This is a genomic window from Morganella psychrotolerans, from assembly GCF_001676155.1.
In the GTDB taxonomy this organism is placed as follows: Bacteria; Pseudomonadota; Gammaproteobacteria; order Enterobacterales; family Enterobacteriaceae; genus Morganella; species Morganella psychrotolerans.
The window spans coordinates 230,686-288,356 of sequence record NZ_LZEW01000012.1; the positions used below are offsets into that span (position 1 = coordinate 230,686).

Genomic DNA, 57,671 nt, shown 5'->3' on the forward strand with positions numbered 1-57,671 from the left:
CTGCTGCACTTTTTCGCACAACCTGACAGCGATGATGATCAGTACACTGAATTGGATGAAAACAGCGATATTTCATTTTTTCACCTGCTCGCCGCTTATGCATTAGCAGAAATAAAAGCAGCATTTTTGATCAGTTTTTACCTCTATCTGCCGTTTATTGTGATCGATCTTATTGTCTCCAGTGTGCTGCTTGCGCTCGGAATGATGATGATGAGCCCGGTGACACTCTCTGTCCCGATCAAACTGATCTTATTTATTGCGCTGGATGGCTGGTCGCTGCTCTCAACCAGCTTGGTCTCACAATACATTGAACTTATGGATACATGATATGGATATCATTTACGCTGCAGATAAAGGGATTTATCTGGTGATCATATTATCGTTGTTGCCGGTGTCAGTGGCGACTGCGGTTGGTCTTACTGTAGGGTTATTACAGACAGTCACACAGATTCAGGAACAGACATTGCCGTTTGGCCTGAAACTGATTGCTGTTTTTACCTGTATTTTAATGCAATTATCCTGGCTCGGCGATTCTCTGCTCCATTATGCCCGGGAGATGTTTTCTTTGGCACTGAATGTGACTGCGGTGGGCTGAGAATATGGCCTTGCTTGATTGGCTGCATAACATGCTGCATACCACGCTATTTAACAGTGTGCGGCTGTTTGCAGCTTTTGCTTTTATTCCTTTTCTCAATGAAAAATTTATTCTCAGCCGGACGACACGGGGCATCGTTATTTTTTTACTCGCGCAGAGTCTGGCCGGCGATAACTCTGTAGCCGAACCTGGATTTTCTGTTATACACCTTGTGAGTGAAATAACGGTCGGGTTGGTTATGGGGCTGGTATACAGCACGCCATTTTTTATTTTATCCGCCCTGGGTGAGTATGTTGATAATCAGCGCGGGGCAAATATCAGTGATATTGCTGATCCGACGACCGGCTCTGATGCATCGCCATTTTCGACCTATCTCAATTTGTTCGGCGTGTCTTTTTTCCTGATGAATGACGGCATGTTACTGCTGCTCTCTTCACTGCGGGAAAGTTATATTCTGCTGCCGCCGGGACAATTGCTGACATCTATAAATTACAGTGTGGTCATAACCTGGCTGACAGAAAGTCTCTCACTGTCACTGATTTTTTGTATGCCGTTGTTTATTATCTTATTTATATCAGAGGTAAGCCTGGGCGCGCTGGCGCTTTATAATTCTCAGCTCAATCCTTTTTCACTGTCGCTTTCGGTCAAAAGCATTATCGCCTTTCTGCTGGCACTGCTGCTGTTTCGCGGAACCACTGTCTGGGATGCGGTTGCACTGTTTGATCCGGTGCCGGTGGCGTTATTTTTGAGGGGAAGTGATGGCTGAAAAAACGGAAAAACCGACCAGTAAAAAACTCAAAGATGAATCAAAAAAAGGTAATGCGTTTAAATACAAGGAGTTGCTATCTACAGTTGGCTATATAACGGGGTTCTGCTTTTTGGTTTATGTGGCAGACTGGCGTGCTTTCAGCCGATTCTGTCAGATAGTTTTACGCAATGTAAACACACTCTCACTTTCAGTTTATATTGATGAATTATTTAGTCTTTTTCTCAAGATGGTTTTGCCACTGATTGGTTTGTGCGGATTGAGTGTCAGCTTTGTCTCCCTGTTGCAGACACGTTTTGCTCTTGCAACGGAAGCTATCAAATTTGATTTAACAAAGATTGATCCGATAGCCGGATTTAAGCGGATTTTTACTAAAAAATCCCTGAAAAATCTGGTGAAAGCGCTGTTATCAATCGGGGTATATGTGTCTGCCGCGGCTGTATTTACCATGATGAATATTGCTGATATTTATGCGCTGGTTAATGCCCCATTTTCTGATGTGAGCCACAGTTTTATCCATTTTGTCAGCCGCTATATCTTTATTTTTATGCTGTTGTTGTGCCCGCTGTTAGTTATTGACTATATCGTGGAGTATTTTTTCTTTTTCAGTGATATGAAAATGGAAAAACACGAGGTTAAACAAGAGTATAAAAATAGCGAGGGAAACCAGGACATAAAATCAGCCCGCAAACAGCAGCACAGGGAATTGCTGAGCTCGGAAACGAAAGCATTAATTAAAAATTCAGATGTGGTGGTGGTTAATCCGACACACATTGCTGTTGCTGTTTATCTTGATCCTGAAAACGGTGTGATGCCACTCATTACAGTAAAAGAAAAGGGGGGAAATGCTCTGGCTATCCGGCAATATGCCGAAAAGCACCAGATCCCTGTTGTCCGGGATATTCCGCTGGCGCGCCGGTTGTTTAAAAAGTACCACGTTTTTGACACCATTATTGATGATGATCTGGATAAATTCCTCGATCTGTTGTTGTGGCTGAAAGATGTGGAACAGGCAAGGCAGGATACATCAGATGCAGAAAATACACTCATGCGGTAGGCGAGTATTTTATGAAAGTGATTATCAGTAAATCCGGGTATAATTTACCTCACTTGATAATCAATTATTATTAAGGAAATATGTTATGGATAACAAAGAAATAATAAATATAAAATCATTAGTTGAGTCAATATTTAAGCATATTGAAAATGGGAATGTAATTAATGCATTCGCACCGGAGAAGCCGGAAGACTATAGTAATGTATATTCTTTAGCTTGTGATTATTATGATAAAGGACTGGTTGAGCAGGCCGAGAAGATATTTAATTCATTATGTTTATATGATTTTAGTAATACTGATTATTTATTAGGGCTGGCCGCGGTTAAGCAGGTACAAAAACAGTATAGAAAAGCTATTAATCTCTATGCGATGGTGATTAATTTAGATGGTGAGAATGTATCGGCCTATTTATATTCTGGTCAGTGTTTTTTATCCGAAGGTGACATAAAAACAGCAGTTAATCATTTCAGGCATATCCTGACATTGTCCTGTGATCCACAAGACAAACAGCAGGCTGAGTATTACCTGGCATTAGTGGAGAATAAAGATGGCTGACAATATAGCATTAAATTTTGATCGGATAGCACCGGAAATACTGAAAGAAAATAATATATCAAATACAGACAGTAATAGTTCCGTTGCGAAAAAAGTAACCGATCAGTACGAGAATATTGTTCTTGAACGTGAACAGCAGGAGAGGCTGGATACGATCACCAATGATCTCTTTGAAATAAGAAGTATACTCTATAGTGGAAATTCTTCAGAGTCCGATATTGATACAGCATTGAGTCGTTATAAAAATCTGATGACGAAAGAAAACCTGGCTTTTCTTTATAGTATTGATCGGAAATGGTCGAATGATGCAATTTCTATTAATTCACATATTCATGAGTATGAAGTTTCAAAGGAATTAGTTACACATGAATATTATGAGGAACAGTTGCATGTTTTAGCCAAATATAGCCATGATATCAGTTTGAAATATCACCGGGAAGGTATGTCCGGTTATATGGAGTTTTATAAAGAAACAACAAAGATACTTAATGACTACGGGAGTTACATAGGGGATATCATTGATGATGGTAAAAAAAACGCTATTAAAGGAACATAAGCTTATCAATGATCTCCATAGCGTCACAAAGAAATATATTCCTGATTTAGATGCAGATACCGGATTTATCTATAAGAGTGATATTGAGGTGGTTCCGGGTAAAATAAATGGGTTATATAATGTTGTTATTGATGGAAAAATTATTGAATCTGATGTCAGTTATAAAAGTGCAGTAACTTCACTAAATGGTTTTTTTTTCTGCTTTTGATAAACCAATTAATGGCACGAAATTTATTAAGCAAATAATACCTGAGAACGATAAGGATGGTAATGTAATAAGGTTAACTGGAAAAGTACGCCAGTTTGTTGTGCCGGATAATGTGTTTACATATTTAGAAATAAATAACTATGCAAAAGACTATGAAAGTAATGTCAGTGGTTCGCTTACAGAACTTAATAAAATAAATATTTTTATAAACAATGAATATATTGATGCTATAAATAAAATAAATTTAAAGGAATATGCTGGATTAAAAGGCAATATCAAAGATGCATTAGATAATAGTCGTATTTCGTCAGGTGGGGATCATATAACAATCTATCAAAAAAATAACATATGACTATGATGGATGGAAAGCAAAGATTATTGTCAGATATGAAGAAATTTCAAAATCAGAATATGATAAATACATGAGAGATGACCCTGAGGTTTATGTTAAAACCTGGGCGAAATGGAAGCCAACAGTTACGTCAGAACGTATTCCGTTAAATGCTGATACATCTATTAAAGTTAGCTCAACTACTCTAAATATACTCACTACCAGATTAGATGGAATGAAGAAAGAGCTTCAGCTATCGATAGATGAATTTTCTCAGCATTATAGTACAAAAAATAGTAACTATGAAAATATGGTTAAGAATATTACTAATATGATTCTTGATTTATTTAATGAAATTAAAAGCATGCTAAGAAATTAGATTTTGTAGTATTAACTTAGGAAATAATATGGATATTAATTCTAATCTATCTTCCGTTAAAAAAAACGGATGATACGCAGCAGGAGCATAGTGTCAGTACAGCAGAACTACAAAAAAACAGCAGGGGCAGTGGTTGCGCAGCATGCTACAGCTACTGTTTCTTTAGTGGTTAATAGTACTGTAAAAAATAAAAACAATTACAAGAAGCCTCATCTTTCAGGCAATAATAAGTCTGATGGTAAAGAAAAGGAGTATAAAAAGACGACTGTAGCTGAAACTTCATGTTATGAAATATTCGCTAAAATACAGGATTACTTTTTTTCAGAGCAAGCTGATAAATATAAAAACAGTGCGGCTATAAATAAAAAACAATATTCATGTATTATGACGGATAAACAGATATCTGTTATGAATAAACGTATTGATGAATTGTCAATTATGGTGGATAACCATATGGATAACTTATCAGACTATTATTATGGAGAGTTTAAATGCCCTGAAGGAGTTGGTGGGTATTTAGATTATCCGGGAAATATGGATAAGGATTTTTTAGCTAAATTTGATAAGGAAACGAAAGAAAAATTTATCTCTGTAGCAAAGGATGAAAAGCTGAAGGGAGCATTAGTAACGGATAAAATGGCAACAAAGTCATTCAAAGAATATCTTGTTGAAAAACTTGATATTGCCAATGTTCATCGCACACTTTTTAATAAAGAAAAAACTTCAGAAGAAAAAATAAAAGCAGTCTCTGAACTGCTGAATAATTTTAGTGAACTACCATCAGAAAATAGTGCAGCCGGAAAAAAATGGATGGCTGCTCTTGGTAATGCACAATCTGAACTGAGGTATTTACACAGCCAGGTTGAGCTATATAGCAGCATGGCTGCCTATTGTGAACAAGTAGCGAATAGTAATCTAAATAATAATTCAAATGACAGATACGAAAATGAATTAGCGGTGATCATGGCGAAATTGTCAGATTTACGTGAAAAAATGATGCAGAGCAAAATGGAAAGTGAAATCCGGGTTCAGCGGCTTCAGCAACTGGCATTGCAGGCAAAAACAGAAAAAGAAGCGGCAGATATAGAGATAAAAATCAAAGAAGCCGAAGAGTTACAGGCACTATTTAAATGGCTGGCCCCCTTAATCGCATTTATTTTACTGATATTAGCGGCGCTTACGGCGGGCACGATGACCGCTTTCATTGTAGCTCTTATTTTTACTGCCATTATGGTCATTGATGCAATTCTGGACTCACTGGGTAAAGACGGCATTATGAGTACGCTGATGACACCGTTTACAAAGTTAATGGAAGAAATTCAGCAATTTATTAAAAGTATTGCTCTTGAATCCGCGAGAGCGGAAGGGAAATCTGAAAAAGAGATCAAAGAATTAGAGATGAAAATGGAGATTATCGCGATGGTTGTGGCCATGGTGGTGATGGTCGCGCTGATGTCTGCATTGAGTTCCCTTATCGGGAAAATGGTCGGTAAATTTATGTCTGAGACAGTAAAACAGATAGTAAAAGAGATCATGAAAGAAGTGCAGCGTGCAATGATTGTCATGTCGGTTTCGAATGCCGTAACTGGTGGGATAAATACCATTCTCCAGGCAAAGATTGATAAGGAAATCACCCGGCGCATTGCCGATATCGAATTTGATCAACAGCTTATTGATTCACTGACAGAGATGATGAACAGGCTGATGGAAAGCTTTTCAGCAAATCAGGAAGAGTTGCGCACGTTAAATGAGAAAACCAGTGCAATGGCAAGAGACAGTTTTCGTAACTGGAAAGCGATATTACACACTTCAGTGTAGTTAATTAAATTAAAAGGAATTTTCAATGACTTCACCAATCTTATCCCCTGAAATTTATCGGACAACAACACCGACCATTGTTGATGATTCTGCTGGTAATGTACCCGGTTTGAAAAGTGTACCAAAAACAGATTATTCTGAGAAATTGGTTGAAACTGTAGCGAAAAATAGTGGTTCAGTCAAAGCTCAATCTGTTCCGCTTACTGATAATGAAATCAGGAATGTCATCAAATCCAACGCGCCGGCAGGTACTTTTGCATTACTTTCTGAGCAGGATCAGCGGTGGATGAGTATTGCGATTGAACTTTTCCGTATCTTGTCTGATGACTCTCTGTCACAACAGGCTATGCGTGACAAAATGAGTGAAGTAGTCAACAAATTGGCTGAAAAGCTGAAGGATCATAAATACAAAGAAGCGGATATTCAGGTGACGGCGGCTATTGCCGGTGCGGTGGCTTCTGTGGTGGTTGCGGTTGCCGGTGCGGTATGCTCAGCCAAAGGCCTGGGAGCGAATCCCGGCGGGCCATCACTGCAGAGTATTTCCGGCCAGGCACTGAGTTCCCTGACACAGACCGTCGGTAACCTGGTGTCTCAGATTATCGGGGCTGATGCTACCCGTGAACAAGGGGAGGCGGAACTGACCCGTGCGTCAAAAGAGAACGCATTGAACAGTATGTCATCTTACAATAAATCAGCCGATGTACAGCAGGAACTGGTTAAGAAAATTATGGAACTGCTCAGTCGTTTCTTTGAAGCCCGTACAGCGACGTTGAGCCAGTTGGTGAATAACGCACGGACGTAATTTTATAACCCTGCAAATAATCCTGTTTTCTGCGGAGCAGCCCTTAATACGGCTGCTTTTTTTTATTCTTTTTTTTCTCATCATGAAGAAAATTCATCTTTATTTCGTCACTTCCTTTTTGATCTCTTCCGCAATTGCCGGTATAAGAAAGATAAGTCTATACGTCCAGACGTCTAAACAATGATATTCACCTGCGCTGTAAGGAAGAACACATGAAACTTGAAACACTCTCTGTCCATGCCGGGTATTCACCGGACCCGACCACAAAATCAGTCGCTGTGCCTATCTATCAAACCACCTCTTATGCCTTTGATGATACACAGCATGGCGCGGATTTATTTGATCTCAAAGTTCCGGGAAATATCTACACCCGCATTATGAACCCGACAAATGATGTTTTGGAACAGCGGGTCGCAGCACTGGAAGGCGGAGTGGCAGGGCTGGCGGTGGCATCAGGCATGGCGGCGATCACCTATGCAATTCAGACCCTGGCAGGTGTCGGCGACAATATTATCAGTGTCTCCAAATTGTATGGCGGAACTTATAATTTGTTTGCGCATAATTTTCCCCGCATCGGAATAGAGGCCCGGTTTGTAGAGCATGATGACTTTGCACAACTGGACGCGTTGATTGATGACAACACCAAAGCCGTGTTCTGCGAAACGATTTCTAACCCCGCCGGACATATTGTTGATCTGGAAAAAATTGCGGAGATTGCGCATCGCCACGGCGTGCCGCTGATTGTGGATAATACAGTGGCAACCCCCGCACTGTGCCGCCCGATTGAGTTCGGGGCTGATATCGTGGTGCATTCACTGACGAAATATATCGGCGGACACGGCTCTTCTCTCGGCGGAATGGTGATCGACTCCGGCACTTTCCCGTGGCATGAGCATGCAGAGCGCTTTGCCGTACTTAATACGCCTGATCCCTCTTATCATGGCGTGAATTATGTTGAACACTTCGGCGCTGCTGCATTTATTGCCCGTTGTCGTGTGGCGCCGCTGCGCAACACAGGCGCTGCACTCTCTCCGTTCAACAGTTTCCTTATTTTGCAGGGACTGGAAACACTGGCACTACGTATGGAGCGTCATGTCGAAAACGCACAGCGCGTCGCCGAATATCTGCAACAGCACCCGCAGGTGGTATGGGTGAAATATGCCGGTCTGGCGGACAGCCCGGAACATGCCCTGGCACAGAAATACGTGAAAGGTACACCGGCGTCGATTATGTCTTTCGGCATCAAAGGCGGGGCAGAGGCGGGTGCGAAGTTTATCGATGCACTGAAACTGATTGTCCGCCTGGTCAATATCGGGGATGCGAAATCGCTCGCCTGTCACCCGGCAACCACAACACACCGTCAACTGAATGAAGCCGAACTGGCACGCGCCGGGGTATCAAGAGATATGATCCGTTTATCAATTGGTATTGAGCACATTGATGATATCCTGGCAGATATCAGTGCGGCACTGGACAGTGCAAAATAAAAAACAATTATAACAATGCGTTTCGGAGATGGTATGAGAAAAATTATAGTATCCGCACTGCTCGCCTGCACCACATTACTGGCGGTTTCCTGTTCTCAGAATGACGATGAAAAACCACTGAAAGTCGCCATTAATACCGGACCGGACCAGGCAATCTGGGAAGAAGTGGTGAAAGTTGCCAAAGAGAAGCAGGGGCTGGATATTGAAGTCATCGCCTTCAATGACTATGTCCTGCCGAATGAAGCGCTGCGCAATAAAGATGTGGATGCCAATGCGTTCCAGACCGTGCCGTATTATGAAGCGCAAAGCAAAGAGCGTGGTTATCAATTTGAAGTCATTGGTAAGACCTTTATTTTCCCGATAGCCGCTTACTCTAATAAAATAAAATCTGCCGCTGAATTACCCAATGGCGCAACAGTTGCAATTTCCAATGAAACCACGACGCTCGGCCGCAGCCTGTTACTGTTACAGGCCGAAGGACTGATTAAGCTCAAAGATGGCGTGGGTTATCTGCCGGGCACCCCGGATATTATTGAAAACCCGAAAAAACTGAAAATTGTGGAAATCGATACACCACAACTCACCCGCGCACTGGACGATCCGGATGTGTATCTTTCTGTTATCAATAATAATTTTTCATCACAAGTCGGACTCTCTGCTGCGCGCGACGGGCTGTTTATGGAAGATGCCGATTCGCCGTATGTGAACCTGATAGTGGCCAGAGCCGCAGACAAAGACAATGAGAAGCTGAAAAAGCTGGTTGCCGCATTTCAGAGTGATGAGGTACTGAAAAAGGCGGAGGAAGTGTATCGTGGTGACGCTGTCCGCGCCTGGTAAATACGCGTCATCCTTCAACCTGTAGCTGCGTTGGCTTCGTTCGTCCATGCGGGTCACATACTGATGTATGCTCCCCGCCTGTCCTCACTTTGCCGCCTTGCTACAGATTGAATGATTTAGCGTATTAATCTGAATGGATCAGAAAAACAAAAAAAGAATTATTCTTTTTTAAAGCTATGGCGCAGGTGACGGACAAAGAAAACAGAAAGCATGCTAGCCATGGATGGCGCACCTGAATACGCGTCATCCTTCCGTCCATAGCCGCGTTGGCTGCACTCATCGGCACGGGTCACATACTTATGTATGCTCCCCGTGCCTCTTCGTTTGCCGCCTTGCTCTGAACGAAATGATTTAGCGTATTAATTAGTATGAATCAGAAAAACAAAAAAACGGATTCTTATTGCTCAATTTATGGCGCAGGTGACGGACAAAGAAAACAGAAAGCATGCGAGCCATGGATGGCGAGCCTGAGCGTACAGGGAAGTATTCACAGCGACTTTCTGTTTTTGTCCGTCTCCGGTGCGGGCACCTGAATCACCGGTTATTCAAAAGTATTTACAGCGGCTTTCTGTTTTTACCGGTTTATCAGCGCAGCACCGTAATCCCCGGCTTTATCACCACAGCTAACTCTCCGAATCCTTACCTTGAATCTCCCGCCGATTGCCTGAATAATAGTCGTCATTCAGACAAGGAAAATACAATGAAACAACTGATTATCGGGCTGTTAGGTGTGATTGTTTTGGTCGGCGTGCTACTGGTCTCCAATTACAACAGTATTCAGGCGCAGGATGAAGGTGTAACAGCTTCCGCCTCTGAAATGCTCAATCAATACAAACGCCGCGCGGATCTGATCCCGAACCTGGTCAAAACCGTTCAGGCCTCTTCGGACTTTGAACGTCAGGTATTGCAGGATGTTGTTGAAGCGCGGGCGAAAGTCGGGCAGATGAATATCAATGTCACTGATCTGAACGATCCGGCACTGCTGGCAAAATTTCAGAAGGCACAAAGTGAACTGGGATCTTCGCTCTCCCGGCTGCTTGCCGTGTCAGAGCGCTATCCGGATCTGAAAAGCAACGCGCTTTACAGCGACCTGATGGTGCAACTGGAAGGCAGCGAAAACCGGATCGCGGTGGCGCGCGGGCGTTACATTGAAAGTGTCCGTGAATACAACACCACTATCCGTAAATTCCCTGCGGTGATTATTGCAAACTATATGGGATACACCGGCAAACCGAACTTCAGTGTGGAAAATGAAGCAGAAATTACCACGGTACCGGATGTGCAGTTTAAGTAAATACAGACAGTAACATTGGGATTAGCTGAGCTACTCGTAGTCCTCCGGAATGAGTTGTAATTTTATATGATTGAATTAGATGAAAAAAATAAAGAAGATGAAGTTGTAGCCTTGCTTAAATTACTAACACTTTCGGAGAAAGACAGTAAAAATGGAAATGTGTATTTACGTGAGCAATTATTAGATAATTTGTAATTTACGGTCGGAACGCTTTATTCAGTATTAAAAAGCAGTTTGAATGAATATCATGTTACTGCACATGTATTAATTCACCAGCGACAGGATAAATCGAGTTTCCCGGCGAAATTCATCAGAAGGAGAGGAATAATGATAAGGAGTTGCTGTGTTAACTGAAGAGTTTCTCTCCAATAATGTACTCAGCCTGATTGTGTTGGTTATCTGTATCTTAGGCTCTGTTGGGTTGATGATTTACAACCGCCGGCGGGAAAAGGGTAAACATGCCACATTGGTACATATTTCCCAGCTTGTGATGTGGGCGCTGTGTGTGGTGATCCTAGGGGATTTTACAGAGCAGGGAATTGTCTATTTTCAGTGGCGTTTTATCACCGCTGATACCGTGGCGATGATTTGTACCACGCTGATCGTATTGCTGTTGATCCGTAAATTATTCCTGATGATCAACCGCCTGGCGCAGGCACAGATAGCTCGTGGCAGTGATATTACCTCCGCGCACATTATTTCCCGCGTGCTGAAAATTCTGATCGTGATTGTGGTTTTTCTGCTCTACGGTGAACATTTCGGCATGAGTCTATCCGGGTTGATGACGTTCGGCGGGATCGGCGGTATTGCTATCGGGATGGCAGGGAAGGACATTCTAAGTAATCTCTTTTCCGGTATTATGCTCTATTTTGATCGTCCGTTTAAAATCGGTGACTGGGTCAGTTCGCCTGACCGGCAGATTGAAGGCACGGTGGTGGAGATTGGCTGGCGCATCACAAAAATTATTACCTTTGATCACCGCCCGCTCTATATTCCTAACTCCCTGTTTTCTTCCATCAGTGTGGAAAACCCGGGGCGCATGACAAACCGGCGGATCAAAACCACCATTGGTCTGCGCTATGAAGATGCCGATAAAATTGCGCCGGTTGTCAGTGATATCCGCGCCATGCTGAAAGCCGATACAACTATTGATCAGCACCAGACCATGCTGGTCTATTTTGATGAATTCGGTGATTCGGCACTCAATATCATGGTCTATTGCTTCACAAAAACCACCGTCTGGGCAGATTGGCTGGCGGCACAGCAGGCGGTTTATTTGAAAATTATTGCTATTGTTCATCAGCACGGCGCAGATTTCGCTTTCCCGAGCAGAACTCTGTATATGGAACGCAATTCCGCTCCTGCAAGCCGCGAACCTGCGGGAATGTGATCCGGCACCTTGCACTGAATACCCTGTTTCCGTTATCGTGCCGCCGGTTAATCATTAAGATGTGACTCAGAGGCGGCACGGTATGGCGAAATATTTTTCTATCGGCGAAATGGCAAAACTTCATAAAATCAGCATTCAAACGCTGCGTTATTATGATCAACTGGGGTTATTCAGACCGGTCTATGTCGATCAGGAAAGCAACTACCGCTATTACACTATCGATCAATTCTCTCAGCTGGATATTATTAAGTATCTGAAATACTTAGGGATGCCGCTGAAAGAGATCAAACACCGCTTACAGGACCCGGATACTCAAATCCTGAATCTGCTGACGCGGAAAATCACCGTTGTGGATGAAAAAATCCGTGAGCTGGAGCTGATTAAAAAAAGTACTCTCCACCAAAAAAGAGACCCTGGAGAAGGGCATTGATACCGACAGCATCGGCAAAGTCACCCGCCGTTATATTCCCCGCCGCCATATTTTATCAATGGATTACGAACCGGGTCTGAGCTTTGAGGAAACGATGGAATTCTCACGGCGGCAGATTGCCAATATCCTGGAAGAGAATATTTCTATTTTCTACGGCGGTGTCAGCGGGCTGGTTTCCCGCGACAATTATCTTGCCACACAGCAGGTTAACTATCTGAACAGCTTTGTTATTGTTGAGCGTGACCTGTTTAATCCGCAGGTGCAGAATAAAATCACGGAAATCCCGGACGGGGAATTTATCTGTCTGATGTATCAGGGACCGTACAGTGACAATGGTGCGGCATTTAAAACCATCACCGATTATGCCGAATACAAACGTATTCCGGTGGATGATATGATGTATGAAATCCCGGTAATTGACCCGCTCTCAACCAATGATAAGCATCAGTTACTGACTGAAATCCAGATCAAAGTGAAACGGCGTGAAATAGATACGCGCTGCCTGGTGTAAAACTCTATTCCCGGTATAGATAACATGCAGAAACAGGCTGAAAACACAGAGTCTGTTTCTATTTTTTTTATCTGAAGATTACCCGTTTTGTGATGAGTGTCAGGTATCCCCACATTGACTCTATAGTAGCTGTAGAGTTTATAGTTACCCCGTTCCCGTATACCACGCTACTACACAGCTGATCCTGAATCAGGATCCCGAACTTATAACGAAAACGAAAATGATGACGTGCCGATCAATACGCTGATCGCATGAGGAGTCTATTGTGACAAAACCAACTGATTATGATTTGGAAACTAAACTGATCCACCAGGGACACTCGCCGGATCCAACCACCGGGGCGCTGGCAAGCCCCATTTATCAGACCGCGACATTTGCCGCGCACTCTGTTGAACACTTTGAAGAACTCTGCCGGACATGGGGCTATGTTTACAGCCGTGAATGTAACCCGAACCTGACTGAGCTGGAGAGCAAGCTGGCTATGCTGGAAGGTGCGGACAGCGCGATCGTCAGTGCCTCCGGCATGGGCGCGATTGCATCAACACTGCTGTCACTGGTAAAAACCGGCGACCATATTGTCAGCGCTGACGGGATCTTCTCTCACACCCGGTTATTAATGACAGAGTTGTTGGCAAAATTTGGCGTGGAAATTACGTTTGCTGATGCCACAAACAGTGACAATATCCGCGCGGCAATGAAACCCGCCACGCGTCTGGTCTATGTGGAAAGCCCGCTGAACCCGTCTCTGGAGCTGGTGGATATCCGCGAAATTGCCGATATTGCTCATGAAAACAAAAGCCTGCTGATTGTCGACAGCACATTCTGCACGCCGATCCTCCAGCGTCCGCTGGATCTGGGCGCTGATCTGGTGGTTCACAGCCTGACGAAATTTATGAACGGGCACGGCGACACATTGGGTGGGGCGGTGATCGGATCGCGTGAATTGATCGAGCTTATCAAATGGCCGGGCTTATGCTGCTTTACCGGTGCTGCACTCGCGCCGAACAATGCCTGGATGATCATGCGCGGGATGAAAACCCTGGATATGCGCATGAAAAAACACTGTGAAAATGGTCTGGCGCTGGCGGAATTTTTGACGTCACAGGATGAAATCGAAGAAGTGCGCTATCCGGCACTGAAAACTCACCCGCGCTATGACTTGTGTCAGTCGCAGATGAACGGGCTGGGCGGCGGTATTGTCTCTTTCCGTCTGAAAGAAGATATTCACGGGCTGAGCCGTGACCAGGTGAGCCGCAAATTTGTTAACTCCCTGAAACTGACCACCATTGCCACCAGTCTGGGCGAAGAACACACTCTGGTACAGATGAACGGTGAAAACCTGATCCGCATTGCGGTGGGTCTTGAATCGGCAAAAGACATTATTGCGGATTTCCGCCAGGCACTGGACGCCGTCCACGGCTGACATCACAGAGATAACTATCATGGCAAATAGCATGGAAAATCTATCCCGCAGGAAACGTCTGCTGATCTTGTTTCTTCTCGCGTTCGGCACGACCGCGATGTACAGCCTGCCTTACCTGAAATCCTCATTTTATGATCCGATGCAGAAAGCGCTGGGACTGTCACACATTGAAATCGGCAACTTACTGAGCCTGTACGGCTTAATCGGTATGTTCTCTTATTTCTTCGGCGGCTGGTTTGCTGACCGTTTTTCGCTGCGTAATCTTATCTCTTTTTCACTGCTCGCATCCGGTGGTCTGGGATTCTGGTTCGCCACGTTTCCGTCTTACAACACGATCCTGCTGATCCACGTTCTGTGGGGCGTGACGACGATCCTGACATTCTTTGCCGCCTCGATCAAAGTGGTGCGGATGCAGGGAACAGAAAAAGAGCAGGGGCGGATCTTCGGGTTCTATGAAGGGCTCTCCGGGGTTTCCGGTACATTGATCTCATTTACCGGGCTCTATTTCTTCGGCAAATTTGCAGAAGCTGCAATTGGTTTCCGCTATGTGGTCTGGCTCTATTCAGGCGCTTCTGTTGTTTGCGGGATCTTGTTATTTTTTCTGATAGCACACCGTGGCGGGAATACCAATTCAGATAACGCCGAAGAAGAAAAAACCACATTCCGTTCACTGATGAGTGTGGTGACAATGCCGAAAGCCTGGCTTATCGGGCTGATCATCTTCTCCACGTATGTGGTTTTTTCCAGCCTGACGTATCTCAGCCCGTATTTGTCGCAGGTCTATGTGGTGCCGATCACGCTGGTTACGGCGCTGTCGATAGTCCGTACCTATGTAATTAAAATGGTCGCATCGCCGGTTGCGGGGATTGTGACAGATAAAGTCGGATCATCTATCAGTGTTATGTTTGTCGGGTTTATCATCATGGCAGTCAATTGCGCACTGTTCCTGGTTATCCCGAAAGGCAATGCCTTTATGTGGTTTGCCGTAGTCAATATGGTGGTGTTAAGTGCGCTGTTGTTCGCGTTTCGCGGAATTTATTTTGCCTCTGTCGCAGAATCAAAAATCCCGATGAAAACGACCGGTGCCGTGGTCGGGTTTGCGTCATTTATTGGTTTTTCACCGGATGCATTCTATTATTCTGTCGCCGGTTACTGGCTGGATAAATACGGCGAAACCGGTTACAGCTATATTTTCATGCTCTCAGTCGGCTGTTCTCTGCTCGGTGTGGTGGCGACCTTCCTGCTGCGTCAGATTAACCGCCGGGAAGCGGCGGGCGGTGGTGAAATGATACTTCCTGTATCGGCCTGACAGATATTATATATACCCAACGTCATTCAAATTGCAGGCAGGCGGGAAAGGAAGATAGACGGGGAGCATACATCAGTATGTGACCCGGCTATCTGAGTGCAGCCAACGAACCTGCGGTTTGAATGAATAAGGGTATAAAATCAATTATTAATAGCGGAATTCAACACCCAGCCAGAAATTACGGCCTTCTTCCATATAGCCATTGGTAAAGTAATAGGATTTATCAAACAGATTATTTACCGATGCATTGGCAGACATGCCGTGTCCGAAGTCATAATCCATCCGCAGATCCGTGGTGGCAAAGCCCGCAACTTTTTCGTTGCTGTCATTGTACTGATAGCTCCATGCACGGAACTCTTCTGCCAGGGTGAGAGTCAGCGGATCGATCGGGTTCACTTTCAGCCAGGCATACATTTTGTGTGTCGGCAGACCTTCCACATGATCAACATCTTTCGGATCGCTGTGAATGTAGCTGTAATTGACGCCGGTTTTCAGCCAATCAGTGATGTCACCTTTCACACCCAGATCCAGCCCGGTGTAATCCACGCGACCGCTGTTCTGGTTCTGAAAGAAATCCTGACCATTTTTCACGACAGTGTGGGCGAGGATCGCATCATCCACACGGTTATGATAAATACTGGCCTGGTAGCCCCACTTGTCGGTAATGCTGCCTTCATAGGTTAAATCAAAGGTCAGTGCGCGCTCAGGGTTAAGATCCGGATTAATAATCCCTTTTGAACCATCTTTCGGTTTTTCAGTGGTATAACGCTCTTTCTGTGTCGGGAAACGGCTGCGGTCAGAAACGGAGAAACGGACATTATCCTGATTGGCAAAGGTGTATTTTGACATCACTTCCCAGTTGAATGCATTCTGGCTGTTATCGCCTGCACCTTTATCCGCATCAAGGCTGTCACGCCAGTCATAGCCGATGGCACCGATAATATCGAGATCGGATGTTGCTGCCCACTGGTACTCTGTTGCCACAGAATAGGTGCGGTCTTTGTAACGCAGGATTTCCCCGTTGCGTTCTTTTTGTGCGCGGTGAACATCATCTTTCCGGTGACCGGAAAAAGAAAGCAGATCGCGCTCGCGCATATCTATTCCTAACTGGAGAGAGGCGCCGTTACTGAAATCATCATAGTGACTGTAATCGACTTTATTGCCTTTTTTCGGGTACATCAGCAGGGTATTCACAAATTTATCGTGATACAGGCGGCTCTGGAGATTTATGCCGTCAGTAATCTGTGTGGTGCCGTTAAAATAGTAACTCTCTTTATTATAATCCGGCCATTCCCAGTATGAATATTTGCCTTTACCTGTTCCGGCTGACGGCGGGCTGTCTTTCTCACCCTCCTGTTTCATATAGGTCACAACATACTGATCAGTGTCGCGCGGTGTCCAGCCCACCTTTACCATGCCGCGTTTATCATCAGAAGAAGAGTGTGCGCGGCGTCCGTTACTGCCAGCCAGGGCATTATCATCATCAGACGCGGGCAGACCCAGGAAACGTTGTTTATACTGACTGCCGCTGACCTGAATAAAACCAAGGTCGCTGCGCGCGCCGACACGGGCGCTGGTGTTGTACGCATTATCCGCGCCACGGGCAAACCCCTGGCTGTAGGACACATTGGCTTCAAACGGTTTTTTCGGTGTGGCGGTGGTGAGGTTGATAGCGCCCCCCATCAGGTTCGGACCCTGTAACAGCGAGGTGTAGCCTTTACTCACTTCAATGCTTTCCAGTTCGCTGGTCATAAAGCGGCCGAGATCGAGATTGCCGTCATACGGTACATAAGTCGGTATCCCGTCAAAGAAAACAGGCACTTGGCGGCTGTCAAAACCCCGGACTTTCACCGTCAGTTCATTGCGGTTGCCTGATTTTTCAAGTACCACACCCGGCATAGTGCTGATTGCGGTGGCGGCATTAGTTTTGTTCAGGGATTTCATCTGAGATTGTGTAATGACATCCGGGTTTGAAGCCAGCGGACTGCCCCATACTGTCAGAATATCGGCACTTTCCGCGTGAACAGCGGGTGCCGTCGCCAGCAGTATGGCGCAGCTGAGTAGCGTTCGTTTCATTTTATTGTTTTTCCTGTAACCGAATTATCGATATGTATTATTTTATATAACGACTTTTTTTAAAAATAGGATAAAGCGGCCGGGTCAGTTACCGACTGCATTATCCTTATTCACTATTTACTCTATACCCAACGTCATTCAAGATGCCGCCAACGAACCTGCAGTTTGAATGAATAAGGGTATAAATTATTTTTTGTTTTATCAGACCGGATACAACCAGACCTTAATATCTGCCGGCGGCGCATAATACGGCGCTGATGTCACAAACAGTTTCAGTCCGGTATCTGCGTAACCCCCGATAGTCTCTGCATTCAGCCCGCCTGCGGCGGACAGTGTGCAGTGCGGCGCCAGTACAGCAGCATCTTTAACCAGGCGGCGGATCGCATCAGGGTGAAATTTATCCAGTTGCAGTACATCCGGGCGGGCTTTCAGCGCCAGATAGGCTTCATCCGGATTGTCCGCCTCGACAATAATGGTTTTTTCCGGCGCATCATGGCGCAGAGCGGCGATAGCGGCACTCCAGTTATCCGGCTCTGCCAGAAAACGCCGGTGATTGGCAAACATCAAAATCGTTTCTGCGCAGCCCTGCCGGTGAATAATGCCGTTTCCGGCAAGCACGGCGGCGGTTGCCAGCAGTTTGGTACCGGGAATGTTTTTCCGCGTGCAGGCGAGTTGTGCATCCGGTTGTGATTTGCGCAGAATATCGACCATCAGGTGCGTCATATGGGTAACGCCGCTGCTCCACTCAATCACGTTCTGAACAATTTTCCAGCCCTGATGCAGGGCGTCAGCGCGACCTTTTGCGACCATCAGCAGTGAACCTGAATCGGCATGATCGCCGTCATTCAGGTGTAATTCGGTCTGTAATCCGAGTTTTTCCAGTAACTTCTGACCTACCGTCAATCCGCTGACAAATCCCGCCTGTTTGCGGGAGAAATGCATTTCTCCCTGCTGTGCGCCTATTCCGAGTGCGCGTGTGGTCAGATCGCCATAATGAATATCCTCCAGCAGCAGACTGTCCAGGAAAGCATCGCTGTAATAGATCACTTTATGCCCTCCGGCAGCAGCAGTGCGGCTTGCGGCACCACGCTCCAGGAAACCATTGCCCAGTCGCGGGTGGTTGGTACGACCGGCATACCGTCTGCGGCCTGTTTGTCATAATAACGGCGCAGCAGGATCATTTCCTGCTCATCCAGTGAACCGAGTGACCAGACCACGCCTTCGGCAAACTGCGCAAAGGTCATATTGTCACTGCTTTGGCAGTTAGGGCTGCGGATAAATTCCACATCCGGATGAATACCGAGCTGGTTAAGGATATTCACCGCATAAATGTATGTCGGCAGTGTGACAGGTGTGCGCCCGATGGCGCGGATCACGCGGATATCCACAAAGGTCGGGCTGACCGTATGCGTGGTGTAGACGCGCAGTTTTGCCTGACGGTTCAGTTTCAGCAACGCAGCCTGTAAATCCATCACCAGTGTTGAGCGGGATGCCACAGCGATATCGCACGGTGGTAAATCCGACCAGTCATCTTCCCAGGCGCAGTGGCGGAAAGTGACATTATGGCTTCCCTGAGTCTGTGCGCGCTGACGGGCGACTTTCAGCATGCCTTCGCTGTAATCAATACCGGTAACCTGCTCAAAGGTATCCGCCAGTTGCAGCGCGACAGAGCCGGGTCCGCAGCCGACATCCAGCAGTGTTTTTGCGCCCGTGGTATCGACGATCTCTTTAAAGCGGATCAGGTACGGATCGGCGGGGTTGGCACAATTTTGTGCCATTTTCTCCGCACGTTTGTCCCAGTGTTCCGGATCTTTGCGTGTGCGTTCGGCCTGTGCCAGATGGTCGCGGTAAAGTTGTGCGAAATCGATATCATCAATTGTCATGACAATCCCTTATAAGTGGGTTGCGCAAAATGCGCTGAAATATGTTCCGGTGTCACATGATAGAGTGCCGCCAGCGTTTCCGGTGTGAGCAGGGCGGCAGGTTTGTCCTGGCGGGCAGGCTGTGCGGAGCCGAGCATCACAATGCTGTCTGCCACCGCCGCCGCGTGTTGCGGATGATGGGTGGACATCAGCACTGTTATTCCGCGCTCCCGTAACTGCTCGATTTTATTCAGTAATTTTATCTGGTTGCCGAAATCCAGGCTGGCGGCAGGTTCATCCATAATCAGTAAACCCGGCTGCTGGATAAGAGCGCGGGCAATCAGCACCAGCTGTTTTTCGCCGCCGCTCAGGCAGGAATAGGCGCGTAGTGCCAGATGCGCAATGCCGAGGGCATCCAGCTCCTGTTCTGCCATCTGCCGCTCAGCCCGTCCCGGAGACGCAAACAGGGAAAGATGTGCACTGCGCCCGAGTGCGACCATATCCAGCACGCGGAAAGAGAAGGGCATATTATGCGCCTGCGGCACATAGGCAACGCGCCGCGCCAGTGCGGTGGCGCTCCAGTGGTTCAGCGGTTTACCGTTGATGCGGATCTCCCCGGTTTTCGGCGGTAGTAAGCCAAGCAGGGTTTTCATCAGTGTTGTTTTGCCGCAGCCGTTGGCACCGAGCAGACAAATAATATCTCCCTGCTGTAATTGCAGATTGATGTTAGTGAGTATTAACTTCTCTCCGTAACCCACAGCCAGATCACGGGTGGTCAGTACATCGCTCATCCGTTCCTCCGCGTTTGCAGCAGCAGAAAAATAAAAAAAAGGTGCGCCGACAGCAGAGGTCAGAATGCCCAGCGGCAGCTCGATGGGCGCAATAGTCCGCGCTAAAGTATCTGTCAGCAACAGCATGATTGCCCCGATCAGCAGAGAAACCGGTAACTGGTGACTGAAGTTAGCGCCCACTAACAATCTGGTGATATGCGGAACAATCAGTCCGAGCCAGCCGATGATCCCGGCAATGGAAACCGCGCTGGCGGTGATCAGTGTGGCGCTGACAATAAAAATCAGGCGCGTTACCGTGACATTCAGCCCGAGCGTGCGGGCTTCTTCATCACTCAGGCTGAGCAAATTCATGCGCCAGCGCAGCAGCAACAGTGGCACCATTCCGGCGAAGATCAGGGGAACGGTGGTTTTTATATCATCCGGTGATACTGCCGACAGCCCGCCCAGCAGCCAGAAGGTCATCGTGGGCAGCTGTGTGTATGGGTCGGACAGTATTTTCATCAGTGAGATAGCCGAGCCGCACAGGGCGCTGAGTGCAATACCGACCAGTACCAGCGCCAGTACCGGGTCATGCTGACGGGCAAGCCGCGCCACGGAATACACCAGTGCGACAACACACAGCCCGCCGGTAAAGGCGAACAGCTGGATAGTGAACATTGACTGACCAAAAAAAAATCCCGAGGATAGCGCCGACACCGGCACCAGCAGAAACACCCAGAATATCGGGAGAAACCAGCGGGTTACGGAACATCCCCTGATAAGCTGCGCCCGCCATCGCTAACCCGCCGCCGATCACCAGTGCCGCAGCAATGCGCGGCAGGCGGATTTGCCAGAATACCGTCATATTGCGGCTCAGTACGGGGTCGTCCCCGCCGCTGCTGCCGGTAAATTTCGCCTGAACCACGTCCCACAACTGCTGCGGAGTTAGTGAGAACTTACCAACATTCAGTGCGATCCCGATAGTTATGATCAATATCAGGAGCAGTAACAGACTTTTTATACTGATACTCATTTGGCAGATAACAGAGTATTAATCTGTGCCTCTGTCAACGGAGAGTGATAAAACAGACGGAAAAACAAGCCGATATCGGCTTTCAGGTCGATACTGCCCGGTTCAGATTGCGCCTGTAAGCGGCGCAGTCCGAGCAGCCGGTTCAGTCCCGGCGGACTGTCGAGCCAGCCGAACGGCAGCCCGGCATAGTAAAATACCTGCTTATTTTTCACCGCATCCAGCTCTGCCAGACTTCACCCTGCATAATGGCGTGATAGGTCACCGCGTCCTGCGCAATAATCATATCCGGGTTCCACTGCAATAATTGCTCCGCTGAGACATCTGCCAGCCCCTGCATGCCCGGAACCTCTGCGACATTCTCAAAACCCAGTAATTCAGGGGCTTCGCCGTGAATTGAACCACGCAAACCGGTTTGTAACCCATTTGCTCCGCGGGCAAGGTAAAAGCGTGTCTTGTGTGTTTCCCGCGCCGCAAAGTGTTGCGCATCCTCCAGCCATTTCTCAGCCAGTTGCGCCTGTTGTTCTGTCCGTGCGGTTTCGCCCAGCCGGGTACCAAGACGGCGCAACTGATCAGGCGTCTGAAACAGATTTCCGGATAACAGAAGGTAAGGAATACCGGTTTGACGGCTGAAGCGGCTGGCTGACGAGCGATAGGTTTCATCAGCCAGACCGCTGTCAATAATCATATCCGGAGCCAGTGCCAGCAGGCTTTCCGGCGACAATGTACTGCCGCGTCCGGAGATCCGCCCCAGTTTTGGTAATGCGCGCCACTGCGGGGCGAACAAGGGTTCATCCCGCAGGAAAAGAGAAGAGAATCCTGCCAGTTTTTCAGGTGCCACAGCAAACAGCAATTGATCAGTCGGCGGACCGCTGCTGACAATCCGGGTGATTGTCGCAGGTGCGGGTAACTCACCGTAGCTGAATTCCTGTGAGATGGTTTTCTGTGCCTCTGCTGTAAACGGCAGGGTCAGAAAAGCCAGCAGCAGGGCATAGCGGGAGAGATAAAAGGGGTGTTGTAGGCTCAGAGTCATAGTGATCAGGTCAGTTATCGTTATATTTATTATTATATAGCGGGCGTTAGCGCAGAGCATGAGGTGAGTCAATAAAATCAGCGGTAAACAGGGAAGTAAGTCAAAACAAGGTAAAATAGCGACGAGAATGTTGTATAACTACAGTCTCTTTCAGCGTATTCAGGATATTTACGTAATATTACGCAGATGTTCACTCTCCGGCGACACACAGAGCAGGCTGTATTAAGATAATAAATATGAAGAAAAAAACGCCCCTCGTTACAGGACGTGGCTGACCGCGTTGGTGTAACTAAAATGACCATCAGCCGCTTTTTGCGCAACCCGGAACAGGTTTCAGAAAAATTGCGCGGCGCTATTGCCTGCTCACTGGACGAACTGGGGTATATCCCGAACCGTGTACCGGATATTTTATCCAATGCAACCAGCCGCGCTATTGGCGTACTGGTGCCGTCACTGACAAACCAGGTGTTTGCAGAAGTTATCCGTGGCATTGAAACCATTACAGATGCGCAGGGATATCAGACCATGCTTGCGCACTATGGTTACCGGGCAGAAAAAGAGGAAGACCGCCTGGTCTCCCTGCTCTCGTACAATATTGACGGGCTGATTTTAGCCGAGCGCAACCATACTCCGCGCACACTGAAAATGCTGGCAACAGCCGGAATTCCTGTAGTGGAACTGATGGACAGTGTGTCACCGTGCTATGACTCATCTGTGGGGCTGGATAACATCCGTGCCGCCTTTGAAATGACACAGATGATGATTTCACGCGGTTGCCGCCGTGTGATTTACCTGGGTGCACGTTCTGACGAACGGACAATGATGCGTTTGCAGGGCTATGAACAGGCGATGAAACAGGCGGGATTACCGGTGGGAAATGTGATGACGCCGGAAAGCTCCTCTTACTCGCTGGGCACAAAACTTCTGCACAAAGCCAAAGCGGAATATCCGGATGTTGACGGCTTGTTCTGTACCAATGATGACCTTGCTATCGGCGCGATTTTTGAGTGTCAGCGCTTAGGTATCCGCATTCCGCAGGATTTGGCTATCGCCGGGTTCCACGGACATGATGTCGGTCAGGTGATGACACCGAAACTGGCCAGTATTCTGACCCCGCGTGACCTGATGGGCAGCCGGGCGGCAGAGATCCTGCTGGCACGTCTGCGCGGTGAATTACCGGCTCAGCAGAAAGTGGATGTCGGCTTCGAATTATTACCGGGAGAGAGCATTTAGCGGCTTCCGGTCCCTTCTTTGTGACAGGGATTTCATTTGAGAGAACTGTCACACTTTATCGATTAAAAAACGCTGTTTGATTGCATTGTAATCATATCCGTTGGTAATGTTACCGGTAATAAGTTACCGGTAACATATCGGTGATAATGACCGCATTAAAGGAGTATTTATGAGTGATAGCCAAAAACTACATCACGCCTTTGTTCTGATGGGGGTTTCCGGTTGCGGAAAATCCGCTGTAGCCAACGGAATTGCCACCGGGCTGAATGCGGCATTTCTCGACGGAGACTACCTTCATCCGCGTGCCAATATTGAAAAAATGGCAGACGGGCATCCGCTGAATGATGACGATCGCGGACCATGGCTGCAATCTCTCAATGATGCCATTTTTGCGATGCAGCGGACGAATGAACTTTCCGTCATCGTCTGCTCAGCCCTGAAAAAAAGCTATCGCGACATCCTGCGCCGTCAGAATAAAAACCTGACATTTATCTGGCTGAAAGGGGATTTCGATTTGATCGAAAGCCGCCTGAAAGCCCGCAAAGGGCATTTTTTCAAACCGGAAATGCTGGTCACGCAATTTGATACCTTAGAAGCGCCGGATACCGGAATTGAGCGCGATGTACAGATTTTAGACATCAGCCCGCCGCTGGACGCCGTTATCACCGGCGCAATGCAGATTATCACTCAGGTTGCCGGAGAGCGCTCATGACAACATTAACCCTGGTATTAACCGCAGCCGGTTCAGTGCTGTTACTGCTGTTTTTAGTCATGGTGGCGCGCCTTCATGCCTTTGTTGCCCTGATGATTGTGGCGATTGGCGCCGGGCTTTTTTCCGGCATGCCGCTGGAGCAAATCACCCAGACCATGCAAAACGGAATGGGCGGGACATTAGGCTTCCTGGCGATTGTGGTCGCACTCGGTGCTATGTTTGGTAAGGTACTGCATGAAACCGGCGCGCTCGACCAGATAGCGGTAAAACTGCTGAATTCTTTCGGTGAAAAACGGGCGCATTACGCGCTGGGGATAGCCGGGATTATTTGTGCATTACCCCTCTTTTTTGATGTGGCAATTGTCCTGCTGATTGGTGTGGTGTTCGCGGTTGCACGGCGCACCGGTGATAATGTTGTCCGGCTGGCTATCCCGTTATTTGCCGGTGTTGCGGCGGCGGCCTGCTTCCTGTTACCCGGACCGACACCTATGTTACTGGCGGATCAGATGAATGCCGATTTCGGCTGGATGATCCTTATCGGGCTGTGTGCGGCTATTCCCGGGATGATCCTGGCCGGTCCGCTGTTTGGTAATTTCATCAGTAAATTTGTGACGCTGGAACTGCCGGAAGATATGACAGAGCCAAGTATCGGGCAGAGTAAAATGCCGTCATTTGGTCTGAGCCTGGCGCTGATTCTGTTCCCGCTGGTGCTGGTGGGGCTGAAAACGATTGCAGCGCCTATGGTGGACCCGGATTCAAAATTACATGCCTGGCTGGTGTTTATCGGACATCCGTTCTTGGCGATCCTTATTGCCTGCCTGGTCGCTATTTACGGGCTGGCTATCCGCCGTGGTATGAGCCGTAATCAGGTGATGGACATCTGTTCTGCGGCCATTCAGCCGGCGGGGATTATCCTGCTGGTGACCGGAGCCGGTGGTGTGTTCAAACAGGTGCTGGTGGACTCCGGTGTGGGTCCTGCGCTGGGTGAATCACTGATTGGTGCCGGTCTGCCAATCGCCGCTGCCTGTTTTCTTCTCTCTGCGGCGGTCCGTGTTATCCAGGGCTCGGCGACGGTTGCCTGTCTGACGACGGTCGGGCTGGTGCTGCCGGTTATCAGTGAGCTGGGCTATTCCGGCGCACAGCTTGCTGCGCTCTCTGTTTGTATCGCGGGCGGATCGATCGTACTGAGCCATGTGAATGACTCCGGTTTCTGGCTATACGGGAAATTCACCGGTGCGACAGAAGCACAGACACTGAAAACCTGGACTCTGATGGAAACCATCCTCGGAACGACCGGGGCACTTGTCGGGATGCTGTTCTTCGCATTCCTGTAACACCGGTCTTCTCTTTATTAAAAGCAGCGGATTGTTCAGATCCGCTGCTTTTTTTATACCATTCAGTCACCTGCATAAAGCCCCCATGATATAAGCCGATAATTGATGTGTCCGTCAGGACAACTTTCGTTATTTTTTTTATTTTCATTTTTATGGCGGAGGAGCCGGGGATCACATGCTGAAAAAAATAAAAAGTTGGGCATCTTCGCGTCAGACATTGCATGTCAGACAACCGGATAATATAGAAATTTTTCAGAAACGATTGAGTGAGGCAGCCGGTGTATGTGCCGGAAATGAACCGGCTGCAAGTCCGGATATTCAGCAGAACGGGCACGGTGATATGTTGTGCCGTCATCTTCTGGAAGGTATCAGCGCGATTGAAATTATCCGTAACTCGTTGCTGGATTCAAGTAACCGGCTGGCCAGTGAGCAGAGTACGCTTGATGAAATGACACACCATAATGGCGAAACCCGCCAGCATATGCATGAGCTTAATGATGTGCTGGATGACATCAGTGAACATGCGGACAAAGGGCTGGATTACACAAAAAAAACTGGTTTTTACACTGGAACAAATCAATCAGAATATCGATAATATTGAGCGGCTGTCTAACCAGACAAACCTGCTGGCAGTCAACTCGGCGATAGAGGCTTCTCATGTCGGCAGCCGGGGCGCGGGGTTCTCTGTTATTTCCCGTGAGATAAAGCAATTGTCGGGTGAAATTCAGGTAGAAGCGACCACGATCACCTCTTTTACCGGTAAAATTCAGTCTCATGCGCATCATATTCATACCGATGCGAAAGATAACCAGAAATTAGTGGCGAGTATTCGTAATATTGCGGTGCAGGCAGAAAGTCGTCTGCAAAATATGATCACCTGTTCATCCAGAATGCAGGCCATTATCCACTTTGTTGCTATTCAGCAGTTTCTTAATACGGTCAAGCTGGATCATGTTATCTGGAAAGGCGATATCTACAGCCGGTTGCTGGATGAGAATGCAGATTTGCTTGTTAATGATCATACTCAGTGCCGGCTGGGAAAGTGGTATTACGCAGATGAAGGGCAGAAATTTATCAGTCATGATGCATACCGCCGGCTGGAAGAACCGCATAAAACAGTACATTTGTCCGGGCGTAAAGCGTTGGAAGCCCGTGCTCAGGGGTGCAGGCGTGATGAAGAAATGTATTTGGGGGAGATGGAAAGTGCCAGCCGCAGTGTTATTCAGCACATTGATAACTTACTAGAATCAATAAGTTATTAGAAGGTGTTATCAGGTCCGAATAGAAAAAAGCATCGCAGTGCGATGCTTTCAGTATTTTATAGCGTTAAATCAGGCTGTTGCCGTAATGGTTTTTTGCAGAACAGCCGCGGCGAGAGTATCACCGGTCACCGTTTCATTACTGTTTTCCGCCAGATCCCACAGACCGATTTCTCCGTCATGATTGAGCGTCACAATGTAGCGGCAGCCTGATTTCAGGGCACTGCTGTGCTGACGTTTCAGTTTGGCGCTGGTGAAATCGCTCAGTATTTTATATTGCGGTAACTGATGACGCAGTGTGTTTGCCAGTAACAGGGCATCCACATTCTGTGAAGCATCTTCATAAGTCACAACAATATCGGGTTGATTAACAATCGCTTTATCCAGGCCTAAGGTCTGGATCAGCAGTAACAGCCGCTCAACACCGATAGCAAATCCGGACGCCGGCAGTTTTTTACCGCTGAACAGCTCAACCAGCCCGTCATAACGACCGCCACCGCAGACTGTCCCCTGTGAACCCAGTTCATCGGTGATCCACTCAAAAACAGTGCGGGTATAGTAGTCCAGACCGCGTACCAGCCGTGGATTTACCACATAAGCAATGTTTTCGCTGTCCAGCAGACGGCGTAAATCATCGAAGTGCTGTTGTGATTCATCACCCAGAAAATCCAGCAGGCGTGGTGCTGCTTCAATCATCTCCTGCATATCCGGGTTTTTACTGTCGAGAATACGCAGCGGGTTGGTGTCCAGACGGCGCAGGCTGTCTTCATCCAGCAGTGCTTTGTGTTCTGTGAAGTAACTGACCAGTTGCAGGCGGTGCTCTGAGCGCTCTTCCGGTGTGCCCAGTGAGTTAATCTCAAGGCGCACATGTTTATCTACGCCGAGTGCCTTAAAGATATCTTTCACCATAAAAATTAGTTCAGCATCAATATCAGCGCCCGGCATACCAAAGGTTTCCACCCCGAACTGCGTAAACTGACGCAGGCGACCTTTTTGCGGGCGTTCATAACGGAACATCGGTCCCTGATACCACAGGCGCTGCGTGGTGTTGTAGCACATGTTGTTATCAATAACCGTGCGCACGCAACCACTGGTGCCTTCCGGACGCAGCGTGATATGTTCACCGCTTTTATCCAGGAAGTTATACATCTCTTTTGAGACGATATCGGTGGATTCGCCGACCGCACGCTCAAACAGAGCGACCGGTTCCAGAATCGGCAGCCTGACCTCCTGGTATCCGTAACGGGTGGTAATATTGCGTATCCGGTTTTCCAGCCACTGCCAAACCGGGGTTTCTTCCGGAAGCACACTTCGCATCCCTCTGATTGACTGAATTTTTTCCATTTTTAGTCCTCTATATACAGTTTCTCTGTGAGAAATTCCGGCTGTCATCATTGTCAGCCGGTAACGCCATCTCAGCGGTCTGCTCAGGGCAGATCCCCGGGATGTACGACAGGGCGAGCCCGGGACGGGATGCGGGTGTTTTTTTTTTCGCGGCGTATGATGAAAACCAGGTACAGCGGAATAGTAAACATCTGTAGCACCATGCCCCAGAACAGCGGCGTTGTACCGGCGCCTATCAGCGCGACCATGGTGAATCCCAGACCAATCAGGCTCAGAGTGGCGTAAATAATAAAGGTGCGGCTATACTGCATTTTTTTGGCGATCATGCCGATAGGCAGGGAAACCGCGGCAAAGGCGTACGGGATCAGACTGGCTGAAACCGCAAGAATAATGATGTTACGGAACTGCTGCTCCAGACTTGGTGAAATAGTGAGCAAAAGGACTGCGCTCATCATACAGGCGGTGCAAATCAATCCCTTATAAGGTACGCCATGGCGGTTTACATCGGCAAAAAATTGGGGGAATGTTCCGTTCTCTGCCGCAGATCGCGGCACTTCAGTCTGTAAAATCTGCCAGCCGGGAAGTGCGCCGAAGCAGGCAATAATCGCCAGCGCAGAGATAATCTGCCCGGCATGACCGCCCCATAAATATTGGGCGGTATCGGCAAATGGCGCAGTGGAATTAATCAGTTGTTCATGAGGCAGAATGCCCATCATGACATTAGCGGAACTGAGATAGCAGGCCGCTGCAATCAAAAGTCCGATAATCGTTGCCAGCGGAATATTACGTCGCGGATTAATAACCTGTGCGGAGGAAACAGAGGCGGATTCAATCCCCAGATATCCCCAGAGAGAGATTGCGGCAGCCGCCATTATGGCGTCGGTATCACTGGTTTGTGTGACATTGAAACTGCTGATGTAGCGCGTGTAGTCAAAGCTTGTCCAGCCAAAAATACTGATGCTCAAAATGACAGCAAGCATACAAAGACCGGTAAAAATTTGTGCATAACCGACAATTTTTGCGCCCTGCAAACCCAGCAGAACAAAAGACCAGAGAATAATAATTGCGGTGATCGCAGCGTAAAGCGGCGTGTGAAGTTGCGGAAAGAAATAAGAGAGATAGCCAACCCCGGAGATTAACAGGGCACAGTTGCCTATCCAGGTTGAAAGCCAGTAAAACAGGGATGTCTGTAAGCCGGTGTACTGACCAAAGGTGCGACCAATATTGGCAATCACGCCGCCTTTACAGGGCGATATTTCACCGGTTTTGGCAAATACCAGCGCGAGTGCGAGCACACCACAAAAGGTGATAAGTCCACCCCACAGCGCAATAGAGCCAATGTGCGCGAGCGAAGAGGGTAACATGAACACACCACTTCCCATCATATTGGAAGCAGTCATAATAATCAGAGCAATCAAGCCCATACGGTGGGTGGGTTTACCATTGTGAACCATACCATTTTGTCCTCACAGAAATACTCCAGCTACAGATGAGTGAGAGATAGACCACGTGATCAGCGGACTGACTGGTGTTTTTTTTGTCTTTTTTTCTTGCATCATCCTGCGTCGCTGTATAGGTTAGAGAGCGTTGCCGGCAGGATTGGCGTCTGCGCCGGCAACGAACGGTAAGGGGGCAGTGGATAATTACCACTGCCTTTTTTTTATGCCGCGTGTAATTTTGCGTCGGCGATAACGTCATCGATCAGCGCATCAATCTGAGCGGTGTCCAGATGGTGAGCGGTGGTGATCAGGTGAGCGTCATTACCGGAAGTCGCGAGGCAATGCTCTTTCCAGACCCGTTCAGACGGGCAAGGGAAGACGACGGTGATGGAGTTCTTGTTGCGCCATGCATTGATACCGGCTTTCTGCAGACGATCAACGGCGTACTGCGCCATATCCAGGCTGCGGCCGATGCGGCGTTTCCAGTCTTCGGTTGAATGTGCGCGGACAGCTTCCCATAACATCAGTGGTGTATGACCATTACGGGAACCGGTGATGGTTTTATCGTGTGCGGAGATGTAATCGATTTCGACGGAAATACGGTCAACATTCTCTTTTTTCGCAACAACAATACCGCAAGGGATTGGCGTACCAATCATTTTGTGGCCGGAAACACCAATTGAATCGATACCATCAGCAAAGGTAAATGCCTGTGGTTCATCAACAAATGGCAGGATCATGCCGCTCAGTGCCGCATCAGCGTGCAGATAGTAATCTTCACGTTTGATACCGGCTGCTTTCATGCGTTTCTGGATCTCTGCGATATCATCAATCGCACCACGGACGGTTGTCCCGATGTTAGCGAAAATAATCGGATGCGCTTCTTTATCATCCGCAATTTTCTTCATCAGATCGTCATAGTCGATTTCGCCGTTTGGCTGAGCTTCAACAACCTGTGATTTGATGCGCAGTAATTTGACGATTTTCGCTACAGAGTAGTGGGTATCTTTTGAATAGTAGAGCGTACCGTCAGGGAAGATTTCACGGCCCAGGTAGCAACCGAACATATTACCTTCGGTCCCGCCGTTAGTGACATAACCCCAGCTTTGTTCAAACGGAATCTTGAACAGGTCTGCGAAATACTCCATCACTTCTTTTTCAAAATCGAAAGAGTTCAGCAGGTAGTTGCAATACTCGCCCCAGTCACCACAGTTGTTGATGGAGAAACGTAAGAAGCGTTCCAGATTGGTGTAATTAAAATCCGCAGATTCAGGATAACCGATGTTGAAATACTGGTTTTTTACGCAATATGCCCAGAATGCATCGAGTTTGTTTTGATCATTGATAGACAGAGTCATAATTATTTACCTCTTGTTTTTCAAAATATAAAGACTGTAAACCGCTGTGGATTACGCTTTATCTTGTTCATCATGGATATAAAGAATGTCTTTCCCTGTTTTCGCACGGCTGGCAGCCACAAAGCTGAACAGCGGGATAGTGAGAGACATCATGACCAGACCCCAGAACATGGAATCAGACCCGGAACCTAACAGCGCAAAGACGCAATAAATGATGCCGATGACCACGAGGACGTTGTAGAAAATAAACGTACTGCCGCGGTTCATTTTTTTGGACACCATGATGATAGGCAGGGAAATCAGCGCATACATGTATGGCAGCAGGGAGGCGAATACGGACATCAGAATGACGATTTGGAACTGTTTGGCGAGGTTTGGTGATGCGGTCATCAGCAGCACTAAGCTCATCAGTACACCGGTGAAAATAAGGCTTTTCATCGGAACGTCATTTTTATTCGTATCGGAGAAGAATTTAGGAAACAGACCCTGGTCAGCACCGGCGCGGGGACCTTCGGACTGAAGAATTAACCAGCCGGAGATAGAGCCGAAGCAGGCAATAATACTCAGGATGGATGCCACAGTACCGGCGGTTTCACCGAACATATAACGGGCAGCATCAGCAAACGGTGCCGCAGAGTTAACGAGTTCTTCATGCGGAACCAGACCCATGATGACGGTACAGCTGCCGACGTAGCAGACAGACGCAATCAGCAGACCATAGACGGTTGCACGGGGAACGGTATATTCCGGTTTATCCACCTGACCACTGGACACCACGGCGGATTCAACCCCGAGGAAGCCCCACAGCGCGATAGATGCAGCAGTAATAATGGCGGAAGTGTCGCTTTTCCCGGTACCGTTATAGACCTGGGAGAACATCTGCGGATCAAACCAGAACCAGCCGATCACACCCACACCCAGTACTACAACCAGCATACAGGTCGCGGTGAAAGACTGTGCACGACCGGCGACGCGTGCACCGAAACTGGCTAAAACAACGAAACCCCACAAAATAACGATAGCAACAATGCTGCCGATAGTCGGGTTTCGCAGCTCAGGGAAGAAGTAGCTGAGGTAACCGACACCGGCAACCAGCAGAGCGACGTTACCGACCCAGGCGCTTATCCAGTAGCAGACAGTGGTCTGGAAACCGATAAATGGCCCGAATGCATCGCTGGCGTATGCCACGATACCGCCGTTACGCGGAGTGATAAGACTGGTTTTGGCGAAGACCAACGCCAGTGCTATCACACCAATAATTGTAAATAGCCATCCCCATAAAGAGATGTAACCTATGCCCGCAAGGTTTGTCGGCAGCATAAACACACCGGAACCCATCATATTTGATGCGGTTACCAGGGTTAGTGCAACAACCCCCATTTTATGGGCGGAACTGGCACTCATGTTTCCCATAATGCTTTTCCTGTTAATGATTGTTAGTTGGAAAGGTGCACCCGATGACAATTACCGAGATAGGAAAAACTTAATTTCTTAAAGCCCTCTGAAATGTGATCCTGATCAACAAAAACAGTATCTACATAACAGTTTCAACTGAGAATGAACATTTTATGAGCTATTTTTCAGTAAGTGACTCCGTCCCCTTTTTTATGGGTAATACCAACAACTTTCTGTGTGGTTATTATTTTACTTTTGTCACCGGTGAATTAACAAAATAACAAAGAGAGAAATAAATATACTTATTTCAGTATGATGAAAAAGAACCGCATTCAAAAATAAAAGTAATTATCGTAATATAAGTTAGAATAACGAGGTGATTTTTATATAATATAAACATTAGATAATTTAATTATTTTTAGCGGTCGGAGCGCTGAACTATGCCAAGACGAGAGCGCCTTTATTTTTCCGGATTACCACAGCTTATTAAACTTAACGGACACAATCATCAGAAACTCTTTCAGGAAGAAGAAGATTATTCCCGTTTTCTGACTTGCATTGACAAGTCTTTAAAATCATACGATTGTGAATTACATGCGTACTCTGTTCAGGCGGATGTTGTTCTCTTGCTGCTGACACCAAAATCAAAAGAAGACCTGAGTCGCTTCATTCAGCATATCGGTCGTCAGTATGTTCCTTATTACAATAATAAATATCAGCGCAGCGGTGCATTATGGGAACGGCGCTATAACAGTTGCCTTATTGAAGCGAATTCCTATTTTCTCTTAGTCTCACAATATGTTGATACATTCACATCCGATCAGTCTGAATATAATGATAAACATAACTGCAATTATTCCAGCTTCAGCCATAACTCCGGGGAATGTGTTATTCCGAGAATGACTGAACATCAGTGTTATTTACAATTAGGAAAATCAGCACAAGAGCGCGGCATTCATTATCAGCACTTTTTATATACCACAATAAGCCCGGCCGTCACTGAGCGGATACAAACCTGCCTGAAACAAAACTGTGTGCTGGGAACGAATCAATATTGTCAGAAACTGGAGTTTGAGGTGAACCGCACCGTGCGCCCGCATCAGACGGGTCGCCCGCGTAAACACTACAGTAATAATGTGACGGATTGGATCTGGCTTGAAAACCGGGCATCAAAGTTACTGGAGCGCTATTGCTACCAGGAGATCCGCTTCCCGTTGCTGGAGTACTGGGATGAAAACATGAAAAATACGGCGGCATTTTCTCATGATAACCAGGATGCTCCGACACTCAATTGCAGCCATCCCGCGCTGTTGCGCGGAGAAGGAACAATGGGATGCCTGCGGGTGATAGCACAGCATCAGCATTTACAGTCGAAAAGTAAATTGTGGTATATCGGCGCTATGTTTCGCTCTGTTGCCGGGCAAAAGCAGGACTTTGAGCAATATCATCAGATTGGTGTGGAAGCGTTCGGCTACGATAATATAGATATCGAGCTGGAGCATATTTTAATGCAGCATGATTTTTTCAGTTCACTGCATCTCACGCCGTATATTGAATTAAATATTAATACCGTCGGCACAGAAGCTGAATTTACCCGGTTTCGTCAGGCGCTGGTGGCGTACTATCAGCCGTTTCTGCCCTTTTTTGAAGACCAGTGGCGGGTCATTCTGGAGGAAAGACCGGAGCAGTTGCTTTCAACACCACACAAATTGCTGGATATAGTGAATAAAAAAGCGCCGCCGCTGAGTGATTTTCTGTCTGAAGCCTCCACCACCCGTTTCAGGGAATTACTGGATTCACTGAACCGCCTGAAAATTCCGTACAGCGTGACACCGACACTTTATCCGGTGAATAATTACTGTCATACCCTCTTTGAGTGGCGCAGCACACATCCGGACAGCCCTGATACTCTGCTTTGCCGTGGGGGCCGCTATGACGCCAGCGCCTCACATTTGCTGGGGAAACACATGGCTGTCAGTGGTTTCGCGTTTATGCTCGACCCTGTCATTATTCTGATCCGTACATGCAATAAACAGTTGTTACGCCAGAATGCAACTGATGTGGTTCTGATCCCTGAGAATACCCGTGCCGCCGGAAACGCCCTGATTGTGGGTCGCCGGTTACGGACATTGTTCCCGCACTTTACGATTAAAAATGATTGCTCCGGGATGCGGATCAATGCTTGTCGTAAGAACGCAGAACGCAATGGCAGCCGTTTTATTATTGTGGTGCCGCCGGAACATGGCGATGAGCTGGAACTGACTGATAAAAATAACGGATTGATTCAGAGTATGAATGAGAATGCGATGATTGGTGTGCTCGGGCACAGTGTGAACTGCTGAGAAAGGATAGTTTTCACAGTAACGGGGGCTTTCCGTTACTGTGAATAACATTATACAGCTTGTTTATTGCTGGCGCAGCAATGCATCCAGCGCATTATAGAGTGCTGTGGCACTGCGCTCATAGCCTGCCGCCGAGAGATGAACTTTATCCGGGCGCGCGAGATCCCGCAGAACCCAGCTGTTAATCGCACAATCCCCGCCCATATATTGCTGCCAGTCCCAATAAAGTAAACCTTCACTTTTTGCGACAGACTGCTGAATGTTTATCACATTATGCAGGTTTGCAGGCTGCTGTGAGCGGCAGTCCGGTGCTGTTTTGTTTTTGATACTGTCACCGGGACCGACCAGCAGGATCACCGCATCCGGCATTGCCTGACGGATTTTATGCACATTCGCGGTAAGCTGCTGACGATAGAGATCCAAATTCAGTGTGTCATTGAAGGCTTCATTGGTGCCGTAAGCGAGGATCACCATCTCCGGTGCGGTTTCTGCCAGAGTGCTGACCCATTGCGACGACCACTTGTCCGTCATGGCAATGGTTGCACCATTGATGCCGACAGCCGATAGCATTACACCGGGATGGTTGCGGGTAATAAACCAGCCACCGATATTCAGCGGGCTCTGTTCACTTGTCGTAATGTCCGCCGGGAAGGTCACCGGTACACTGTCAGAGAAACGCCAGCCGGAAGACGGCTGAAGGTTCAGTGTGCTGTTGGTGGCGGAGCGCACAGAAACCGATGCCGGATAAGAGGTTTGATATAAGACCTGCATATCATACTGATTTGACGATGGATTACGCTCTTTCATCGTCAGTGTACTGTGTCCGGTCAGTGGCGAAATAATAAAGCCGCCCAGCGGGAAGTTCGGTGCATCATCTTTCCGGCTGGTCAGAAATGACCACTGTTTTTTCGGTTCAGTGAAGACAAAATTAGCGGTACGCTGCCCGGCAATAATGCTTGGCGGAACAAACCCGATCCCTGCATCGCCGTAGCCTGCCTGAAATTTATCACGCAATGTACCGGAGAAAAAATCGGCGGCAGTATGTGAATCCCCGATCTGGACAATATGAACCCGGGCAGACGGGTCACGCAGGCGATGTGCTAACCGGCTGAGATTCGGATCGCCATAGTTGGTCAGATCATTACGGGACACCGGTGGCGGTGTCTGTGTCGGCGTTATCCACGGCTTCTCAGCGCTGTGCTGACAAGACATCAGAGAGACGGCGGCGGCGAGTAATACAGTCGCGCCTGCGAGTTTAAGGTGCCACGACGGGCGTTTTTGTTGTTTCATTATGTGTTTCTTCTTGCACCTCAGGTTCCTGAGGTGCAGCATTAAATTTAATCAGATCAAACACCGTGTCAGCGATAGCTTTCTGACCTTTATAGGTGAAATGAATACCGTCTCCGCTGCGCAGCTTGATGTTACTGCTGCCGTCGCCGATATAATCGGAATAGACCTGATCCTGATATTTGAAAATTGTATTTGCGGACAGCCAGATTTCCCCGGCATTTTTGATTTCCGACTGATAAAGCCCGCTAAGATAGTGTACACCATCCGACAATTTCCCTTTGCGCATATTCGGCGGACTGATCCAGATGACATCCACACCCTGAATCCGGGCGGTTAACAGAATATCCTGAATCCGTTTACGGTACTGCTCTTCCCACTCCGGTGAGGTGAAGCGCAGATAGCGCCCGCCACCGTCCGGCGGCATATCCCACGGGTCATTCGGACCGAGAAACACCACCATCAGCCGGATATCCGTGTTGGCGGCTAATGTCGTTCTGACGATTTCCGGCCAGTTGAAAAATTTGGGGTAAGTCAGACCGGTACTCTGCTTGCTGAGGTTGATACTCTCAATGCCATAGGCTTTGGTCAGCCGCGATTGTAACACAGGTGCTACGCCCTGCATGAGCGAATCGCCGACAAAGAACACTTTATCACCAGCTTCAAGTTCGATTATTGATTTCGGTGTCTTTTTCGCCAGAATTTGCTTTGCAGCCTGTTCTTTATCCAGTTTCAGGACAGAACTGCCTGCAATCGGGCGATCCCGGTTAAGCAGTTCAGGGAAGGTTACAGACAGCGAAGCGGCGGGGTAGAGATAGCCGTTGAGAAAATGCAGACCGGTTTGAAACTCTTCCGGAAATGCCCGTTTACCGGGGATCGCTTTTTCAGTCTCTTCAATGACATGATTTCCCCGCGCATATTCCACCATGGTTTCCCCGGCGGCAATGACGCCATCCTGAAGGTATCCGCCGAGATCCCAGGCATAATGTCCCTGTAATTTTGCCCATGGCGCAGGCTGGTGATATGTCTGCTCCCAGTAACGCGCCAGCGGGTTTTGGTTCAGCCAGACAAGTGCCACACTGGCGCTCAGCACAATAAAAACCACTTTCAGGGCGCGCTCAAGGTTTTCCGTAAAATCAAAAATTCGCATAGATAAAACCCGGCATGCCTGAAGGTGAGAAAATGAAAACCAGTGTCATAAAGAGTGCCAGCGGCAGCGGATACCAAACCCAGGAAACCCGCTGATAATACTGACCGGCCTTGTGATACAGATTAACACATGACGGATACAGGAATAATAATAGCCAGAACGCGGCAAGCAGCGGAGCGCTTGCGGTAACAGAGGATACAAACCCGCCTGCGGTAAGCTGTGTCAGCATGGTGACGGCATCACTGAGTGTGGCGCTGCGAAAGAAAATCCACGTCAGGCAGAGTACATGGAAGGTAAAAATCCGCGCTATCCAGACCGTGGTTTTCTGCCATACCGTTTCCGCCGGGTCTTTGCGCGGCGGCATAAGCTTGTGTTTGATATTCATCAGCACAATACCCAGTCCGTGCAGCGCACCCCAGATAATAAACGGCAGACCGACGCCGTGCCAGATACCGGAAATCACCATCGCAATAAAGGCGTTGATATTCATCCGCACCGCACCTTTGCGGTTCCCGCCGAGCGGGATGTAGATATAGTCACGGATAAACACGGACAAACTCATATGCCAGCGCGCCCAGAACTCTTTCAGGTTGGTGGCAAGATACGGCGCATTGAAGTTTACCGGCACCACAAAGCCGAGCAGCATGGCAATCCCCGTCACCAGGTTGGTGTAACCGGAGAAGTTAAAATAGATATTCCACGCGTAGGCGTAAACGGCAACCAGTATCTCACCCGCGCTGTAATTGACCGGGGAGCTGAATACCGGATTGGCAAAATTTTCTGATAAATACGCGCTGAACAGAAACAGTTTTACCATCGACAAAGTGATCAGCAGCAGGGCTTTTTTGTAATTAATCACTTCCCGTGAGGTTGCCTGAATCTGTGGCATAAAGGCTTTGGCACGGTTTATCGGACCGGCAACAATGCTTGGAAAAAAGCAGAGGTATAACACGACATTCCAGAACGACGCTTTTTCAATCTCTTTGCGACAGACTGACACCACATAGCTGACAGAATGGAAGGCATAGAACGATAGCCCCAGCGGTGCAAGGATCGCCAGTGTCGGCAGCTCTGCTTCAATTCCGGCCTGTAACAGGGCACTTTGCAGTGATTCCTGTAAGAATCCGTAGTATTTGAAAACTGTAAAGCAGCCGGTAATCCCTATCCCCAGCAGGATGTAAATCCGGCGGGCAGACAAACGGCTGCTCAGAACATTTGCCAGAAGATAAATAAACAGTGTGTAACCGGCAAGGACATACGCAAAGCTTGGCTGAAACAGGAAAACAAATACATAACTCGCTGCTATTAAAAGCGTATTTTGTAAGCCGGTCTTCTTTTGACAGAGCCAGTAAATCAGAAAAAAAAGCCGTAAAGGAGGCAAGAAATTCAAATGAAAAGAAATTCATATCAGACTCTGTGCAAGCATGTGGAGAATGTCATCGGGTATATATACTCGTCATACTTCAAGATGCCCGGGTGTTGACTACGCAAAGCTCGCCGGGTCACATAGTTTATCTATGTTCCCCGTCTATCTTGGCTTGTCGCCTACATGCATCTCGAATTATTTAGAGTATGAGTGGTGAGTATAATATAAGTTATCAAATGCTATTCAATAAGAATGATGAAAAGAAAGAAAAAAACCCACGGAATAAGCATATTAACCGTGGGTTTTTGGGTTCAGTTCTGAGTGTTGCTCAGAAAACTGAACGATTTATGTGTTTTGGGCACCTTTCTGTGCAGTCGATATCAGTGTTTTATTACTGTCATACATCTGCTGCAGGTAGCGGTTATAGGTATCTCCTTTCTGGGAGTATCCTTCCAGCTGACGGATAAGATCCGGTGTACTCAGTGAGTCATCATCACCGAGGCGCTGTTTCGCCCGTTCTGAACGCAGTGAATTATAAGCACGATGCGTATTCAGATTTTTCATGTAAGCCGTAACACCATCCTCAATGGTGCTGTAAGCGTAGTAGCCCTGGACCTGACCGGCCTTAGCGCTACAACCCCGTCCGCAACGCATACCAAACAGGTTATTGTTTGATTGGGACAGTTTTGATGTTCCCCAGCCTGACTCTGTTGCCGCCTGAGTGGCAACGAAGTGGGTGGGCAGGATATCGACACGGCTTAACAGCGCTTTCCAGTTGGTGCGCTTAGGTGAGCTGCATGTCATATCATAGCTCTGGCAAAGCGTTCTGAGCTTTGCAGTATCACTTGCTGACCAATGGTTATTTTTCTGACGTTCCAGTAACCAACTGCGGTCATTCATGATTTGGCGATTAACTTTGTCAATCGTCGGGACAATGGCATTTAAAAACGCTTTCTTTCGGGGTGTACCTGAAGGGTATTTTCGCAAATCAGGCAGCACTTTGTTGAGCTGCTTGCCTTTAGGAGAATACTCTAAACTTGTCGTGGTACTGGTTGAAGCAAAGCTAAAACCGGTAAAAAATAGAAAAATCAAGAAAGCGAAGACTGCATTTGTCCTCATCGTATGAGAGGGCATTGCTTTTCCTCGTTTTGATTGTCTGAACAAATTTCGAACGAATACTAGCAAAATAGAAAAACCATAGCCAGACTTATTCGCCATCGTTAAATATTAATGGTGTATGTTTTTACAGTACAATATTCTGTTTTCTGATTTTGTCTATGTCTATTAGTAAGTTAAAACAGGCATTAAATGACAGCCGTTTTTAGCAAAAAAGGCGGAATAATCTGGAAAACTAATGTGTTTTCTTCTGCAACTTATCGTATTTTCATTTTTTTATGCGGTTTTTTATGTCGTTCTGTATCAGTGTTCATTATTAGTAATATTCGAAATTCAGGATAGCGGTGGTGTTAATCCGCCCCGCACTGAGCTTTGCCGCATCATAAACATAGTAATACGCCCAGAGATTCAACCCGTTATTCACTTCAATAAATGTATTTTTTCCCCACTCAAACAGATAGGAATCTGACCGGACCTGCCTGCCCGGCGGGTTGATAATGACAGCACTGTTATTATTCATATCAGCATGGCGTCCGATACGGATCCCCACCCCTTTTGCCGCACCGGGGCGCATATCCGTTAATGTTTTCATATCCTGCTGATACACCTGATTGCTGGCCAGGTAAGCTTTCACCGGGCGGCTGGTGCGACCATTCAGGCGATCGCGGCAGGAGATATCCAGATGAAAGCGGGTCATGCCACCGGTTGTATCACGTTGCAGGCGGGCACGATCCACCTGCGGCAACTCAACCAATAAGTCTGCATTATCAAAGGAGCAGGTTGTTTCGCGTGGCTGATAGGTTACATCCAGCGGTTGCAGAAACAGATCTTCATTATGTTCCGGCCAGTGTCCGCTTAACAGGTAACTGAGGATATCCAGCCCGAGACGGATAAAAAACTGAATCAAACCAATGCGGGATGTATCTGCCGCGATAACCGCCCCGTCAAACCGGTATTGATTGCCGGAGACAGTCACATCGCTGCGGGAGCCCTGAGGCAGTACCCGCGCACTGAGTGTGAAACGCGCCTGAACGCGGTCAGCCGGGTAGGGTTTTCTGTTGTAATCAAATTTCAGGGTATTGCCGGGCTGAAGGTCAATCACTCTGAATTCAACCGGGTAACGCCCGTTCTGAAAGCCGACAACCAGAGAGCGTTTTTGCAGATAAGAGGCGTTGACCACACTATTATTGTAAGCAGTACAGCTGAATTCGCCGCTGTAACGGGTGTTGAAATAGAGTGTGGTTTCCGTCTGCCGGTAGAAGGTTTCGGACAGATCCACAGACAGCGGCGGTGCCTGTTTATTACCGGTATTTGAACATTCCGCCTGCGCATAGCTGGTCAGCAGCATCAGAAGAGCGGCGAAAAAGTAACATTTTCTGAGCATCAGGGGATATCGCCTTGTTCAGTACAGAGAAGAGGTGAGGTTTGCGGCGTTGCGGTGAGTGTGACCCGGCAAAATCCGCTGTCGTTATCTGTCAGCCGGACATCAATGTATGCCGGGCGTGTTTCGCTTCTTATATATATGAGGCTGTTCTGCCCGACATAACCGATGCTGTTATGCTGCCCGTCAGTCACTTCTGTTCCGAACGGTAATGGTTTTCCGTTATGACGGACAGCGCGCAGATAAAACTCCTGCCGGGCATCCGTTTTGAAATTGATAAGTGTCACCGCGCCTGCGTAAGGGACGATATCCTGCACATTTCCCATCAGTTCAGCCGCGTTCTCCGGTGCCTGAGAGGCATCCAGAATAATGGCATTTTTACGGTAAGCGGACAGATACGGTACCAATACCCGACCCTGCGTGTCGGTGGTGATATTGTTGTCATTATTAACGATGGCGTTTGCTGTGCCCGGTACATTGACTATCGCAAAGGTTTCTCCCGGCTGATTTGCCGTGAGTACACCGCCGGACCAGGCAACCAGACTGCCGGTTGCACCGGCACCAAGCTGGCGGTACTGCCCTGATTCACTGTAAGACGCATTCAGTGTTACCGGTGCGGTGCGGTAAGCTGCACTGGTGCTGATGGTTGTGCCGGTAACGGGCTGATGTGCCATATTTACATTATAGTTCAGTGAGTTACTCTTACCCGCCGCACCGCTCAGTCCGATATTACTGTTCCGGTAGCGCCCCTGTTCAGTCATGCTGTTGGCGGTCAGATACACTTTGTTGCCGGACAGCGTGAACGGCACTGAGAGCGTCAGGTTCACCCTGGTTTCTTCATTATTATTGTGATTATTATCTGAAGTGCTGTTATTGCTCCGGTTATAACTGACCCGCCCGGCACTGATTGTGTAATTGATATCCTGCCAGTTATTGGCGTAGCCGGTCTGGTATTCACGGGTGCTGCCTTGTCCGCCCCAGTAATCACGCAGTGTTCCGGCGAGATAGACGGAACCGTAATCCCCCCCGAGGCGCTGATTGATATTGACATTAAATGTACTGCGCTGACGAAAGCTGCGATCGTCTGCCGGTAATTCACCGGCGCTGTCCTGCCGGTTAAGCTGATTCTGATATTGCACGGCATCCGATAAACTGAAATAACCGCTGGTGGAATAACGGTAAGCCGCGAGAGAAAAATTAGTATTGGTCTGATGAATAAACCGGCTGTACGCCATTTTGTAGCTCTGTCCGCGAAAACGCGGAGAGGGGGAAGAGAACCGGGCATCAGAGTGAGTGACATCCACAGACAACGCACCCACAGGCAGATTAAATCCGCTGCCGAGCAAAAATGCCTGATAATTTTCTGCCGCGATCACACCACCGTAACCGGTGAGGGTATTGTTGATGCCATATTGCAGATTCAGTTGTGCAAAGCCCGGATGATAAGGATTATCTGTCAGCTGCACTTCACCGGCATTCAGTTCATATTTGAACAGACCTTCTTTTAACATATTCGGCACGGCGGAGAACGGCACTAAAAAGTGATTGATCTGTCCGTCGGCTTCATTAACTTCCACCTGTAAATCGCCCCCGGAGCCGGTCGGCAGCAGGGTATCAACCACAAAGGGACCCGGTGGCACACTTTGCTGCCAGATCAACTGGTTATCCTGATAGATTTTAACCAGCGCATTGGTTTGTGCCACGCCGCGCACAACCGGAGAGAAGCCCTGCCACGCATCGGGATACATGCGGATATCTGTTTTCAGCCCCGCGCCGCGAAAGCGGACAGACTCAAACAGTTCATTGGAGGTATAGCTGTCACCTGCCCGCAGGTCAGATTTTATCGACGGGAATCCCCGTTGCAGATAGCGGGTATTGGTATCCCACTGAGCGCCCTGGTCGCAGGTGTAGGTCAGAGAGGATTGATCCCGAAATTGCCAACCCGCCAGGTTCAGCCCGCTGTTAAGCGTCAGATACGCATTATCGTTATCGCTGCCGTCATTTTTTGTGGTCGCATGATAATAATTGGCGTTATAACTCACTATTGCGGCATTGACCCCCTGATCCCATAACGCCGGGTCCACATACCCTTTGAGCACGGTATCAAGCATGGCCTGCGGAACATTCAGTGCCAGCTGAAACTGACCGATATTCAGCGTATAGCTGCCGGGTGGCACCAGGGTATCCAGTGCAACATAGCCATCTTCATCCGGCTGTGCCGGGATTTCTGTCTTACGCAGCCCCAGCCTGGCGATATCATCCTGCGCAATAAAGACAGACTGTCCGCTCTGACTCAGCATCAGCGGAAAGCGACCTTTCCATTCACCATTGACACTTATCTCAATGGTATATTGCCCGTCAGGGAATGTATCGTCCCGGTCAAACCGCGATAAATCCGCTTTTGCAGAGTCGCCGTAAAGAAAATTGGTATTAAATCCGGCGGTCTGTGCAGGCGTGCTGAACAGCAGCGGTACAAGAGAGAGCAGGCGTATCTGTGCTGATACTTTCTGAGGGGAAATATCCCGGATGATATGGCGCAGCATCAGCACAGATAATCAGTTCAGTGAGAGCGGATAGGTGTTGATAGCACCGAAATCATCGATCAACGTCAGTGTATACCGGTTACCGGTCTGCAAACCTGTTACCCCTGAGAGGGTAAGCTGCGAATAAGGTGCGATCATGCTGCCTTCTTCCGCGAGTGCGCGACCACCGGCCGTTTCTTTCAGGGCCAGAATATTAATGTAATACGGAGATTCATTTTTCAGGACATACTGCTGCCGGTCACGGAGAAAATTAAGCCGTGTATGTGCAATATCAGCATTAAGCGTCAGCCCGGACGGACGGTAAAACAGTTTGATACGCGAACGGATAGCAATCTGCATCATATTTTTATCCGCACTGTTTTCCGGCAGTGGCGGAATATCCAGTAAATTCAGATAAAACAGAGATTCCCTATCCGTTGGCAACTGAACCGGTGTCATTTTTACACGCAGTTGCTGACCATTTTTGCCGTCAATTTTTACCACCGGCGGCGTCAGGATAAAGGGAACATTTGCTGTTTCCGGAGTGGAGTCAGCATTACCATCATCAATCCATGCCTGAACCAGCGCCTGTTGTGTCCCGGTATTAAATAACTGAACCGACACTTCTTTACTTCCCTGCGGATAAATAATCCGGGTGGAATTAATAATGACGTTTGCACGACTGACAAATGTCAAAGTTAATAATAACAATGTAAAAATACATTTTTTCATAATGGCTGTTTTCAAAAGTCAGACCCCTTGATTAAGAGGTCTGAAAAGCATCAGAAATAAGAGAGGTTGTAGGTCAGCATGGTATTGATTTTACCCGGCTGAGCGGCTTCGCTGCCTACTTTATAATATTGAGCATAAAACTGAACAATACCGTTATCTGCTGCAATTTTAGTGTCGTACTGTGTATTTAAATTAACGAGTTGGCTGTCTTTTTGTGTAACTAATGCAATTCCCACATTTTTAGGATTACCTTTTTCATCCGTTTCCTGGTTGAGCAGATAATTACCGTTATTCGCAATCATATTGGTTGATGCGAAATTAATGTGCAGTGTTTTGCTGTCTTTATCACTTGCGTTACAGTCTGATAATTCAATGGAAAATGCTTTTTTCCCTTCCTCTATCACACCGGGACGGGTAATTTGGCCTACGGTGATAGGGTCTAATAATACTGACATATTCGTATTGCCATTATTAATAGTACAGGTCGCATCCGTGATAAAACCAGTAAAGTTGATTGAGCCACCTGATGCTGTGGTTGCGGCGAACGCAGTGCCTGCGACAAAAACAAAAGAAAGAGACGCGGCAAAAGCGAATTTTTTTATTCATTATCCTCTCCGGGAATGGAATATATAATAAACTCCTTTGAAAAAATATTTTTTCGAAGAATTTATTTTTAGTAATAGCTATGTATACCGATTTAAAAAAATAAATCAGTCAGGTTTATTTAGTTAGTAGAATTAATAAGAAGAAATTCTCCCGGGGAATATTTTATTGCCCGTAAAGGAGAGATGGGTTCTTATACATCAGAATGGAAAGCGTAACTAAAGCGGAACTAATTATATAGTCATGAAATGATTAATTGAAGTATTTTTCTGATTTATGGCTTAAAAGGTAATAATTGTCTGCAATATTCATATATGGATGAATTATTTTGGAGTTATATTCCAAAGTTTTATGTTAAGGCGGGGCTATACGTTGATTGTTGTTAATTTTTTTTAAATACTTTCTTACTTAATGTTAAATTCAATAATATTTAATATTACTGTTTCTTTATAGTTATTGGTGGTGATAATTAAGAATAATTATCAATACGTTTTTTTAAACATATAAAATCAACAACTAAGCGATTTACTGTGTCTAATTATCGGCACCGTGACAGAAAACTTTACTATTTTTCAATTTTATTTTAAGTCTGTACTTATCGCCATCAGAATAGGCTGATAACGAATGATACTATTTAGGAAGGGATTATTTCAGATACTGCCGGATAGTCCTGCTGACCATCCGGACAGAAAACACGGGGATAGTCAGCCGATATTTTGCTTATGGAAAGTCAGGCGTTCTTCAAAATAGGCTTTGAGATGAGCTGCCAGTCCGTGAATTTTTTCATCCAGCTGGTGCACCAGAAATTCATCACTGTTCATATTATCCATCCGCTGCATCGCGAGATTATCGACATACATTTTTTCTTCGGGTGTAAGGTTTGTCATGGTTTTGTCTCTCTGTATCGGAGGTCTGCCGGCAAGCTGGTTCGCCGGAGTATCAGTAATAATGGTATTATAAAGATATGTTAGCACGATTTTAACGGATAACACGCAGGAGTCATTATGGATGAAAAACAACTTTATCAGTATGCGGTATGGCTGCTGGGACGGCGTGAGTATGCCGGTGCTGAACTGTCACGGAAACTGAAACGAAAAATTACAGAAAAACAGGAAACATCGCCGACAGATGAAACCGTTCTGCCCCGGGTTATGGTTCGTCTGACAGAATCTCAGTATCTGGATGATTCGCGTAGTATTTCTCTTTTCTTTCAGGCGGGTGTCCGGAAATTGCACGGCCCGGTGCGTGTCCGCCAGGAACTGCGGCAGAAAGGGTTTTCCGGTGAGCTGATCGACTCGGTTTTTACAACACAGGCGGTGGATTGGTTTGAGCAGGCACAACAGGCAAAAATAAAGAAATTCGGTGAGTCCGTTCCGGCGGATTATAAAGAAAAGCAAAAACAGATGCGTTATCTGCTTTACCGCGGATTTACCTCAGATCAGATTTACGAATTATATTGAATAGCGTTGGGTGTATAAGGAAACATAAATCCGGCTGATGTCTGAATTCAATCCGGAAACCGGCGGTAAATAGCCCTGCTGTTCAGAAAAAAGACATAATCGGTTACGTGTCATTACCTATAATAATGATAAATGGTGTTTTTATGTTCACCCGTAATCGCGGCTATATGCCGGACAGGTATCTTCCCATGAAATCTGTGTCATCTGAAAAATCGTTAACATTATTGCAGGTAGTTGCATTAGGAATAGGGGCAATGGTCGGGGCGGGGATCTTTGCCCTGCTGGGGCAAACTGCGCTTATCATGCAATCCGCGACATGGCTGGCATTTTCCTGCGGGGGCGTTATTGCCTTGTTCGCCGGGTATGCTTATGCCAGGCTGACCGCCCGTTATCCCTCGCAAGGCGGGATCATTGATTTCTTCCGTTTATCATTACCCTCCGCCCTGACTATCGCGCTCTCATTATTGTATCTGGTGACGCTTATCCTGACGATAGCAATGGTTGCGCGGGCGTTTGGCGCATATGCGGTTCAGCTTTTTCATCAGGGGAGCGGGCATCCTCTGCTACCGGAGATGTATACGGCTTTTGTCATTATTGCTGTCGGGTTGCTCAATATTGTCAGCAGTCATGCGGTTGGCAAAATTGAAGTGCTGCTGGTGGGGATTAAGCTGACTATCATTATAGTGCTGATAATCACGGGGCTGATTACGATGGATACCAGCAAACTGGAAATACATACGTTTTCCGGTGATGCGCTGTTTTCTGCTGTCGGACTGACCTTTTTTGCCTATGCGGGATTTGGCATGATGGCGAATGCCTCAGACAAAGTGGCAGAGCCAGAACGGGTGATGCCGAAAGCCTTTATGATAGCTATTCTATTTACCATTGTGCTCTATATCAGTTTGTCTCTGGTGCTACTCGGTAATTTGTCTCCCGCCGTTTTGGCCCGCTATGCAGACACTGCGGTGGCGCAGGTGGCTTACCCGATTTTCGGGCAGACCGGATTTACCATTGTGGCAATCGGTGCGTTGCTGGCAACAGCTTCTGCGATTAATGCGACCTGTTTTTCCGCGTTTAATATCACGGACAGCATGAGTCATTCGGGATTACTGCCCCGCTCCTGGGGGAAAGTGATGTGCGGGCAGGGGACCCGCAGTAATATCCTGATGATTCTGATTACACTGGTATTCGCGCTGACGCTCAATCTCAGTGACCTGGCGAATGTTGCCAGTTTTACCTTTCTTCTATGTTATCTGATGGTTCTGGTGGTTGCATGGCGGCTCAGCCGGATTATCCGTGCCTCAAAAGTCATTATTGGCTTGGGTATCATTGTGATCCTGGCGGTATTAGCGGGGTTTGTGGTGACATTGTTTAGCCAGGGAATTATTGCTGTCAGTATTATTGCTGGCGCACTGATTGTCTGTCTGGCGATTGGCTGTCAGCGGCGGCGGAGTCTGGCTGAGTAACCGGATCCCTCTGCAAACAAGGCAATAAAAAACCCCCGGAACCAGTCCGGGGGTTTGCTTATTTTCCTGATGTCAGCACATGAGTGCTAAAAAAGTACAGAGTGAAATTAGTTTGTCGCAGCAGATTTATTATCTGTTGCTTCGTCTGACAGTATTTTTTGACGGTTACGTTCCAGCTCCAGCGCACCGAAGTGAGAGAGAACACAGAAGATGATACAGCAGACGATCCCGCCTAACAGCAGGTAGAATCCGCCGTGCCAGCCCATACGGTCAACAATGAAACCGAACAGAGTCGTCCCCAGGGTAGCACCCAGAATGTAACTCATGAAACCACGCAGACCAACCGCAGAACCTACCGCAAAGCTTGGTACGATTTCCATTGTCTGAACTGATGCCAGGAACTGAGGGACATAAATCAGGCAACCAACAATGGCGGCGAAGAAGGTTACCATCGCCAGTGACTGGCTCTGCCAGTAACCAATCAGGCAGAAGAAAATCAGTGTCATACATACGATCGCCAGCGGCATTCTGCGGCCTTTGAACAGTTTGTCTGTCAGCCAGCCTGCCAGCAGCGTTGACGGAATCGCTGCCCATTCGAAGAACAGGAACGCGACACCCATCTGATCTTTGGTAAAGTGTTTTTCGGTCAGCAGGTAAATCGGCAGCCAACTGATGATCCCGAAACGGACCATGTAAACGAAAACATCAACAAAAGAGATATACCAGGCATTTTTGTTTTTCAGTACATAGGTACAGAAAATCTGGAATGCGGTCATATTTTCCGGAGACTGCTCTTTCTGAGAGGCAGTTAAGATGATTTTCTCTTCAGGCATCATCTCAGCAAGAGACGGCAGACCTTCCTGTGCAGGCGATCCTTTACCCAGGAACAGAACGACAGCCGCAAAAACAACTGCGATAACAGCCGGAACAGCATAACTCGCAGCCTGCCAGTGCTCTGTACCGAGGACGGCAAAAGCGGCACCTACGATAGGGGCGACAATACCGCCACCGACGTTATGGGAGATATTCCAGAACGCCCCGATACGACCACGCTCGCGGCGCGGGAACCAGTTTGCAATGGTAATAAAAGAAGGACCGACACCCATACCCTGGAATAAACCGTTCAGCGCAACGAAGCCGACGAATAGCCAGAAAGCGCTGCTGAAACCCATACCGAGGTTAACAACGGCACAGAGAATAAGACCAAAGGCCATAAAGGCTTTAGGGCTGGCTTTATCGGCCAGGGTACTCATAATGCCTTTACTGATGCCGTAAGTTATCAGCATACAGCTGGTTAATAACCCGATCTGCGTTGTGGTCAGATCCAGGTTTTCTTTCAGATACGGTGTGGAGAGCGTAAAGTTGTTACGAACAATATAATAAGCTAAATAGCCAAGAAATACGCTGAGCAGTGCCTGAACACGATAACGTTTGTAGGTTTCAGGTACTTTCTCAGGCGCGATTTTATTTTTTGCCATAGCAGGCTTTAAAAATGACAGCATAATTTCACCTGTAAAAATGTATTTTTAAAATAGGATTACTGTATGTAGTCGTCGTTTTTTTTTCTGACAGCGTTATCATGTTCCGCCTGAATAAATATCTCAATACAGTGGAATTGAGTCACTTTTGACGCAATAACAAAAACAAATGACATAAACTGACACAAACAGGTTTGTTTGCGTGGCTGATATGTATCATTATGAAATTTAAGAAAAATAATTAATGTATGTTGATGGGTGAAAATAAATAAATAGCCTTTATATTGAACTGTAAGGCTTTTATACTTATTTTGTCGTCCGGGGTATTTGTTGCTATTATTATTTCCTGCAATGTTATCGTCTATTTCCGGTGATGCTCTGATCTTTTACATACATTTCTATTCCCTTTTGTTATTTCCCTGAATACCTGCGGCGCGAATGTCGGTAAACAAACGGGTAAAATTTGCCCCAAACGGGCTTTTACGACAAACTGAAGAAAATATCATTTTTTTGATGTGAGTCACATCCGGTGAACAAATACAGAAGTCTGCTTATGTCACGAATCCGAATCTGCCGTTTAGCGGCATCTCTTATTACTGTAATGGCTGCGCTGATCCTGAGCTTGCCTGCGGCGGCAAAACAGGATGAACTGGTGATTGCCACCACGCTCTCCCCGGAAGCGACTGCCCATATTATCAGCAGTTGGCAGCAGCAGCCGGGTGCGGTTCGTGTCCGGACAATCAACCGCACCAGTGCGGCACTTGAGCGTCTGCTGGATACACCGGCACTGGAAAATGTCGATCTGGTGGTGACGTCGTCGCCGATGCTGTTACAGCATTTACAGGAGCATGACCGTCTGGCTGAATTACCGGGACTGCCGGATATTTCCCTGAGGCTGGTGCCGTTGCGTCTGAGAGATAATGTGGCGGCGGTGGCATTTTCCGGTTACGGCGTACTGGTTAACAAGCGGCGGATGGCAGAGAACAATCTGCCGGTGCCTGCATCCTGGGATGCGCTGGCAGACAGCCGTTATCAGGGATTACTGCTGATGAGCAGCCCGTCGCGCTCTGATACCTATCATCTGATGGTTGAATCACTGTTGCAGCAGCGGGGCTGGGATGAAGGCTGGCGTCTGCTGCTGAATATCTCGGGTAATTTTGCCACTATTTCCTCACGCAGTTTCGGGGTGGCAGATAAAATAAAAGCCGGACTGGGCGGCGCGGCACCGATTATTGATAACTATGCCTGGTTGTTGCTGAGTGACCCGGAGCTGGCATTTAATTATTTACCGGACTCTGCAACCTCCCCGACGTTTGTGGCAATTGTCAGCCACAGCCTGAATAAAGAGAATGCCCGCGCATTTATCCGCTTCCTGCTCAGTGAGCAGGGGCAGTTAGTTCTGGCGGACAGCAATACCGGAAAATACCCCGTCACACCTCTGCCGGCGGATAATCCCAGAGAGCCGGAGCAGCGCCGTTTGCTGAATTCCCCGCAGCCGATGGATGAAAACCTTGTACTGAAGCGCCAGCGCATGGTGCAGCAACTCTTTGATACCGCGATTACATTCCGCTTAACGGAATCGAAAGATGCCTGGCGTGCGCTTTATACAGCAGAAGCCCGCGTTAAGCGCCCGCTGCCGCATGTCCGCGCATTACTCACCGCAATGCCGGTTTCCGCACAGGACAGTGTGGATCCGGTGTATTACACGCGTTTTGAAGACAACCGGAAAGCAGAAGAAGAATATATCCGCTGGCAGCGGTTTTTTCAGGAGCAGCAGCGTAAAGCCATTGCTGAGCTGGAAAAAGTCCGATGAAACAACGAATTGCTCACTATATCGGTCGTTTCAGTATAAGCGGAATACTGCGTGCGGCCTTTGTTGTCGGGACATTGATGACGCTGATCGTCAGTTGTGTCAGCCTCTACGCCTGGCAGGCACAAAACAGGCAAATCCGTTATGAATTAGGGGATTATTTTCCGCGCATTCAGGCTTCGTTTCTGATTGAAGGTCAGCTGAACGGGATAGTGGATGAACTGAACGAGTTCCTGAAAGCACCGGATACCGTCGCCCGTTTGCAGTTGCGTAACCGGATCACCACCCATCTGGCGCAGATTGACACTATTAACCAGAAGCTGACCGGGCAGGATCAGGCGCAGATAACCGCCATTGTGCAACAAGGAAAAATATTACTGCAACGCCTTGATAATTCACTTTATACCTTGTTTTTGGCACGGGAGAATGTCAATACACTGTCTGCAAGGATAGCCTGGCTGCATGATGATTTTAATACCGAGCTGAGTTCGCTCTCACAGGATATCAGCTGGCAACAGGGGTCGCTGCTGGATCAGATAGAGCAGGACCCGTCGCGGGCGACCGCGTTGCAGGGCAGCCTGCGTAAAGTTCAGGGGGAATTACAGCTTATCTACACTCTGGCGCGTCTGGAAGGGCAGATAATGGATGACCTTACCGGGCGGCTGCGTGATGAACAAAACGACAGCAGCACCAACAGCAATCATGATCCGAGCAGTTATGTCCGCTACCTCAACTATCTGAAGTCCGGCGTACAGGCGAATGAAACGGCGCAGGATATGTATCCGAGCACAGTGACATTACGCCAGACTATTGATGAACTGCTGGATATCGGTTTGTCTGACAGCAAAATGCCGGGCGTTCTGAACAATTACCGGACCGCGCGGGCAGAACTGGCGGCGGCAACGACGGAAAAAGATCGCATTCTTGAGCGGTTTCGCACTCAGTTGGATGTCCAGCTTGATAACAGCCACAGTCAGTTGCAGACACTCAATCATCATCTGTCCAATATCATGAGCTACAGCGGAACCATCATTATTATTACGGCGCTGCTGGCATTATTGCTGGCGGTACTGTTTAACCACTATTTTATCCGTTCGCGGTTGGTAAAGCGTTTTACTGCACTGAATAAGGCGGTCGCACGGATCGGACACGGTGATTTTACAGCAGAAATACCGGTCGACGGGCGGGATGAAATTGCCCGCGTCGCCACACTGCTGCGCCAGACCCTTAATCAGATTAACCGGCAGAAAATTCAGCTGGAACAAGAAATTACTGACAGAAAAGGCATTGAGGATAACCTGCGGGCGACACAAAATGAGCTTATCCAGACTGCTAAACTCGCGGTTGTCGGACAGACAATGACCACGCTGGCGCATGAAATTAATCAGCCGCTGAATGCCTTATCGATGCACCTTTATATGGCAAAACGGGCGCTGGCAGCCGACGAAAATAATACAACCGCTGTTAATGCACTGAGTAAATCCACTCAATTGGTCACGAGGATAGACGGGATAATCCGTTCCCTGCGCCAGTTTGCCCGGCGGCGGGATGACGGTGCTCAGCTTCAGCCGATTGATTTACATCAGAGTATTCAGGATGCCTGGGATATTCTGGCATTACAGAATAAGATGCGGGATGTGACATTGCATCAGCCGGACAGGCTGCCGCTGGTGCAGGGGGATGCTATCGGCATCCAGCAGGTTTTGGTCAATCTGCTGGCGAATGCGTTGGATGCCTCACCGGCGGCGGCAGATATCACCATTGATTACACAGAGTCCGGTGATGATATCACCCTCTTTATCAGTGACAATGGCTGCGGCTGGCCTCTGGCGCTGGCTGATTCCCTGATGAAACCGTTCACTACCAGTAAAGAAATCGGTCTGGGGATCGGGCTGTCTGTCAGCAGTTCTATTATGCAGCAGTTAGGGGGCGGGCTGCGCATTGCCTCCACGCTGACCCGTAACGGATGTGTGATTCTGAGTTTTAAAAAGGTAACTGAACATGCTTGATGACCATTACGATGTTTTATTAATTGATGATGACACGGATGTCCTGGAAGCGTATTGCCTGCTGTTGGAACAGGCAGGATATCGTGTGTATGCCTGTCATGATCCGCTGGTGGCAAAAGATCTGGTTCACCGCGACTGGTGCGGCATCGTACTGAGTGATGTTTGTATGCCGGGTTGCTCGGGAATGGATCTGATGGCGCTTTTCCTGGAAAAAGATAAATATCTGCCGGTTTTGCTGATCACCGGTCATGGTGATGTGCCGATGGCAGTTGAAGCTGTGAAGCAGGGCGCCTGGGACTTTTTACAAAAACCGGTGGATCCGGAACATCTGCTTGATCTGGTGGACAAAGCACTGGCTGCGCGTAAACAGAGGGTTATCCAGCGGCGCTGGAGCAGTGAACAACTGACACTGAATTTTGTCGGGCAAAGCGAATGGACTGAGCATGTCCGCCGGCAGCTTCAGGGATTATCAGAAACACACGCAGGCGTTTTTCTGCATGGTGAGCTGGGCAGCGGGCGCACTTACCTTGCCCGTTATCTGCATCAGATAAGTAATAACAAACGCTCTCCGCTGGTTATCAAAACACTGTTTAATGATGAAGAGGACATTCCGCTGGATGCCTGGCTGGATGAAGTGGCAGACGGCACATTGGTTATTAAGAATATTGACCTGATGCCGCTGAATCAGCAGCGCTGGCTGGTGCAGCATATTCGTCAGGAGCAGCGGACGTTCCGTCTGGCCGGTATCTCTGATACTCCGCTTATCATGCTGACCAAGCAGCAAAAAATTATTGCCGAGCTCTATTATTGTTTCTCCATGACTCAGATTGCCTGTCTGCCGCTGGCACAGCGTAAAGCGGATATCGCACCGTTGTTTCATCACTATCTTGAGCAGGCCTGTCAGCGGCTGAACCTCCCGTCACCGACGCTTGCGGAGCCTCTGATAAAAAAAACTGACCCGCCGTCACTGGCCGGGGAATGTCAGTGAGCTGGCTAATGCCGCAGAGCTGTATGCTGTCGGGATTATGCCGATGGGAGATACAGCTAATCCGTTGCTGCCGTCCGTTGTTCCGACAGCACTGGATCAGCGCGTGGAAAGCTATGAGCGGCAGATTATTACGGAAGCGCTGAATATTCATCAGGGCCGGATTAATGATGTTTCAGAATATCTGCAAATTCCGCGTAAAAAACTCTATTTGCGGATGCGAAAATATGGTCTGGATAAGCATCATTACCGCATATAATATTAGCGCTTCTTACTAATTCACAGGTGGTTTTTCCGGTTTCTGTTAATGGAATGGAAACCGGTTTCTTTATTTAACCATGGATTTTTTTATTAAATAATTTGAATGATTTATTCAATATATTTAAAATACTATTTTTATAATACTTAATCTCCTATCACTATCCGGTTAATTGGAATTAGCTATTTGTGCGACATCTGGTCTTGTTTTTAACTAAAAATGCGGTAGTTCTGAAACTATTTGTAATATTTATCATGCAATAAATGCGTTTTTTGACATATCTTGCTATCAGAGTAGCCCCGGGGCTGTTTAAGTGTTGTAATATGCGTTATCAGGGTGAATAATCTAAAAGATTTTATATCAATAAAGTCAGAGAGTAGTGGTTAATATAATAGGAATATAAAATGAAAAAGACATTATTAGCTGTATTAGTCCCGCTGGTTGCATTAAGCGGCGCTGCAAGCGCGGCAGAAGTTTATAACAAAGACGGCAATAAACTGGACCTGTACGGTAAAGTCGATGTTCGTCACTTATTCAGTGACAATGACAATAACGGTAATGCCGGCAGCCAGGACGGTGATGACTCCCGTTTCCGTATCGGTATCAAAGGTGAGACTCAAATCACTGACCAATTAACCGGTTTCGGTCGTTTCGAAAACGAAATTAAAACTAACGGCACTGAAGGCGAAAACGACAATAAAGTACGTTTAGCTTATGCAGGTCTGAAATTTGCTGAGTTCGGTTCACTGGACTACGGCCGTAACTACGGTGTTATTTATGACACCAACGCATGGACCGATGTTCTGCCAATCTTTGGTAACGATACCATGACGCAGACTGACGTTTACATGACAGGTCGTGCAGCAAACCTGCTGACTTACCGTAATACTGATTTCTTCGGTTACGTTGATGGTCTGAGCTTCGCATTACAGTATCAGGGTGCGAACGACGATAACTCTATCGCAAACCGTGGCGAACATGACAAAATTAATGATACCTACAGCTACGATAACACCGCTAATGGCGACGGTTTCGGTTTCTCCACAGCTTATGACATCGGCTGGGGCGTAAGCGTTGGTGGTGCATACTCAAGTTCTGCACGCCCACAGGGTCAGAAAGATAACCTGGCAAGTGGCGCGCTGGGCGACCGTGCAGAAGCATGGAACGTCGGTGCTAAATTTGACGCTGACAACCTGTACCTGGCAGCAGTTTACGGCGAAACCCGTAACATGACTCACTATGGTAACAACGACAGCGACGCGGCTTTAACTGCAAACAAAACTCAGAACATCGAGTTAGTGGCTCAGTATCAGTTCGACTTCGGTCTGCGTCCATCCATCGCTTACCTGCAATCTAAGGGTAAGAGCCTGAACAGTGGTTTCGGCGACGACCAGGACCTGGTTAAATATGTTGATTTAGGCGCGTACTACTATTTCAACAAAAACATGTCAGCGCTGATCGACTATAAAATTAACCTGTTAGACGAAAGCGACTTCACCCGCAGCGCCGGTATCAATACCGACAACGTGGTTGGCTTAGGTTTAGTTTACCAGTTCTGATTTTGTTTTAAGACAGAATTCAGACAGTATTCAGATAGTGAAAAAGGAGGCGAAAGCCTCCTTTTTTATATCTTAATAACCTGAAATAATGAATATTGAAAACGGGTTATTTTTCGCGGGTATTATATGGTTTTCTTCAGAGGGTAAAAAAGGAGGCGGCTGCCTCCTTTTTTGGCTTCTTGCTTGTAATTTGAATCGACACAGACAAATCACCAATAAGAATTTGTTCGAACACCATTATAATAGCTGATGTAGAAATAAAAGATTTAACGTTTCATGTGATTTACCTGTTTTATTTCATTTTTTTTTAGTGCGAAAAACTATTTTTTGTCAAAATGTAATATGAAGAAAATAATTGTTTTAATAAGTATTTTTGTCTTGATGTTTTCAAGTGACAAGTTAAGCTTTTTAATGAATTGTAAGGTGTTTACGAAAGCCGGTTCGGCAGGGACCGGGGCTGAACAGTGTACGACACGCTGCTTTCCTGTTTGACCGCTTCCGCATATCTGAATCACCTCTTTTACATTGTCTGCAATCCGTGGCTCAGGAGAACGCAGTTACGCCATTTCTCAGCCCGGCAGCCGGAGCGGGATCGTTAATGTCGCGTATGTGGTTGCTTGACCCTGTAAATAACTTTGCGTCTGATTATCCCAAACGACTGTCACTCCCCATCATTTCATCCCGGGATTACCATAAGCAGCAGTTGCGTGATGGCATCATCATGCGCAGATTGTTGTCAGTCATCATTTTTTTCTGTCCGTTTTTCTATTTCCCTGTCCGTATAAATGAATAAATCCCGGAAAATTTATGCTCATGCAATACCGTGTTAGCCGGAAAGCCTGTGAATTTCCTTAAAATCGGATCTTAAACGGAAATAAAACAGTTACATTTAGGTGTCATGAAATGATTAGTTCAGTTGCTCATTGTGCGTGGTCAGGATGTCTCATCAGTAAAACAATGCAAAATTTTTAATGAGTTAACTGGTTTCATCTATATGATAATATTGATTATTATTTTATTTTTATAAAGTAAGCACAATAGTTGTATTTTTATTAATAAATATAATTTATTTTTCCACTTATGATCTCCCGTTTTTTACGGGTAATTTATTGTTTAATAACAGCATGATATGCAATCTTATTGACTTACTTTTGTTTTTTTTACATATTGACATACTATTCGTTAAGTAATGAAATAATGTAACGTACTGATTTAATTGTTTTTTTATAAATATAATATCGCTTTGATATTAAGTTAATTTGTTTACGTGTTTTTTAATTTATTGAAATTAAAGCAATTAATTATGTATGTATTATGTTATTTTTTTTCTTTGTAGGAATGTGAGGTGTTTTTTACGTTTTATTTTGTTACATTCATGACTTTGTGGAGTTATATTTAAAGAAATGACTTTTTTTTCATTATATTAAATCTTAATTAATTATCATAATATGGGTTTTTAAGAATATAAAACTGCTATCCGTGTTTTGAGTAAAATGCTGATTAATGTAACCCGTTGATTTATAAGTGTATGGATTTTGTCATTAAGGGAGTA

The 57,671-nt window shown here is 47.1% G+C and carries 47 protein-coding genes and 5 pseudogenes (1 of these 52 running past the window's edge); 32 read left to right on the forward strand and 20 right to left on the reverse strand.

Annotated features, from left to right (window positions below; all coding sequences use genetic code 11):
• The 20 genes from AYY16_RS11430 to AYY16_RS11520 all read left to right on the forward strand — a co-directional run.
• Positions 1 to 327, forward strand: the 3' end of a protein-coding gene (locus tag AYY16_RS11430; protein ID WP_067366415.1) for an EscR/YscR/HrcR family type III secretion system export apparatus protein. It extends 333 nt beyond the left edge of the window; only the last 327 of its 660 coding nucleotides appear in the window; the start codon falls outside the window, past its left edge; it ends in the stop codon at positions 325 to 327.
• 1 nt (position 328) lies between these two features.
• Positions 329 to 595 (forward strand): type III secretion system export apparatus subunit SctS, encoded by a 267-nt coding sequence (gene sctS / locus AYY16_RS11435; protein ID WP_067366418.1) that lies wholly within the window; start codon positions 329 to 331, stop codon positions 593 to 595.
• A gap of 4 nt (positions 596 to 599) precedes the next feature.
• Positions 600 to 1,361: a type III secretion system export apparatus subunit SctT gene (gene sctT, locus AYY16_RS11440; RefSeq protein WP_223861216.1), complete on the forward strand. Its 762-nt coding sequence runs from the start codon at positions 600 to 602 to the stop codon at positions 1,359 to 1,361.
• Positions 1,354 to 2,418 carry an EscU/YscU/HrcU family type III secretion system export apparatus switch protein gene (locus tag AYY16_RS11445; protein ID WP_067366421.1) on the forward strand — a complete coding sequence of 355 codons (1,065 nt, stop codon included), beginning with the start codon at positions 1,354 to 1,356 and terminating at the stop codon, positions 2,416 to 2,418. The genes sctT and AYY16_RS11445 overlap by 8 nt, the downstream gene beginning before the upstream one ends.
• 85 nt (positions 2,419 to 2,503) lie before the next feature.
• Positions 2,504 to 2,974: a tetratricopeptide repeat protein gene (locus tag AYY16_RS11450; protein WP_067366424.1), complete on the forward strand. Its 471-nt coding sequence runs from the start codon at positions 2,504 to 2,506 to the stop codon at positions 2,972 to 2,974.
• Positions 2,967 to 3,530: a hypothetical protein gene (locus AYY16_RS11455; RefSeq protein WP_067366426.1), complete on the forward strand. Its 564-nt coding sequence runs from the start codon at positions 2,967 to 2,969 to the stop codon at positions 3,528 to 3,530. Before AYY16_RS11450 ends, AYY16_RS11455 begins: the two co-directional genes overlap by 8 nt.
• Complete coding sequence (locus AYY16_RS11460) at positions 3,496 to 3,738, forward strand: hypothetical protein (protein ID WP_156664997.1); 243 nt, start codon at positions 3,496 to 3,498, stop codon at positions 3,736 to 3,738. The genes AYY16_RS11455 and AYY16_RS11460 overlap by 35 nt, the downstream gene beginning before the upstream one ends.
• Positions 3,716 to 4,090 carry a hypothetical protein gene (locus AYY16_RS11465; protein ID WP_067366433.1) on the forward strand — a complete coding sequence of 125 codons (375 nt, stop codon included), beginning with the start codon at positions 3,716 to 3,718 and terminating at the stop codon, positions 4,088 to 4,090. The genes AYY16_RS11460 and AYY16_RS11465 overlap by 23 nt, the downstream gene beginning before the upstream one ends.
• A 70-nt stretch (positions 4,091 to 4,160) precedes the next feature.
• The gene (locus AYY16_RS11470) at positions 4,161 to 4,448 is read left to right on the forward strand and encodes a hypothetical protein (RefSeq protein WP_067366435.1); all 288 of its coding nucleotides are present in this window, start codon (positions 4,161 to 4,163) and stop codon (positions 4,446 to 4,448) included.
• Between the two features lie 90 nt (positions 4,449 to 4,538).
• Positions 4,539 to 6,266 carry a type III secretion system translocon subunit SctE gene (gene sctE, locus AYY16_RS11475; protein WP_067366437.1) on the forward strand — a complete coding sequence of 576 codons (1,728 nt, stop codon included), beginning with the start codon at positions 4,539 to 4,541 and terminating at the stop codon, positions 6,264 to 6,266.
• 25 nt (positions 6,267 to 6,291) lie between these two features.
• Positions 6,292 to 7,068: a hypothetical protein gene (locus AYY16_RS11480; protein ID WP_067366440.1), complete on the forward strand. Its 777-nt coding sequence runs from the start codon at positions 6,292 to 6,294 to the stop codon at positions 7,066 to 7,068.
• Between the two features lie 212 nt (positions 7,069 to 7,280).
• Positions 7,281 to 8,555: a bifunctional O-acetylhomoserine aminocarboxypropyltransferase/cysteine synthase gene (locus AYY16_RS11485; protein ID WP_067366443.1), complete on the forward strand. Its 1,275-nt coding sequence runs from the start codon at positions 7,281 to 7,283 to the stop codon at positions 8,553 to 8,555.
• A gap of 33 nt (positions 8,556 to 8,588) precedes the next feature.
• Positions 8,589 to 9,392, forward strand: coding sequence for a MetQ/NlpA family ABC transporter substrate-binding protein (locus AYY16_RS11490; protein ID WP_067366446.1), 804 nt, complete (start codon positions 8,589 to 8,591; stop codon positions 9,390 to 9,392).
• Between the two features lie 445 nt (positions 9,393 to 9,837).
• Positions 9,838 to 10,686 (forward strand): LemA family protein, encoded by an 849-nt coding sequence (locus AYY16_RS11495; RefSeq protein ID WP_396672919.1) that lies wholly within the window; start codon positions 9,838 to 9,840, stop codon positions 10,684 to 10,686.
• 66 nt (positions 10,687 to 10,752) lie between these two features.
• Complete coding sequence (locus tag AYY16_RS21435) at positions 10,753 to 10,881, forward strand: hypothetical protein (protein WP_263317261.1); 129 nt, start codon at positions 10,753 to 10,755, stop codon at positions 10,879 to 10,881.
• 148 nt (positions 10,882 to 11,029) lie between these two features.
• Entirely contained in the window at positions 11,030 to 12,076 is a 1,047-nt protein-coding gene (locus tag AYY16_RS11505) for a mechanosensitive ion channel family protein (protein ID WP_067366449.1), read from the forward strand.
• Positions 12,077 to 12,158: 82 nt separating this feature from the next.
• The gene (locus AYY16_RS21100; protein WP_235846288.1) at positions 12,159 to 12,506 is read left to right on the forward strand and encodes a MerR family transcriptional regulator; all 348 of its coding nucleotides are present in this window, start codon (positions 12,159 to 12,161) and stop codon (positions 12,504 to 12,506) included.
• A gap of 58 nt (positions 12,507 to 12,564) precedes the next feature.
• Entirely contained in the window at positions 12,565 to 13,017 is a 453-nt protein-coding gene (locus tag AYY16_RS21105) for a GyrI-like domain-containing protein (protein WP_235846289.1), read from the forward strand.
• 265 nt (positions 13,018 to 13,282) lie between these two features.
• Positions 13,283 to 14,440 (forward strand): trans-sulfuration enzyme family protein, encoded by a 1,158-nt coding sequence (locus AYY16_RS11515; RefSeq protein ID WP_067366452.1) that lies wholly within the window; start codon positions 13,283 to 13,285, stop codon positions 14,438 to 14,440.
• A 31-nt stretch (positions 14,441 to 14,471) separates the two neighbouring features.
• Complete coding sequence (locus AYY16_RS11520) at positions 14,472 to 15,749, forward strand: MFS transporter (protein ID WP_067366455.1); 1,278 nt, start codon at positions 14,472 to 14,474, stop codon at positions 15,747 to 15,749.
• A gap of 147 nt (positions 15,750 to 15,896) precedes the next feature.
• On the opposite strand, the gene AYY16_RS11525 is transcribed toward AYY16_RS11520, so the two are convergent.
• The 6 genes and pseudogenes from AYY16_RS11525 to AYY16_RS11550 all read right to left on the reverse strand — a co-directional run bounded on the left by AYY16_RS11525 (position 15,897) and on the right by AYY16_RS11550 (position 22,520).
• Positions 15,897 to 17,825, reverse strand: a complete 1,929-nt coding sequence (locus AYY16_RS11525) for a TonB-dependent receptor plug domain-containing protein (protein WP_067366458.1) — start codon at positions 17,823 to 17,825, stop codon at positions 15,897 to 15,899.
• A gap of 201 nt (positions 17,826 to 18,026) precedes the next feature.
• Positions 18,027 to 18,872 (reverse strand): ModD protein, encoded by an 846-nt coding sequence (gene modD / locus AYY16_RS11530; RefSeq protein WP_067366462.1) that lies wholly within the window; start codon positions 18,870 to 18,872, stop codon positions 18,027 to 18,029.
• Positions 18,869 to 19,708, reverse strand: a complete 840-nt coding sequence (locus AYY16_RS11535; RefSeq protein WP_067366465.1) for a class I SAM-dependent methyltransferase — start codon at positions 19,706 to 19,708, stop codon at positions 18,869 to 18,871. The genes modD and AYY16_RS11535 overlap by 4 nt, the downstream gene beginning before the upstream one ends.
• Complete coding sequence (locus AYY16_RS11540) at positions 19,705 to 20,478, reverse strand: ABC transporter ATP-binding protein (RefSeq protein ID WP_067367262.1); 774 nt, start codon at positions 20,476 to 20,478, stop codon at positions 19,705 to 19,707. The genes AYY16_RS11535 and AYY16_RS11540 overlap by 4 nt, the downstream gene beginning before the upstream one ends.
• Positions 20,479 to 20,565: 87 nt before the next feature.
• Positions 20,566 to 21,490 (reverse strand): annotated as a pseudogene (locus AYY16_RS21535) (FecCD family ABC transporter permease); the annotation flags it as partial.
• A pseudogene (locus AYY16_RS11550) lies at positions 21,487 to 22,520 on the reverse strand (ABC transporter substrate-binding protein). The pseudogenes AYY16_RS21535 and AYY16_RS11550, both read right to left, overlap by 4 nt.
• Positions 22,521 to 22,760: 240 nt before the next feature.
• Here AYY16_RS11550 and gntR point away from each other — a divergent pair.
• The 5 genes and pseudogenes from gntR to AYY16_RS11570 all read left to right on the forward strand — a co-directional run.
• Positions 22,761 to 23,753, forward strand: a pseudogene (gene gntR, locus AYY16_RS11555) (gluconate operon transcriptional repressor GntR); the annotation flags it as partial.
• Between the two features lie 169 nt (positions 23,754 to 23,922).
• Complete coding sequence (gntK, locus tag AYY16_RS11560) at positions 23,923 to 24,465, forward strand: gluconokinase (protein WP_067366471.1); 543 nt, start codon at positions 23,923 to 23,925, stop codon at positions 24,463 to 24,465.
• Entirely contained in the window at positions 24,462 to 25,799 is a 1,338-nt protein-coding gene (gene gntU, locus AYY16_RS11565) for a gluconate transporter (RefSeq protein ID WP_067366474.1), read from the forward strand. The genes gntK and gntU overlap by 4 nt, the downstream gene beginning before the upstream one ends.
• 175 nt (positions 25,800 to 25,974) lie before the next feature.
• Complete coding sequence (locus AYY16_RS21125; protein WP_235846293.1) at positions 25,975 to 26,394, forward strand: hypothetical protein; 420 nt, start codon at positions 25,975 to 25,977, stop codon at positions 26,392 to 26,394.
• Positions 26,321 to 27,061, forward strand: a complete 741-nt coding sequence (locus AYY16_RS11570) for a methyl-accepting chemotaxis protein (RefSeq protein WP_235846302.1) — start codon at positions 26,321 to 26,323, stop codon at positions 27,059 to 27,061. Before AYY16_RS21125 ends, AYY16_RS11570 begins: the two co-directional genes overlap by 74 nt.
• A gap of 69 nt (positions 27,062 to 27,130) precedes the next feature.
• Here the strand turns inward: AYY16_RS11570 and hisS are convergent, their stop codons facing one another.
• The 4 genes from hisS to hdcC form a co-directional block, all read right to left on the reverse strand.
• The gene (gene hisS, locus AYY16_RS11575; RefSeq protein ID WP_067366477.1) at positions 27,131 to 28,402 is read right to left on the reverse strand and encodes a histidine--tRNA ligase; all 1,272 of its coding nucleotides are present in this window, start codon (positions 28,400 to 28,402) and stop codon (positions 27,131 to 27,133) included.
• Positions 28,403 to 28,485: 83 nt separating this feature from the next.
• Positions 28,486 to 29,856 (reverse strand): amino acid permease, encoded by a 1,371-nt coding sequence (locus AYY16_RS11580; protein WP_166417041.1) that lies wholly within the window; start codon positions 29,854 to 29,856, stop codon positions 28,486 to 28,488.
• A gap of 206 nt (positions 29,857 to 30,062) precedes the next feature.
• Positions 30,063 to 31,199 carry a histidine decarboxylase gene (locus tag AYY16_RS11585; protein ID WP_067366480.1) on the reverse strand — a complete coding sequence of 379 codons (1,137 nt, stop codon included), beginning with the start codon at positions 31,197 to 31,199 and terminating at the stop codon, positions 30,063 to 30,065.
• Positions 31,200 to 31,250: 51 nt separating this feature from the next.
• A complete protein-coding gene (hdcC, locus tag AYY16_RS11590) occupies positions 31,251 to 32,612 on the reverse strand; it encodes a histidine-histamine antiporter (RefSeq protein ID WP_067366483.1) in 1,362 nt (453 codons plus the stop codon).
• 422 nt (positions 32,613 to 33,034) lie between these two features.
• On the opposite strand from hdcC, the gene AYY16_RS11595 reads away from it, so the two are divergent.
• Positions 33,035 to 34,936 carry an ATP phosphoribosyltransferase regulatory subunit gene (locus tag AYY16_RS11595; protein WP_067366487.1) on the forward strand — a complete coding sequence of 634 codons (1,902 nt, stop codon included), beginning with the start codon at positions 33,035 to 33,037 and terminating at the stop codon, positions 34,934 to 34,936.
• Positions 34,937 to 34,999: 63 nt separating this feature from the next.
• On the opposite strand, the gene AYY16_RS11600 is transcribed toward AYY16_RS11595, so the two are convergent.
• From AYY16_RS11600 to AYY16_RS11640, 9 genes and pseudogenes are all read right to left on the reverse strand, one after another.
• The gene (locus AYY16_RS11600) at positions 35,000 to 36,226 is read right to left on the reverse strand and encodes an SGNH/GDSL hydrolase family protein (protein WP_067366490.1); all 1,227 of its coding nucleotides are present in this window, start codon (positions 36,224 to 36,226) and stop codon (positions 35,000 to 35,002) included.
• The gene (locus AYY16_RS11605) at positions 36,192 to 37,373 is read right to left on the reverse strand and encodes an SGNH/GDSL hydrolase family protein (protein WP_067366492.1); all 1,182 of its coding nucleotides are present in this window, start codon (positions 37,371 to 37,373) and stop codon (positions 36,192 to 36,194) included. The genes AYY16_RS11600 and AYY16_RS11605 overlap by 35 nt, the downstream gene beginning before the upstream one ends.
• A pseudogene (locus tag AYY16_RS11610) lies at positions 37,360 to 38,779 on the reverse strand (MBOAT family O-acyltransferase). The gene AYY16_RS11605 and the pseudogene AYY16_RS11610 overlap by 14 nt, the downstream one beginning before the upstream one ends.
• A gap of 305 nt (positions 38,780 to 39,084) precedes the next feature.
• Complete coding sequence (locus AYY16_RS11615; protein ID WP_067366495.1) at positions 39,085 to 39,873, reverse strand: protein bax; 789 nt, start codon at positions 39,871 to 39,873, stop codon at positions 39,085 to 39,087.
• Between the two features lie 298 nt (positions 39,874 to 40,171).
• Complete coding sequence (locus AYY16_RS11620; protein WP_067366497.1) at positions 40,172 to 41,239, reverse strand: fimbrial protein; 1,068 nt, start codon at positions 41,237 to 41,239, stop codon at positions 40,172 to 40,174.
• A complete protein-coding gene (locus AYY16_RS11625) occupies positions 41,239 to 43,779 on the reverse strand; it encodes a fimbria/pilus outer membrane usher protein (protein ID WP_067367268.1) in 2,541 nt (846 codons plus the stop codon). The genes AYY16_RS11620 and AYY16_RS11625 overlap by 1 nt, the downstream gene beginning before the upstream one ends.
• 12 nt (positions 43,780 to 43,791) lie before the next feature.
• Positions 43,792 to 44,505 carry a fimbrial biogenesis chaperone gene (locus AYY16_RS11630; RefSeq protein WP_223861217.1) on the reverse strand — a complete coding sequence of 238 codons (714 nt, stop codon included), beginning with the start codon at positions 44,503 to 44,505 and terminating at the stop codon, positions 43,792 to 43,794.
• Between the two features lie 35 nt (positions 44,506 to 44,540).
• Positions 44,541 to 45,092, reverse strand: coding sequence for a fimbrial protein (locus AYY16_RS11635; protein WP_067366500.1), 552 nt, complete (start codon positions 45,090 to 45,092; stop codon positions 44,541 to 44,543).
• 705 nt (positions 45,093 to 45,797) lie between these two features.
• On the reverse strand, positions 45,798 to 45,980 hold the full coding sequence (locus tag AYY16_RS11640) for a hypothetical protein (RefSeq protein ID WP_067366504.1): 183 nt from the start codon (positions 45,978 to 45,980) through the stop codon (positions 45,798 to 45,800).
• Between the two features lie 117 nt (positions 45,981 to 46,097).
• On the opposite strand from AYY16_RS11640, the gene AYY16_RS11645 reads away from it, so the two are divergent.
• Positions 46,098 to 46,553 (forward strand): regulatory protein RecX, encoded by a 456-nt coding sequence (locus AYY16_RS11645; protein WP_067366507.1) that lies wholly within the window; start codon positions 46,098 to 46,100, stop codon positions 46,551 to 46,553.
• 188 nt (positions 46,554 to 46,741) lie between these two features.
• Positions 46,742 to 48,019 carry an APC family permease gene (locus AYY16_RS11650; protein ID WP_067366510.1) on the forward strand — a complete coding sequence of 426 codons (1,278 nt, stop codon included), beginning with the start codon at positions 46,742 to 46,744 and terminating at the stop codon, positions 48,017 to 48,019.
• Positions 48,020 to 48,126: 107 nt separating this feature from the next.
• Here AYY16_RS11650 and pgtP read toward each other — a convergent pair whose 3' ends face one another.
• Complete coding sequence (gene pgtP / locus AYY16_RS11655; RefSeq protein ID WP_067366513.1) at positions 48,127 to 49,521, reverse strand: phosphoglycerate transporter PgtP; 1,395 nt, start codon at positions 49,519 to 49,521, stop codon at positions 48,127 to 48,129.
• Between the two features lie 529 nt (positions 49,522 to 50,050).
• Here pgtP and AYY16_RS11660 point away from each other — a divergent pair.
• From AYY16_RS11660 to AYY16_RS11675, 4 genes and pseudogenes are all read left to right on the forward strand, one after another.
• Positions 50,051 to 51,310 (forward strand): ABC transporter substrate-binding protein, encoded by a 1,260-nt coding sequence (locus AYY16_RS11660; protein WP_067366516.1) that lies wholly within the window; start codon positions 50,051 to 50,053, stop codon positions 51,308 to 51,310.
• Positions 51,307 to 53,316, forward strand: coding sequence for a two-component system sensor histidine kinase PgtB (gene pgtB, locus AYY16_RS11665; protein WP_067366519.1), 2,010 nt, complete (start codon positions 51,307 to 51,309; stop codon positions 53,314 to 53,316). The genes AYY16_RS11660 and pgtB overlap by 4 nt, the downstream gene beginning before the upstream one ends.
• Positions 53,309 to 54,560 (forward strand): annotated as a pseudogene (gene pgtA / locus AYY16_RS11670) (two-component system response regulator PgtA). Before pgtB ends, pgtA begins: the two are co-directional and overlap by 8 nt.
• A 404-nt stretch (positions 54,561 to 54,964) precedes the next feature.
• Positions 54,965 to 56,119, forward strand: coding sequence for a porin (locus AYY16_RS11675; protein ID WP_067366522.1), 1,155 nt, complete (start codon positions 54,965 to 54,967; stop codon positions 56,117 to 56,119).
• The last annotated feature ends 1,552 nt before the right edge of the window (positions 56,120 to 57,671 follow it).

Excerpts from the sequence above, each read along its gene's own strand:
- sctS (WP_067366418.1), top strand. The coding sequence starts at position 329 with ATGGATATCATTTACGCTGCAGATAAAGGGATTTATCTGGTGATCATA.
- sctT (WP_223861216.1), top strand. The coding sequence starts at position 600 with ATGGCCTTGCTTGATTGGCTGCATAACATGCTGCATACCACGCTATTT.
- AYY16_RS11445 (WP_067366421.1), top strand. The coding sequence starts at position 1,354 with ATGGCTGAAAAAACGGAAAAACCGACCAGTAAAAAACTCAAAGATGAA.
- AYY16_RS11450 (WP_067366424.1), top strand. The coding sequence starts at position 2,504 with ATGGATAACAAAGAAATAATAAATATAAAATCATTAGTTGAGTCAATA.
- AYY16_RS11455 (WP_067366426.1), top strand. The coding sequence starts at position 2,967 with ATGGCTGACAATATAGCATTAAATTTTGATCGGATAGCACCGGAAATA.
- AYY16_RS11460 (WP_156664997.1), top strand. The coding sequence starts at position 3,496 with ATGATGGTAAAAAAAACGCTATTAAAGGAACATAAGCTTATCAATGAT.
- AYY16_RS11465 (WP_067366433.1), top strand. The coding sequence starts at position 3,716 with ATGGTTTTTTTTTCTGCTTTTGATAAACCAATTAATGGCACGAAATTT.
- AYY16_RS11470 (WP_067366435.1), top strand. The coding sequence starts at position 4,161 with ATGAGAGATGACCCTGAGGTTTATGTTAAAACCTGGGCGAAATGGAAG.
- AYY16_RS11480 (WP_067366440.1), top strand. The coding sequence starts at position 6,292 with ATGACTTCACCAATCTTATCCCCTGAAATTTATCGGACAACAACACCG.
- AYY16_RS11485 (WP_067366443.1), top strand. The coding sequence starts at position 7,281 with ATGAAACTTGAAACACTCTCTGTCCATGCCGGGTATTCACCGGACCCG.
- AYY16_RS11490 (WP_067366446.1), top strand. The coding sequence starts at position 8,589 with ATGAGAAAAATTATAGTATCCGCACTGCTCGCCTGCACCACATTACTG.
- AYY16_RS11495 (WP_396672919.1), top strand. The coding sequence starts at position 9,838 with ATGCGAGCCATGGATGGCGAGCCTGAGCGTACAGGGAAGTATTCACAG.
- AYY16_RS21435 (WP_263317261.1), top strand. The coding sequence starts at position 10,753 with ATGATTGAATTAGATGAAAAAAATAAAGAAGATGAAGTTGTAGCCTTG.
- AYY16_RS21100 (WP_235846288.1), top strand. The coding sequence starts at position 12,159 with ATGGCGAAATATTTTTCTATCGGCGAAATGGCAAAACTTCATAAAATC.
- AYY16_RS21105 (WP_235846289.1), top strand. The coding sequence starts at position 12,565 with ATGGATTACGAACCGGGTCTGAGCTTTGAGGAAACGATGGAATTCTCA.
- AYY16_RS11520 (WP_067366455.1), top strand. The coding sequence starts at position 14,472 with ATGGAAAATCTATCCCGCAGGAAACGTCTGCTGATCTTGTTTCTTCTC.
- AYY16_RS11525 (WP_067366458.1), bottom strand. The coding sequence starts at position 17,825 with ATGAAACGAACGCTACTCAGCTGCGCCATACTGCTGGCGACGGCACCC.
- AYY16_RS11535 (WP_067366465.1), bottom strand. The coding sequence starts at position 19,708 with ATGACAATTGATGATATCGATTTCGCACAACTTTACCGCGACCATCTG.
- AYY16_RS11540 (WP_067367262.1), bottom strand. The coding sequence starts at position 20,478 with ATGAGCGATGTACTGACCACCCGTGATCTGGCTGTGGGTTACGGAGAG.
- gntK (WP_067366471.1), top strand. The coding sequence starts at position 23,923 with ATGAGTGATAGCCAAAAACTACATCACGCCTTTGTTCTGATGGGGGTT.
- gntU (WP_067366474.1), top strand. The coding sequence starts at position 24,462 with ATGACAACATTAACCCTGGTATTAACCGCAGCCGGTTCAGTGCTGTTA.
- AYY16_RS21125 (WP_235846293.1), top strand. The coding sequence starts at position 25,975 with ATGCTGAAAAAAATAAAAAGTTGGGCATCTTCGCGTCAGACATTGCAT.
- AYY16_RS11570 (WP_235846302.1), top strand. The coding sequence starts at position 26,321 with ATGCGGACAAAGGGCTGGATTACACAAAAAAAACTGGTTTTTACACTG.
- hisS (WP_067366477.1), bottom strand. The coding sequence starts at position 28,402 with ATGGAAAAAATTCAGTCAATCAGAGGGATGCGAAGTGTGCTTCCGGAA.
- AYY16_RS11580 (WP_166417041.1), bottom strand. The coding sequence starts at position 29,856 with ATGGTTCACAATGGTAAACCCACCCACCGTATGGGCTTGATTGCTCTG.
- AYY16_RS11585 (WP_067366480.1), bottom strand. The coding sequence starts at position 31,199 with ATGACTCTGTCTATCAATGATCAAAACAAACTCGATGCATTCTGGGCA.
- hdcC (WP_067366483.1), bottom strand. The coding sequence starts at position 32,612 with ATGGGAAACATGAGTGCCAGTTCCGCCCATAAAATGGGGGTTGTTGCA.
- AYY16_RS11595 (WP_067366487.1), top strand. The coding sequence starts at position 33,035 with ATGCCAAGACGAGAGCGCCTTTATTTTTCCGGATTACCACAGCTTATT.
- AYY16_RS11600 (WP_067366490.1), bottom strand. The coding sequence starts at position 36,226 with ATGAAACAACAAAAACGCCCGTCGTGGCACCTTAAACTCGCAGGCGCG.
- AYY16_RS11605 (WP_067366492.1), bottom strand. The coding sequence starts at position 37,373 with ATGCGAATTTTTGATTTTACGGAAAACCTTGAGCGCGCCCTGAAAGTG.
- AYY16_RS11615 (WP_067366495.1), bottom strand. The coding sequence starts at position 39,873 with ATGCCCTCTCATACGATGAGGACAAATGCAGTCTTCGCTTTCTTGATT.
- AYY16_RS11620 (WP_067366497.1), bottom strand. The coding sequence starts at position 41,239 with ATGCTCAGAAAATGTTACTTTTTCGCCGCTCTTCTGATGCTGCTGACC.
- AYY16_RS11625 (WP_067367268.1), bottom strand. The coding sequence starts at position 43,779 with ATGCTGCGCCATATCATCCGGGATATTTCCCCTCAGAAAGTATCAGCA.
- AYY16_RS11640 (WP_067366504.1), bottom strand. The coding sequence starts at position 45,980 with ATGACAAACCTTACACCCGAAGAAAAAATGTATGTCGATAATCTCGCG.
- AYY16_RS11645 (WP_067366507.1), top strand. The coding sequence starts at position 46,098 with ATGGATGAAAAACAACTTTATCAGTATGCGGTATGGCTGCTGGGACGG.
- AYY16_RS11650 (WP_067366510.1), top strand. The coding sequence starts at position 46,742 with ATGAAATCTGTGTCATCTGAAAAATCGTTAACATTATTGCAGGTAGTT.
- pgtP (WP_067366513.1), bottom strand. The coding sequence starts at position 49,521 with ATGCTGTCATTTTTAAAGCCTGCTATGGCAAAAAATAAAATCGCGCCT.
- AYY16_RS11660 (WP_067366516.1), top strand. The coding sequence starts at position 50,051 with ATGTCACGAATCCGAATCTGCCGTTTAGCGGCATCTCTTATTACTGTA.
- pgtB (WP_067366519.1), top strand. The coding sequence starts at position 51,307 with ATGAAACAACGAATTGCTCACTATATCGGTCGTTTCAGTATAAGCGGA.
- AYY16_RS11675 (WP_067366522.1), top strand. The coding sequence starts at position 54,965 with ATGAAAAAGACATTATTAGCTGTATTAGTCCCGCTGGTTGCATTAAGC.